Here is a 55,931-nt window from a genome sequence, read left to right on the forward strand (position 1 = left end):
AGCGCTCGGGCTCATCCTGCCTGTGCTGCTCGCCCTTCCCGCGATCTTCTTTGCGGGACTCGGGCTGGCCGGACAACCGGACGCCTACCTGCTCTCGCTCCTCATCGGAGTGGGAACCGGCCTCGTCGTGCTTGTCGCCGGCGTCTGGGCGGGCGGCAGGGCGTTCGATCGCCGTGGCCCGGAGATCATCGAGTTCGCCACCAGTCACTGATGCTCACGCTCAGCCGAGCGATCTACAATGTGTTGCATGAACGTGCAGCTTCGAACCGGTGAACCGATCCCCGCTGGTGGATCGACCGACGTGCTCGATCGTGAGCTCGAAGAGCTTCTCGAGAACGAGAGCATCGAGCCCGGCGACCACGAGCGGTTCTCGCACTACGTCAAGAAGGACAAGATCCTCGAGTCCGCCATCACGGGGAAGCCGGTGCGTGCCCTGTGCGGGAAGAAGTGGACGCCGGGACGCGATCCCGAGAAGTTTCCCGTCTGCCCGGAGTGCAAGAAGGTCTACGAGCGACTGCGCGACTCCTGAACGGACTGCGCGCGCTCAGTCCGCGATGACGGTGGGGAGGGCCGGATCGCCGCGCCCGAGACGGAACGCGTCCGCCGGCAGTTCTTTGCGCACCGCCGCGTGGTGCTCGCGCGCCCGCAGCGTGCCCTCGGCTCCCGTGTGGTGCTCGTCGACGAAGCCGTTCTCGATCAGCGGCACGAGCAGCGGTCGTTCGGCCGCCGGGATACCGTGCGCGTCTTCAGGGCCGAGCCCGACGTAGACGCGCTCCTCCACCGCGACGCCGTTCCCGTCGCGACGACGAGTGGCGAATTTGCGGCCACCGATCGATGCCTTGCCCGCCGACGCCTTCGCGACAGGAACCCAAGAGCCGTCGTCGCCCTCGTGAGCGACGAGCTTGTAGACCAGACCGGCCGCGGGGGAGCCCGACCCGGTGACAAGTGACGTGCCTACTCCGTACGAGTCGACGGGCACGGTCGCGAGCGTCGCGATCGCGTATTCGTCAAGATCGTTCGTCACGGTGATCTTCGTATTGCGCGCGCCGAGGCCATCAAGCTGCGCACGCACTTGCAGAACCAGTGTCGGCAAGTCCCCGGAGTCGAGGCGGATGGCGCCGAGCTCCGGGCCGGCGACTCGGATGGCGGTCTCCACGCCCGCCGCGATGTCGTAGGTATCGACGAGCAGGGTTGTTCCGGGTCCCGATGCCACCACCTGCGCGCGGAAAGCCTCCTCCTCGCTGTCGTGCAGGAGGGTGAACGAGTGCGCTGCCGTGCCCATCGTCGGCACACCCCACGCCCGTCCCGCCTCGAGATTGCTCGTGGCGTCGAATCCGGCGATGAAGGCGGCGCGAGCGGCCGCGACCGCCGCGTCCTCATGCGCACGCCGTGACCCCATCTCGGCCAGAGGGCGACCGCGGGCGGCGGTCACCATGCGCGTCGCCGCCGTCGCGACGGCCGAGTCATAGTTCAGGATGCTGAGGATGAGGGTCTCGAGAAGCACGCCCTCCGCGAAGCTGGACTCGACGATGAGGATCGGTGACTCGGGAAAGTAGGCTTCCCCCTCGCGGTATCCCCAGATGTCGCCCCGGAAGCGGTAGTCGGCGAGCCAGTCGATCGTGGCGGCGCCGACGACGTCGTTCGCGGCGAGCCAGTCGAGCTCGACGTCAGTGAACCGGAACTCGGAGATGGCGGTGAGAAGCCGGCCGATTCCTCCGACGACGCCGAAGCGCCGGGCGCCCGGCAGGCGCCGGCCGAAGGCCTCGAACATGCAGCGTCGATCCGCGGTTCCGTGCTTGATGGCGGCTTCGAGCATGGTGAGCTCGTATCGGTCGGTGTGCAGTGCCGTCGACGTGTCCACACGGCAAGCCTAGCGGCGGGGCGGCTAGGCTTGGTGCGTGAACGATGCGCCAATAGGGATATTCGACTCCGGCGTCGGCGGTCTGACTGTTGCGCGTGCGATCCAGGATCAGCTCCCGCACGAATCCCTGCTGTATGTCGGCGACACTGCGCACTCACCGTATGGACCGAAACCCATCGCCGACGTTCGCCGGTACTCCCTCGAGGTCCTCGACGATCTCGTCGCCCAAGGGGTGAAGATGATCGTGATCGCGTGCAACACCGCGTCATCCGCGATGCTTCGCGACGCCAGGGAGCGATACGCCGTGCCTGTCATCGAGGTGATCCAGCCGGCCGTGCGAACCGCGGTGACGACGACCAGGAACCACCGCGTCGGCGTCATAGGGACCGAGGGAACGATCAACTCGAGGGCCTACCAGGACGCGTTCGCGGCGGCCCCCGACCTGACGATCATCGGCCGAGCCTGCCCGCGATTCGTCGAGTTCGTCGAAGCCGGCGTCACGACGGGAAGCGAGGTCATCGCCGTCGCGCAGGAGTACTTGCAGCCGCTGAAAGACGCGAACATCGACACGCTCGTGCTCGGCTGCACCCACTACCCCTTCCTCAAGGGCGTCATCTCCTACGTCATGGGTCCCGACGTCACGCTCGTGTCGAGCGACACCGAGACCGCGAACGACGTCTACCGCACTCTCGTTGACCGGGGGATCGAGCGAACCGCGCCCACACCGCCTGTGCACCGCTACGAGGCGACGGGAGCGAGCGCAAGCGACTTCCTCGAACTCGCCCATCGACTGATCGGACGCGAGATCTCTCGCGTCAACCTCGTGCAGACGGGCGCGCTCGACCTCGCTTCCCTGCACGCCGCACTCAACGAAGGAGACCATTCGTGACCACACGCAAAGACGGCCGCACCACTGATCAGCTGCGCCAGGTGACAATCGAGCGAGGCTGGAGCGACCAAGCCGAAGGGTCCGCTCTCATCTCGTACGGCAAGACGCGCGTGCTGTGCACGGCCTCGTTCACGCCGGGCGTGCCACGGTGGCTCACAGGCAAGGGCCGCGGCTGGGTCACGGCCGAGTACGCGATGCTGCCCCGCGCGACGAACGAGCGTTCCCGTCGCGAATCCGTCAAGGGTCGCATCGGCGGGCGGACTCACGAGATCTCGCGCCTGATCGGCCGCAGCCTTCGCGCGGTCGTCGATACCAAGGCACTCGGCGAGAACACCATAATGATCGACTGTGACGTGCTGCAGGCAGACGGCGGAACGCGAACGGCGTCGATAACGGGCGCCTACGTCGCACTCGCCGACGCGATCGAATGGGCTCGCGGCAAGGGGCATGTCGGGAAGAACTCGACACCGCTCATCGACAGTGTGTCGGCGGTCTCGGTCGGCATCATCGACGGCGAACCCATGCTGGATCTCGCCTACGTCGAGGACGTGCGCGCCGAGACGGACATGAACGTCGTCGTCACCGGGAGAGGACTCTTCGTCGAGGTGCAGGGAACTGCGGAGGGCGCTCCGTTCGACCGGCGCGAGCTCGACTCGCTCCTCGACCTCGCGGTCGCCGGCGCCGCCGAGCTCGGCGACATCCAACGGAACGCTCTGGCCGCCTCATGAGCCTCATCGTCGTGCTCGCAACCCACAATGCGCACAAGGTCGCCGAGTTCCAGAAGATCCTCGGCGCCGAGCTTCCCGGCCTCGAGGTGCTGCCGTATGACGGTCCCGAGCCCGTCGAAGACGGCGTGACCTTCGCCGACAACGCGCTCATCAAAGCGCGCACGGCGGCGCGGCACACCGGACACATCGCGCTCGCCGACGACAGCGGCATCAGCGTCGACGTTCTCGGCGGATCGCCCGGCATCTTCTCCGCCCGGTGGTCCGGCACACGAGACGATGAAACGAATCGTCGTCTTCTGCTGGCCCAGATCGCCGACATGTCGAGCGAGCACCGGCGAGCACACTTCCACTGCGCCATCGCCCTCGTTGTGCCGGACGGGACGGCGGACGCCGGACTCGAGCACGTCGCCCACGGCGATTGGCCCGGCGCGATCGCCACTGAGGAGCACGGTGAGAACGGGTTCGGCTACGATCCCGTCTTCGTGCCCGAAGGATTCGAGGTGACGGCCGCACAGCTCTCGCCCGGGCAGAAGAACGAGATCTCGCACCGCGCTCGAGCCTTCCGGGCGCTCGTTCCCGTGCTGGCGCGACTCGACGGCGGAACAGCCGTCCTTTCGGAATGAGAACGGGCATCATTCCTATCAGGCCCGCCGGCTGGCCAAGAGCGGCCGCGCGAGCTTAGCGTTGAAGCATGGCACACGACCATGCGAGCACGACGACGAACCGCGCGAAACTGCGGATCGTCGTCGTCATCGTGGCTGCCATGCTCGTCGCCGAGGTCGTCGGCGGCATCCTCACCGGGTCTCTCTCCCTGCTCGCCGACGCCGGCCACATGTTCTCCGACCTCACGGGCCTGCTCATCGCCCTCGTCGCGATCAGCATCGCCGCCCGTCCCGCGACGGATCGGCACACGTGGGGGTTTCAGCGCACCGAAGTGCTCGCCGCGCTCCTGAACGGGCTGATCCTCGCGGCCGTCGCCGTCTCGGTGGCGATCGAGGGCGTGCGCCGGCTCGTGCGCCCCGAGCCGGTCGACGTCGAGGGCGGCTGGATGCTCGTCGTCGCGATCGCCGGGCTCGTCGCGAACGCGGCATCGCTCATGATCCTGCGCGACTCCGCACAGCAGTCGATAAACATCAAGGGCGCCTACCTCGAGGTGTTCGGCGACCTGTTCGGCTCCGCCGTCGTCGCCGCGGCCGCGATCGTGATCTTGCTCACCGGTTTCGCTCCGGCCGACGCGATCGCATCGCTCGTCATCGCCGCGGGCATCCTGCCGCGCGCGGTCATCCTGCTGCGCGACGTGTGGCGGGTGCTCAACGAATCGACACCCGTCGGCATCGATGTGGAGATGCTGCGTGAGCACTTGCGATCGGCGGACGGCGTCGTCGACGTGCACGACGTGCACGTGTGGCTCATCACCTCGGGAGAGCCGGTGTTCACGGCGCACGTCATCGCCGATGCCGCGGTCTTCCGCGAGGGCCGCACGGGAGAACTGCTCGACACGCTCGGAGCGTGCTTGTCGGGCCACTTCGACGTCGCGCACTCCACGTTCCAGCTGGAGCCGGAGCAGCACGCGGGGCACGAGGACAAGCACCACGCGTGAGGGCGCCGCTCAATCGTGGTGCTTGTCGAACGTCGTCGCGTCCAATCGCAGCTTGCTCGCCGCTGCGGCATCCGTCTGCGTCGTACCGCCGGCGGCGGCGGCGCGCTTGGCCTTGCGGCTCGAGGCGAGGTAGTGCCACGCCGTCGGCACGACGCTCACGACGACAGCGGCGATGAGGATGAGGTCGATGTAGTCCCGCACGAACTCCGCGATCACCGGGACGTAACTGAGGAAGAAGCCGAAGCACGTGAGCCCCGCGCCCCACAGCAGCGCGCCGATGAGGTTGTACAGGCTGTACTTGCGGTAGTTCATGTGACCGACGCCCGCGGCCACGGGCGCGAACGTTCGCACAACGGGAACGAATCGGGCGAGGACGACGGCGATCGCGCCGAACCGCTCGAAGAACGCGTTCGTGCGCTGCACGTTCTCGATGCTGAACAGCCCCGACTCCTTGCGTTCGAAGATCTTCGGGCCTGCCTTATGGCCGATCAGGTAGCCGACTTCGCCGCCGAGGAACGCCGCGAGCCCGATGAACAGCGCCACCCACCAGATGTCGAACCCGATCCCGGGGTGGAAGGCCAGCAGGCCGGTGATCACAAGGAGGGTGTCGCCGGGCAGGAGGAAGCCGACGAGCAGCCCGGTCTCGGAGAACACGATGATGCACACCACGAGCAGCGCCCACGGGCCGGCGGACACGATGATGTTCTCTGGGTCGAGCCAGGGAATGAGTCCTGCGTGCACCATGAGGTGAAGCTCCAAACGTGGGGAGTCGAACAGGCTGCGCCTGAGTGCGGAAGGTGGGACTTGAACCCACACGCTCGAAAGCACAGGAACCTAAATCCTGCGTGTCTGCCAATTTCACCACTCCCGCGGAGACTCCAGTTTATTGAAGTTGGGAGTTTCTGGCTGTGAGATCTCCATGAAGTAGCGGCGGCGTTATTGTGGATAACTTTCACAGGCGCTGCGCGATTTCGGCAGGATGGCGGAATGAGCACAGCGGCCGACATCATCGCCGAGCGAGTGCGGGAGCGCGTGCGGCGCGAGGGAGCCGATCTCGCCGAGCACGCGGGCCTCGCAGAACGGTATGTCAGCGAGGAGATGCGGCGCTACGCCGAGAAGGCGCTCGCCGGATCGCAGCCTCTGATCAGCGACGAATCGAGCGCCTCACGGGAGATCATCGCTTCGCTCACGGGCCTCGGTCCGCTGCAGGATTTCCTCGACGACCCGCGCATCGAGGAGATCTGGATCAACAGTCCCTCTCGCGTATTCGTCGCGCGCAACGGCGTGCCCGAACTCACCTCGGTCGTGCTCACGGAAACGCTCGTGCGCGACCTTGTCGAGCGGATGCTGCAGTCGACGGGGCGGCGCGTCGACGTCAGCTCGCCCTTCGTGGACGCGTCACTGCCCGACGGCTCCCGACTCCACGTCGTGATCCCCGATGTGACCCGGCGGCACATCAGCGTCAACATCCGCAAGTTCACGAAGCGCATCCGCGATCTCGGCGAGCTCGTCCGCCGCGGCTCGCTCACCGCCGACGCAGCCGACTTCCTTCGCGCATGCGTGCGCTCGGGACACAACATTCTCGTCTCCGGGGGAACGCAGGCCGGCAAGACAACGATGCTCGGCGCGCTCCTGGCCGCCGCGCCGCCGAGTGAGCGCATCGTCACCGTCGAGGAGACCTTCGAGCTCGATGTGAGCGCTTCGGACGTCGTCGCCATGCAGTGCCGCCAGGCGAGCCTCGAAGGAACCGGTGAGATCACGCTGCGCCGACTCATCAAGGAGGCCCTGCGGATGCGACCCGACCGGCTCGTCGTCGGGGAGGTGCGCGAGGCCGAGAGCCTCGATCTGCTGATCGCGCTCAACGCGGGGCTGCCGGGAGCGTGCACGCTCCACGCGAACTCCGCGCGGGACGCCCTCACGAAGCTGTGCACGCTTCCGCTGCTCGCGGGACGCAACATCGACAGCGCCTTCGTCGTGCCGACCGTGGCGTCGTGCATCGACGTCGTCGTGCATTGCGCTCTCGACCACCAGGGCCGGCGGTTCGTGACGGAGATCATCACGCCGACGGGGTCAAACGAAGCGGGCGTGATCCCGGGCAACCAGATCTTCGCGCGCCAGCACGGCGTTCTGACGGCGACGGGCAACGCGCCTACGCGAACGGCGAAGTTCGCCGCATCCGGAATCGACATCGGCGCTCAACTGCGCAGGATGGGGACGCGCTCGTGACCTGGCTGGTCGGCGGCGCCCTCGGAGCAGGTCTCGTGCTCATCATGATCGCCGTGGCCTTTCCCGACACGTCCCTCGCCCCGCACGGCTTCCGACCGGGTCGGCTGCAGACCGCGATCCGCACTCGGCTCACGCTCGCTGGATTCGGGCCGGTTCCGGTGCCGGTTTTCATCGGCGTCTCGGTCGTTCTCGCTCTTCTGGCCGGAGGAGCGGCCCATGTCGGCTGGGGCGTCATCGCGCTCACCGTCGCCGCGGCGGGTGCTGGGGCACTCCTGCCGAGTCTCGTCGTCGGTTGGCGAGCTCGCGCCCGCCGGCGGGCGCACCGGATGCTGTGGCCCGACGTCGTCGACCACCTCATTGCGTCGATCCGCTCCGGCGCCTCTCTCCCCGATGCGGTCGCGGCGCTCGCGACCGCGGGCCCCGAGCCGCTGCGGCCCGCATTCGCCGAGTATGCGCGTGACTACCGGGCGACGGCGTCGTTCAGCGGCAGCGTCGAACGACTCAAAGGCGCCCTCGGCGATCCTGTCGCCGACCGCATCCTCGAGACTCTGCGCATGGCGCGGGACGTCGGCGGGACGGAGCTGCCGAGCGTGCTGCGCAGCCTCGCCGCATCGCTGCGTGACGAGACCGCGCTGCGCGCCGAGGTCGACGCGCGGCAGTCGTGGGTGCGCAACGCGGCGAAGCTGGGCGTCGCGGCTCCGTGGCTGATCCTCGTGCTGCTAGCCACCCGTCCCGAGGCAGCCATCGCATACAACTCCGCCGTGGGAACCACCGTGATCATCGTCGGCGCCGCAGTCTCCGTCGTCGCCTACCGCATCATGCTCTCGCTCGGCAGACTGCCCGAGGAACGCCGGTGGTTCAAATGAGCGCCGTCCTCGGCTTCGCGCTCGCTTTCGGCGCGCTTCTCGGGCTCGGACTGTGGTCTCTCGTCGCCATGACGCCGCGGCTGCGTGCGCAGCGACTCGCGGATCGGCTGGCGCCGTATCTCGTCGACGTCTCGGAGGAAGCGCGACGGAGCACGGAGAAGCGGCTCGCGGATCCGATCCCCGTGCTGGGGCGGCTCGTTTCGCCTCCGCTGTACCGCGCGACCGTTCTGCTCTCTCGCGTCCTCGGCGGAAGCGCTGCCATCGAACGCTGGCTGTCGCAATCGGGCAGCCGCGCGAGCGTGCAGGACTACCGCGTGCGCCAGGTGCTTTCGGGACTCGCGGGGCTCGGCGCCGGTGCGCTGCTCTCGGTGGTTCTCGTGACGCACGCGGCGCCCGTGGCCACGGTCGTGCTGCCCGTCGTCGGTGCGGTGACCGGCATCGTGTGCTGTGATGTGCTGCTGCGGCGTCGGGCGGCGTCGCGGGTGGCCCGCATCACCGAGGAAGTGCCGACCGTGCTCGAGTTCATCGGGCTTACGCTCTCTGCCGGCGAGGGCGTCGTGGACGCGCTGCGCCGGGTGGCGCGTGTCGGCTCCGGGGAGTTGAGCCGCGAGTTCGCGGCCGTGCTCGCGGATACCGGCGCGGGTGTTCCGCTTGTCACGGCCCTCTCGGACTGCGCACGGCGCACCGGTTCGCCGCCACTGACGCGAGCGGTCGAGCAGCTCTGCGCGGCCATGGAACACGGTGCGCCGATCGCCGAAGTGCTGCGGGCGCAAGCGCATGACGCGCGCGAGGATGCGAAGCGTCGACTGCTTGAGGCGGCAGGTCGCAAGGAAGTCACGATGCTGATCCCGCTCGTGCTTCTGATCCTGCCGCTCTCGATCGCCTTTGCCCTGTTGCCGGGGTTGTTCGTGCTGAGAGCCGGGTTCTGAACCGGCGTGGGAAAGAGGAGAAGGAAGATGACAATCTGGGCATGGCTGGCCGCGCGCTTTGCGGCCGCCGACGACGAGTCCGGTGATGTGCCGGGCTGGGTGTTGATAACGCTCATGACCGCCGGACTCGTGATCTTGATCTGGGGACTGGCGGGGCCCGCGTTGTCCTCCATCTTCGAGCAGGCGATATCCAAAGTCTCGGGCATCTGACAGGCTCATCGTGCCGAGGATCGACTGGCGCTCGGACTCCGGCTCGGCCGTCGCGGAGTTCTCGATGGTCGCGGGGCTGCTCACCCTGCTCACTCTCGCGGTCGTGCAGCTCGGGCTCGGTCTGCTCGTTCGCAACACGGTGCTCGATGCGGCTGCGGAGGGGGCGCGCCATGCCGCCCTCGCCGACAGCAGCCTTCCCGCGGGCGAGCAGCTGACGAAGCAGCTCATCGCGACGGCGATCGGTGAGCAGTACGCGGCAGACGTGTCGGCCTCCTACGGCACGTGGCATGGCCAGCCCTGCACGCAGATCACGGTGACGACGACGCTGCCGCTCATCGGACTGATCGGAGTGCAGCATGGCCTGGAGGTGACAGGGCATGCGGCGCGCGAAGTCCTTGACTGATCTGATCCGCGACGAGAGGGGTTCGGCCTCCCTCGAGTTCATCACCGCCGGGCTGATCCTGCTCGTTCCCCTCGTGTACCTTGTCATCGCGTTGGCGGCGCTCCAGGGCGGCTCCCTCGCCGCGACCGGAGCGGCCCGGCAGGCCGCGCGCGTGTTCGTCCTCGCCGAGGATTTCGACCAGGCGGCCGCACGCGTGCATGACGCCGTCGCCGTCTCGCTCGCTGACTTCGGCCTCTCGACCGAAACCGCAGACGTCGCGATCCGTTGCAATGCAGGCGCGGGTGAGGCGTGCCTCGCGCGCGATGAGATCGTCACCGTGACTGTGCGGGTATCGGTGCCGCTTCCGCTCGTGCCCGACGTTCTCGACCTCGACAGCGCGGCGCGGGTCCCGGTCGAAGCGACGGCCGTGCAGAGAGTGTCCCGGTTCTGGAGTGGTGACTGATGCGGCGCGACGACGAGGGTTCGACCCTCATCCTGACCATCTTCTACGGTGTGTTCGCGCTGCTGCTCGTGCTTCTCGTCGCCGCCATCACCTCGCTGTACCTCGAGCGCAAGCAGTTGTCGAGCCTCGCGGACGCCGCCGCGCTCGTGGGCGCTGAAGCGTTCACGATCGCGGACGTGTCCGCCGGGTCCGGAGGCCCGACGCTGTCGCTGCGCTCGCCGCACGTGCAGGATGCCGTTGCCGGATTCCTCGAGGAGGCGCCGACCGACGGCTTTGAAGGTCTCTCCCTCGAGCGCGCAGCGTCCCTCGACGGCGTGAGCGCGACAGTGACGCTGTCGAGCTACTGGCGTCCGCCCGTTGTCACGGTCTTCCTCCCGGAGGGGATCCGGATCGACGTCACGAGTGTGGCCCGCTCGGTGTTCGACGACTGATTCAGCGTCCCGTGCCCGGCACGAAGCGCGGCACCCAGTGCGCCATGATCGCGACTCCCGCGACCGCCAGGAACCCGAGCGCGCCGGCCGCCGCGGCGAGCGAGACAAGTGCGGTGAGACCAGCGATGACGAGCGGCGACGCTGCCGCACCGGCATCCGTCACGAATCGCCACGCCCCCAGGAACGGCGCCGGGTCACCGGGATCTGCGAGATCGGCGCCAAGGGTCATCAGGATGCCGCTGCTCATGCCGTTCGCGACGGCGAGCAGCCCCGTCGCGATGATCAGCCACAGCACCGCGTCGGCGACGTCGTGCGTCGCGCTCAGCAGGACGAACCCTGCCCCGAGCCCGGTCAGGGCGGGAAGCGCGCCCCAGAGGCGGCCGTAGCGGTCCATGACATGCCCGCTCACATAGAAGAGAGCGAAGTCCAGCGCTCCCGCGAGGCCGATGAGCAGCGCCGTGCTCGCTTCGTCGACGCCGAGGCTCACAGCCCACAGCGGAATCAGTACCGTGCGAGCCGAGCGGAGCGCCGCGATGATGGAGGCCCCGACGCCCACGGTGCCGAGCACGCGCGCATTTGCGGCGAGCGTCGCGAACAGGCCCGTCGACTCGCGGCGAGTGAGCTGCTCGCCTTCGCTCTCGTGCTCACCGCCGCTCGGAACCTCGGCGTGCGCCGCTCCGAAGACGCGCTCGGGATCGGGCAGCACGAGCAGAACGACGGCCGTCGCGAGGCAGAACAGCACCATCGTCCAGTACACCCCGGCCATGCCCCCGGTGAGGTGGATGATCGGGGCGGAGAGGAGCGGCCCGATGAAGTGCCCGCAGCGGAAGACTCCGCCGAGGAGCGACAGCGACCGGGCTCGGTAGCGCTTGGGTACGTATGTGGTCATGAACGCGTGCCGGGCAAGCGCGAAGACTGCCGTCGCAAGCCCGAGAACGAAAACGCCGACCCCGAGAGCGAACGCGTTCGGCGCGAGCATGATCACTGCGACCGCGGCGAGGGAGACGGCGACGGCGGCGATCATGGCGTTGCGCTCGCCGATGCGGCTCACGAACACGCCGCTCGGGATATCGCCGAACAGCTCGCCCACCGTGAGCATTGCCGCGATCGCACCGGCGATGGCGATGCTCGCGCCGAGATTGCTCGCGGCGGCGGGGATGAGCGGGATGAGCGCGCCCTCGCCGATTCCGAACAGGAGCGTCGGGAGATAGACGGCCGCGGCGACCGAACGAAGCGAGAACGCGGGGGAGTCGGCGGTCATGTCCGGACAAGCCTAACGCCGCGCGACGGCCGCAGATCCCGGTCGGCCCGGGCACGGTAGGGTTGAGAGAACATGCTAGAGCTCGATTTGAGCGCGGATATCGCCGCGCTGCGCACAACCTTCGCCGACATTCGCACGGTGCTCGACGTCGACAAGCTGAAGGCCGACATCACCGATCTCAGCGAGAAGGCGGCCGCCCCCGACCTGTGGGACGACACGGATCGCGCGCAGGCCGTCACGAGCCAGTTGAGCCACAAGCAGGCCGATCTCGCCCGCGTCGAGGGCGTCGAGCGCCGTCTGGACGACCTCGAGGTGCTCGTCGAACTCGCGAACGAGGCCGACGACAAGGATTCCGCCGATGAGGCGATCGCCGAGCTGTCCGCTCTCAAGACGACGATCGGCGACTTCGAGATCCAGACGATGCTCAACGGCGAGTACGACCCCCGGCCGGCGGTCGTGACGATTCGGGCCGGCGCGGGCGGCGTCGACGCCGCGGACTTCGCGGAGATGCTGCTGCGCATGTACCTGCGCTGGGCCGAGCACCACGGCTATCCGGCGAAGGTTCTCGACACGAGCTACGCGGAAGAGGCGGGCATCAAGTCGGCGACGTTCGAAGTCGACGCGGACTATGCGTTCGGAAAGCTCTCGATCGAGGCGGGAACGCACCGACTCGTGCGGATGAGCCCGTTCAACTCCGCGGGCAAACGGCAGACGAGCTTCGCCGCCGTCGAGGTGATTCCGCTCATGGAGGAGGCGACGTCCGTCGACATTCCCGAGACGGACATCCGCATCGACGTGTTCCGGTCGTCCGGGCCAGGCGGGCAGTCGGTCAACACCACGGACTCCGCCGTGCGCATCACGCACTTGCCGACCGGGATCGTTGTCTCGATGCAGAACGAGAAGAGCCAGATCCAGAACCGTGCCGCGGCCATGCGGGTGCTGCAGTCGCGGCTGCTGCTGATGCAGCGCGAGCAGGAGGCGGCGAAGAAGAAGGAGCTCGCGGGGAGCATCACGGCGAGCTGGGGCGACCAGATGCGGTCGTACGTCCTCGCGCCGTACCAGATGGTGAAGGATCTCCGCACCGAGTATGAGGTCAACAACCCGTCGAACGTCTTCGACGGCGACCTCGACGGCTTCATCGCCGCCGGCATCCGCTGGCGATCGATGAAGCACGACGACTGAGCGAATTCGGCGCGACTGAGGTGAGTCGCTCCGCTGCTGGAGCGTGCTCGTGCTTAGGCTCGGAGGGTCATGATTCGATTCGACAAAGTCACCAAGAAGTACTCGGGCAACCCGAAGCCCGCGCTCAACGGCATCGACCTGGAAGTGCAGCGCGGTGAGTTCGTGTTTCTCGTCGGTGCTTCGGGCTCGGGCAAGTCGAGTTGTCTTCAGCTCATCTTGAAGGAGCAGAAGCCGACGAAGGGCACCGTGCACGTGCTCGGACACGACCTCGGCTCGATCTCCAGCCGCAAGGTGCCGTACTTCCGCCGGAACCTCGGCGTCGTCTTCCAGGACTTCCGCCTGCTCACGACGAAGACGGTATACCAGAACGTCGCGTTCTCGCTCCAGGTCATCGGAAAGTCCCGTGGCTTCGTGCAAGAGACCGTTCCCGACGTGCTCAAGCTCGTCGGCCTCGACGGCAAGGGCCAGCGGATGCCGCATGAGCTCTCCGGCGGCGAGCAGCAGCGTGTCGCCATCGCGCGCGCGGTCGTGAACAAGCCGCAGATCCTTCTCGCCGACGAGCCGACGGGAAACCTCGACCCGAGTACGAGCGCCGGAATCATGCAGCTGCTCGAGCGCATCAACGGCAATGGCACGACAGTCGTGATGGCGACGCACGAGGCGGCGATCGTCGACCGCATGCAGCGTCGCGTCGTCGAGCTCGTCGACGGCCGCATCGTGCGTGACGAGACCCACGGCGGCTACGGCAATACGACGGCCATCATCGATCTCACACCACTGCCCGAGCGTGGGGTGCAGGCGCAGAGGGCGCGCGCCGAGGCCGAGGAAGCGGCGGCGGCAGAGCCCGAGACGCACTCGGTCGCGGTGATCGTCGCGACAGAGCCGGCGCCGGAATCGATGCCGACGACGTCGAACATCGTCACTGACGACGAACCGACGGACGCCGACACGCGTGAGCACCTCTCGCTCGCCGAACGGCTCGGCTTGCGCTCCGCACCGCACGAGGACGAGCAGAATGTGGGGCCGACGAAGTGAGAATCAGCCTCGTCTTCTCGGAGGCGGTGAACGGCCTGCGCCGCAACGCCTCGATGGTGATCTCCGTCATCCTCGTCACCTTCATCTCCCTGACCTTCGTCGGCGCGGCGACGCTCATTCAGATGCAGATCGGCCAGATGAAGAGCTACTGGTACGACCGGGCGCAGGTCGCGATCTACATGTGCACTGACACGGATGCCGCGGCCGACGAGAACTGCAGCGGGGGAGCGGCGACCGAGGAGCAGCTGGCCGCCGTCAAGGCTCAGCTGAAGGACGACACGCTCTCGCGCTACATCAAGCAGTTCTACTTCGAGAACAACGAGCAGGCGTTCGAGAACTTCAAGCAGCAGTTCGAGGGCAACCAGATGACCGAGCTGGTCACACCGGAGCAGTTCAACCAGACGTACTGGGTGAACCTCAAGGACCCCTCTCAGTCGGCCGTGCTGCTCGAAGCGTTCTCCGACACGCCCGGCGTCGAGTCCGTGAAGGACCAGCGGCAGTATCTCGACCAGATCTTCCAAGTGCTCAATATCGCGAGCTACTCCGCGATCGGCATCGCCGGGCTCATGCTCATCGCCGCGGTCCTGCTGATCGCGACGACGATCCGGCTCTCGGCGTTTTCGCGCCGCAAGGAGATCGGCATCATGCGGCTCGTGGGCGCCTCGAACCGTTTCATCCAGACACCCTTCATTCTCGAGGGCGTGTTCTCGGCGCTCCTCGGGTCGGTGCTCGCCGGCGGCGCGATCGTCACTCTCGTGCAGGTGTTCGTGCAGGGCTACCTCGCGCCCCGCATGCTGTTCGTGAACTTCGTCGATATCGGCGACTCGCTCGTCGTCGTGCCGCTGCTGCTCGTGATCGGGATGCTGCTCGCGGCGCTGTCTGCGAACTTCGCCATCAAGCGCTACCTCAAGATCTGATCGGTTCGCTGATAGACTGACGGGCTGCCGCGGCGCGAGCCGTGGCGGCATCCATCCTTTCGACAATCCAGAAACGGGAGCGAACCGTGCCAAGGGAACGCGGCGAAAAGGTCGTGGCCACGAACCGCCGGGCGCGCCACGACTACCTCATCGAGGACACCTACGAGGCGGGCCTCGTGCTGTGGGGCACCGAGGTGAAGGCGCTGCGCGAGGGCCGGGCGTCGCTCGTGGACGGTTACGCCTACATCGACAACGGTGAGGCCTGGCTCGATGCCGTGTACATTCCCGAGTACAGCCAAGGCACGTGGAACAACCACTCGCCGCGGCGCAAGCGCAAGCTGCTGCTGCACAAGCAGCAGATCACGAAGATCAGCCACAAGATCGCGCCGGGCGGATACACGCTCGTGCCGCTCAAGATCTACTTCTCTGACGGCCGGGCGAAGGTCGAGATCGCTGTCGCGAAGGGCAAGCGCGAGTACGACAAGCGTCAGGCGCTGCGCGAACGTCAAGACACGCGTGAGGCGCAGCGCGCCATGGCGATGCGCAACCGACTGGGGGAATAGCCGCGCACCGGGCGGCGTTGCCCTATACTGAAAGGCCGCATCCTCTGGATGCCCGCGCGGCTTCTGCCGCATTGAGAACTCAACAGCGCGTGATGACGACCCACTCGAGAGAGTGCGCATGGGGATGATCGGTTTCGACACTGCCTGCGAGCCCACGAGAAGCGGGTCGAGGATTCAGGGTTATCTCGCTAACGCTCCCTGAAAAACAATAAGTGCCAATGCAAAGCGCACTGACTTCGCCCTCGCTGCCTAAGCGAGCCCGATAGTCCGTCAGACCGTGGCTGTTCCCGACACGGACCCTGGCGTCATCTAGGGGACTTGCTGCGCGCCGTCGTCTGAGCGGCGTGCGGGACTTTTCTCAGACTGGGCCTGTCGACCTAGATGCCTGTGGCAAAGGTCGGGGCCGAGCAGAACGCATTCACAGGCTACGCCCGTAGAAGGCGTGGAATCCCAGTAGTGGACGGGGGTTCAATTCCCCCCATCTCCACCATCGGACGTCATCACGCGCTGTCTGAGTCTCAGCTGTCCTCGATGAACGCGAGTACGGCTTCGGTGATCTGCGACCTCACGTCGTCGTCGCCGACCGTCGCCGTGCCATCTCCCGGCTGGTCGCCATAGTCGCCGAACGAGGCGTGGTTCGCACCCTCTATCTCGACGAAGCGCGCGTTCGCCGGCAGCAGATGCCGCGCATCAGCGATCTTCTGAGACGTGCTCAGTCCGTCGTTTGAGGCCGAGATCGACAGAACCGGAACAGTCGTCGCCGAGACGTCGGTCGCGCAGTAGCTGCCGAACAAGATCAGCCCGTCAGCATCCGCGGCCAGGGTGCACGCGCGAACGCCGCCAAGCGAGTGGCCGCCCACGAACCACCGATCGATCCCCGGGATGCCGGCCGTGAACGCACTGAGCGGACGTTGATCGGCCAGCGCAATGTTGAGCACCGGCTTTGTGATGATGACGGTCACGCCGTTCTCGGCGACGCCCGCAAGCTTCGCGAGGTAGGCATACGGGTCGACGCGCGCACCGGGCACGAAGACGAGCCCCTCGTGGGTGGTGCCGTTTGCCGGTGTCATGATGATTCGGGCGTCGTCTGCGCTGATGGTGATCGCGTCGTTCCGCCACGCTTCCAGCGCTGCCGAGCGCTCTCCCATGTGCACGGTATGCGCCCAGGCGAGCGCGATGATGACGACAAGGAGCACGACGGTCAGCGTCCACGCGGCAGCCAAACGCGCGCGATGCCACACGAGCGATCTCATCTTGAGGAGAATCCCTCCTCGTTCGCGGCGCTCGAGAACGTGCCGCGCAGCGTCCGCGCGAACGCCTCCGCGTCGTACGGCGCCCGTCCATCTGCATCATTGTCGAAGTACGCGTACAGCGCCCCAGCGCCCGCGAAGGTCTCTGCCGCGCGATCGCGCCACCGGCGCAAGAGTTCGGGTGAATATCCGCCGTGGTACAGCTTCGTCGGCCCGTGCAGGCGCAGGTACGCGAAGTCCGCGGTGTGCTCCATCAGCAGGGGCCACTTTCCCGCGGTGTCCGCCGCGACGAGGGCGATGTCATGCCGCCGCAGCAGCGTGAGCGCCTCATCCGATGCGAAGCTGTCGTGCCGCACCTCGAGGGCGTATCGGATGCCGCTCTCGTCGGCGTCTTCGGGAATCTCCACGCGCTTCACCTTGTCGTCGTGCCCGGCTGCGAGGTGCGCCGCCTCAGCGTGAGTGCGCGGCAGCGAGGAGAAGAAGCTCTCGAAAACCTCACGGTCGAAGGTGAACCGCTCGGGAAGCTGCCACAGCACCGGTCCGAGCTTGCGGCCGAGCACGAGCACCCCTGACGCGAAGAAGTTCGCAAGGGCCGTGTCGGTTCCCGTCAGGCGGAGCATGTGTGTGAGATAGCGGCCGCCCTTGACGCTGAAGACGAAATCCTCCGGAGTCTCGTTGCGCCACCGGCGATACGAATCGGGGCTCTGCAGTGAGTAGAACGACCCGTTGATCTCGACAGTGCTCAGCCGGTGAGCGAGGTACTCGAGCTCGCGGCGCTGCGGCAGCCCGTCGGGATAGAAGTCGCCGCGCCAGCCCGCATAGCGCCACCCGGAGGTGCCGACGCGAACGTCCGAGGCTCGCATGTCACCGGGTTCCCGCGCTCCGCGAAGCGGCAAGCTGCGCGAGCACTCGCTCGTGCAGGAGCCCGTTCGTGGCGAGCGAGCTGCGGCCCGCGATCGTCTCGTCGCCATCGATCGCGGTGAACCGTCCTCCGGCCTCCTCGACGATGATCGCGAACGGCGCGATGTCGTACTCCTTCACGTCGAATTCCGCCACGATGTCGACAAGCCCCTCGGCGAGCAGCCCGTACGACCACATGTCGCCGTACGCGCGGTCACGCCACACGGCGCGCTGCAGCGTGAGCAGGTCATCGAGGTGGCCCGCGTCGTCCCACTGGGCGATGCTCTGGAAGCTCAAGGAGGCGTCGCCGAGATCTGTGACAGCCGAGACGTGGAGCCGACGCGCTGGCTTGCCGTCCTCGGCCAGCCACGCCCCGCCGCCCGACGTCGCCCACCAGCGCTTTCCGAACGCAGGCGCGCTCGCAACGCCGACGACCGGCTTCCCGTCCACGGCGAGGGCGATGAGGGTCGCCCAGTTCGGCACGCCGCGGAGAAAGTTCGCCGTGCCGTCGATCGGGTCGATGATCCACTGCCGCTGCTCGCTGCCCGCTGTGCCGTACTCCTCTCCCAGGATCCCGTCGTCCGGCCGCTTCTCGGCGAGCAGCGCGCGAATGGCGCGCTCGACCGCGAGATCGGCGTCGGTCACGTGCGTGCGATCGGGCTTCGTCGACACCGACAGGTCGGTCGCGCGAAATCGGGGAAGGGAGATCGCGTCGGCGGCATCCGCGAGCTCGAGCGCGAGGTGGAGGTCGGACTGGTAGTCGGCAAGGCTGGCATCGGTCACGTCCTCAACCCTACTTCCCGGGCACAATCGTGAGTCTTGTTCGATTGGCGTTCGCGCCCGAATGGATGCTATCGTTGGTCGTCGGTTCGGGAAAGATCCCGCAGCCGGGAACGCACCTCTAGCTCAATCGGCAGAGCAACTGACTCTTAATCAGTGGGTTCAGGGTTCAAGTCCCTGGGGGTGCACCACACAAGAACTGAGCCTCGCAGCTGGTCGGCAGCTGCGAGGCTCAGTTCCTTTCGAGGCAGGGCCTCACGCGGCCGCGGCCTGCTGGCGCGGACTCTCCAGGTAGTCCAGGTACGCGGGAACGGTCAGGAACGGCGGGAACTCGTCCCGCAGCACGATCGTGCGCAGAATCTCAGCCGCATCATCCAAGCGGTCCCCGGTCGTGCGGGCGAGCCCGTCGCACACCTTCTGGATGGCCCACTCGACGCGCTCGCGCACAATCGGCATCCCGTCCTCCGTCACCGCGCCCTGGAAGACCCACTGCCACAACTGTGAACGGCTGATCTCCGCCGTCGCGGCATCCTCCATGAGATTGTCGATCGCGGCTGCCCCCGCTCCCCGCAACCAGCTCTCGATGTAACGCAGCGCGACCGAGACGTTCTGCTGGATCCCGGCGCACGTGATCCGGCCCCCCGGAACCCGCAAGTCAAGCAGCTGCGAGGCGTCGACGTGGACGTCCTCCCGCAGCCGGTGCAGCTGGTTCTCGCGGCCGCCCAGCACGGCGTCGAACTCCGCGCGCGCCGTGCCGATCAGGTCAGGGTGGGCGACCCACGTGCCGTCGAATCCGTCGTGGGCCTCTCGGCGCTTGTCGTCGGCGACCTGCGTGAGGGCCTTCTGCGTCACGTCGGGGTCTCGCCGGTTCGGGATGAACGCGCTCATGCCGCCGATCGCGTACGCGCCGCGCCGGTGGCACGTGCGGACGAGGAGCTCAGTGTACGCCCGCATGAACGGAACCGTCATCGTGATCTGCCCCCGGTCGGGGAGCACGAAGTTCTGTCCGCGATCACGGAAGTTCTTGATGATGCTGAACAGGTAGTCCCAGCGGCCCGCGTTGAGTCCGGCGCAGTGGTCGCGCAGCTCGTAGAGGATCTCGTCCATCTCGAACGCCGCCGTGATCGTCTCGATCAGAACGGTCGCGCGGATGGTGCCGTGGGGCAGGCCGAGCGCCTGCTCGGTGAACGTGAAGATCTCATCCCACAGGCGCGCGCCGAACCGGCTCTCCAGCTTCGGCAGATAGAAGTACGGGCCCGAACCGCGCGCGATGAGCTCGCGTGCGTTGTGGAAGACGTACAGCCCGAAATCGACGAGCGATGCGGAGACCGCGGATTCGAGGCCCGCCGGGTTCGTGTACCTCATGTGCTTCTCGCACAGATGCCAGCCCCGCGGCCGGAACACGATGGTGGGCGTGGTCTGCCCGAGTCGGTACTCTTTGCCGTCGTCGCTCACGAAGTCGATGTCGCGCCTGATCGCGTCGTACAGGTTGACCTGGCCGCCGATCACATTCGACCAGGTCGGGCTCAGCGCGTCCTCATGGTCGGCGAGCCACACGTTGGCGCCCGAGTTGAGCGCGTTCACCGTCATCTTCCGATCCGTGGGGCCGGTGATCTCCACCCGGCGGTCCTCAAGCCCAGGCGCCGCGCCTGCGACGCGCCAATCGGGATCCTCTCGGATCTGGGCCGTCTCCGGCAGGAAGCGGGGGTTGTAGCCCGCGTCGATCGCTTTCGCCGCTTCCGCGTCTCGACGAAGCAGCTCGTGTCGTCGAACGCCGAAACGATCATGGAGCTCCGTGACGAACTCCAGCGCCTCAGGGGAGAGGATCTGGTCGAAGCGGTGCTCGATCGTGCCGATGACCTCAAGGCGTCCTCGAGGAGCGTCGCGGCGCTCATTCCTTGTGATGTCGAGCCCGACGGCAGTCAGGCCGTGCTCGCCGGGTCGGGTGCTGTTCGCGCTCATTTGTCGCTCCTTTTCTGTCGGTAGGTGGCTTGTGTCGAGCCTGGCCTGCCGGAACGGAGCCGATGCCGAATTGCTCGTGAGAATTCGGCCCGTTCTTCCGATTCGAAGAAAGTTCAGCGCTGCCGCAGCGGTCAGCCTCTGCGCTCGACGAGACCGCGCACGAACATGGCCTGTCCGGCGTGCTGGATGTCGTCGTCGATGACGCTCACGAGACGCACGCCCATCGTGACGGGCGGGTCCCAGCGACGGTCCACGACGCGGTCGAGCTGGTCTGCGGTGATGGAGCGGACAAACGCGAGAGTCGCCTCGTGCACCTCATCGAAGTAGCCGGTGAGCAGATCGGCCGTGAGGTCGCCCAGTCGCGCGACCTCATCGCGGGACTGCCCGTAGCCGGTGGCGCGCTCGTCGAAGGGCAGATGGAATCGGTCGAACCATCCTGCGGCTGTCCACCGCTGTTCGATTCCGGCGAGCTCGGACACGTGATCGTCCTGCACGCGGCTGAGGTGCCAGATGAGCCACGCGATCGAGTTCGCGTCCGGGTCGGCGCGATAGCCGAGATCCTCGGGCGCGAGATCGGCCACCGCTCGGTGCACGTGCTGCTGGATGCGAGTGAATGCTTCCACGAGGAGATCGCGAGGTTCCATGTGCACATGCTCACGTCCTCGGGTCCCGAGGTCAAGCCCTGCCCCGGCAGAGGGGCGAGGAGTATCGTCGGGGCCATGACGACGACGCCTTCGACCCTGATACTTCTCGGCGGAAGTGGCGATCTCTCTTCGAGACTGCTCCTGCCCGCACTCGGACAACTAGTCATGCAGCAGCCGAAGAGACAAGTGCAGCTCATCGGCGTCGGCAGCGACGAGATGTCGGACGATGACTGGCGGGACCTCGTCCGCTCGTCATTCTCCACGACCGACGCCTCCGGTGAGGGCGTCGACGCGCTGCTCGCCGGCACGAGCTACTTCGCCGCTGACGTGACGAAGGTCGACGACATCAAGAAGGTGCTCGATGCGGCGTCCGGTGTCCCGGCGCTGTATTTCGCCCTCCCGCCGAGCGTGACCCTCAAGGCGTGTCAGGCGATGGAGAGCATCGACCTGCCCGACGGAACAGTCCTGGCCATGGAGAAGCCCTTCGGCGTCGACGAGGACTCGGCGCGAAACCTGAACGAGCAGCTGCTCAAGCTCGTTCCCGAGGAAAGCGTTCATCGTGTCGATCACTTCCTCGGCCACGCAACCGTTCTCAACCTGCTCGGACTGCGCTTCGCGAACCGCATCGTCGAGCCGCTGTGGACGGCGGAGCACATCGACTCGGTCGAGATCGTGTACGACGAGCAGCTCGGGCTTGAGGGACGCGCAGGCTACTACGACAACGCGGGTGCGCTTGTCGACATGATTCAGAGCCACCTCCTTCAGGTGCTGTCCGTGTTTGCGATGGAGCCGCCGGCGACGATCGACGCTGTGGACCTCCGCGACGCGAAAGCGGCGGTTCTCCGCGCCACACGCGTCTACGGCGGCGATCCGACGACAGCGAGCCATCGAGCGCGCTACACTGCGGGAACCGTCGCGGGCCGCACCTTCCCCTCCTACGTGGACGAGAAGGGAGTGGACCCCTCGCACAACACCGAGACGCTCGCCCAAGTGACCTTCGAAGTCGACAACTGGCGTTGGGCAGGGGTGCCGTTCACACTCCGATCGGGCAAGGCGATTGGCACGCGACGCCGCGAGATCGTCGTCACCTTCAAATCGGCGCAGCATGTTCCCGGCGGGTTCAAGGGCTCCGCCGATCCCGACGTTCTGCGCATCGCGCTCGCTCCCGACGAGATGTCGCTCGAAATCAACATCAATGGACCGGGCGACCCGCACGTGCTGGATCGCGCGACGCTCGAGGCCGAATTCGGGCCGGGCGAGCTCAAAGCGTACGGCGAAGTGCTCGAGTCGATCCTCGACGGCGACCCTTCACTGTCGGTGCGCGGAGATTCGGCCGTTCAGATGTGGCGGATAGTCGCGCCCGTCATCGAGGCGTGGAAGAAGGACGAAGTGCCGCTTCAGGAATACGAGACCGGCTCCGAGGGTCCGGCGGACTGGACGGTTCCCGGTCGCTGAGCGTCACGCGCCGCGCGCACTCCGATCGGCGGCGTCCGATGCCGCTGCGGGCGTGACGATTGCCGTGTCCACGTACTCGGGATCGTGCCGCTTGGGATCTGCCCAGCGCGCAATCGTCGTGAGTTCGATGCGCACTTGCTCGCGTGGATCCTCGTCGCGCGGGATGGCGCGCATGGGCGCGCGTTCGGGTGCTGCCGGAGCTTCTGCCGGGGCATCCGATCCCGACGCAGCCGTCGGTGCCGTCTCAGCGCGCCCGATCAGCATCGCGGTGATGTCTCGCGCGAGCGAATAGGTCGACATGGCTGCGAAAATCGCGTCGTCGGCCGGCGCCTCGGGATCGCGACGCACGAGCGCCCAGGAGCCCTCGACCCCCATGAAGTCGTCGAGCTTTCCGCGGACAGCATCAAAGAGCTGATCCTCGGACAGCCGAATCGAGCCGGGCCCCTTCGCCTCGGGGGCTGCCGGTGCAGCAGATGCCGCACGGCGGCGGCGACGCAGTCCGAACATGTGAGCTTCTTCCGGGTCGACTCCAGATGTGCCTCAAGTCTGTCGTGAACAGCGCCGGAAACGTCGGGGACACGCCGTAGCGTGCACGGTTCGTCGCGATCGGCGACGTAAGTGGTAGCGCTTACGCGCTGAGAACGATCTTGCGCGACTTCGCAGCCTTCTTCGCGGCCTTCTTGTCTGCTTTGAGCTGCTTCTTCTCTCGCGCGTCCTTCGGGTGCTCGGCCTGCTCGCGCTTCTCGTCGCTCTCTTGAGAGACGGCGCCGAGCGCCAACGCGAGCGAGCATATCCAGCCGAGCCACAAGAGCGCGAGACGCCAATCGCGTGGGCCCGTCTTCGTCGCCTTGAGCAGATTGACCGCGCCGAAGGCCGATCCGAGAACCGCGGAGTTGAGCAGGTACTTGCGCATGAGCTTCCCTTCTGCTGGCGGCCACGCGAGGGCCGCGTGCTGTCCAGCCTACGGGTGTGCGCGCGGAATGGCACAGTCCCGAGCGAGCTGGGCCGGGCCTCTCCTTCCCGGCGCACTTGCTCGGAGCAGTGACAGGCTGCGCTGATACGCTGGTCACGACCGGACATCGCTGCCGGAAGGGGGAGTCGCCGTGGCATCGAGACGTACGAATTCTGGTGAGTTTGACTTCATCGTTGTCGCAAACCGACTGCCCGTCGACTCTGTGACCGGATCCGATGGCTCCCAACAGTGGCGTCTTTCGCCTGGCGGTCTCGTAACCGCGCTCGAGCCCGTGATGCGAGGCGCCGAGGGGGCGTGGATCGGCTGGCCGGGAGCCGCCGACGTCGAGATCGAGCCCTTCGAACACGACGGCATCAAGATGGAGCCGGTGACGCTCTCAGAGTCTGACGTCGAGTGCTATTACGAAGGCTTCTCCAACGACACGCTATGGCCGCTCTACCACGACGTGATCGCGCAGCCGAGCTACCACCGCGAATGGTGGGACGCCTACCTTGCCGTTAACCGACGTTTCGCCGACCGTGCCATCGCGATCGCCGCGGAGGGCGCGACCGTGTGGGTGCACGACTATCAGCTCCAACTCGTTCCCGGGATGCTGCGCGATGCTCGTCCCGATCTCACGATCGGCTTCTTCAACCACATTCCGTTCCCCGCCTACGGGCTGTTCGCGCAATTGCCCTGGCGCAAGCAGATAGTGCGTGGACTGCTCGGCGCGGACGTGATCGGCTTCCAGCGATCCGCCGACGCGAGCAACTTCTCGCGCGCCGTCCGCCGCCTCTACGGATTCGAGACGAAGGGCACCCGGATCTGGGTTCCGCAAGACCCGGGAAACGATTCGCAGGCCGGTTCCCCTCCCGCTCGCAAGGCCCTCAAGATGCGACGCGTCGTCGCCCGGCACTTCCCGATCTCGATCGACTCGGCGTCCTACGCGAAGCTCGCGGACGACCCCGACGTGAAAGCGAGAGCGGCGGAGATCCGGAAAGAGCTCGGCAACCCGCGAACGATAATGCTCGGGGTCGATCGGCTCGACTACACCAAGGGCATCCGGCACCGCATCAAGGCCTACGGCGAGCTGCTGCGCGAGGGTCGCATCGAGGTCGAGAGCACGACTCTCGTCCAAGTCGCCAGCCCGAGCCGCGAGCGCGTGGCGACCTACATCGCCCTGCGCGATGAGATCGAGCGCACCGTCGGCCGCATCAACGGCGATTTCGGCACGATCGGCCACACGGCCGTCGTGTACATGCATCACGGATACCCGCGCGAGGAGATGGTCGCCCTCTACCTCGCCGCAGACGTCATGCTCGTCACGGCGCTCCGCGACGGCATGAATCTCGTGGCGAAGGAGTACGTCGCTGTTCGTTCGGACAACGACGGCGTTCTCATCCTCAGCGAGTTCACGGGAGCGGCAGACGACCTCAAACAGGCGCTCCTGATAAATCCGCACGACATCGACGGGTTGAAGGACGCCATGATGCAGGCGATCGAGATGCCCGCCGCCGAGCGGCGTCGACGCATGCGTGCCCTGCGTCGACGAGTGCTCGAGAACGATGTGACGAAGTGGTCCCAGAGTTTCCTCGAGGAGCTTCGGCACAACTCCACGGCGTCGCCGCTGGCGGAACACAAGGAGGAGCGAAATGACTGAGCAGGAACGTCGATTCGACGGAATCCCGGCTGATCTGCTGGAGGCGTTGCGAAGGCTCGCTCGCACCTCGGAGCTCACCGTCGCACTCGACTTCGACGGCGTCCTCGCACCGCTCGTCGATCGACCGAGTGAGGCCCGCTCGCGACCGGAGAGCGAACAGGCCATCCGGGAGCTCGTCGCCCTCAAGGCCACGAAGGTCGCTCTCGTCTCCGGCCGCGCGCTGGAGAGCCTGAGGACTGTCAGCGGATCTCCCGAGAACGTGCTTCTCATCGGCTCGCACGGCGCCGAGTACGACCTCGGCGACGGCCGCGTGGGTGCGGCGATGACGGCCGAGGAGCGACGAGCGCTCTCCGAGCTCGAGCACGCCGTCCTCGGCGTCGTGTCCCGGCACCCTGACGTGCGTGTCGAGCAGAAGCCGACCGGATATGCCCTGCACACGCGCGGACTTCCGCACGACGTGGCTCAGCAGGCGCAGCGCGATGCCTCGCGGTCTATCGGGAACGCTGTTCCCGGGGTGACAAGCCGCGCCGGCAAGGACGTTCTCGAATTCTCTGTCGTTCGATCGACGAAGGGTGATGCGATGCAGCGACTGCGGCTGCACACGGCCGCGACTTCGATGCTGTACGCCGGTGACGATGTGACCGACGAGGACGCCTTCGCGGCGCTCGAGCCCGGGGACGTCGCCGTGAAGGTGGGCCAGGGATCGTCTGTCGCCCCATTCCGCGTGCGAAGCACAGAAGACGTCTCGCAGATGCTGCGCCTGCTCGCCGGAGCCCGACGCAACCATCTGCTGGGGGTCGCCGCCAGCGCCCGGGTCGCTCGCGCGTCGAGCGTCGGCTTCGGCGGTGAATGAGGAGCCGTCGTCGCTGAGGCGGCGCGAGCGTCCTGCGGCCGGGACGGAGCGGTGACCCGGTCCGTCCCGAGACTCGGCGTGGCTTCGGGCATAGACTCGATCTATGTCTGAGATCGACGTCAAACCGCGAAGCCGCGTCGTCACCGATGGAATCGAAGCCACGACGAGCCGTGGAATGCTCCGCGCCGTCGGAATGGGCGATGAGGACTGGGACAAGCCCCAGATCGGCATCGCCTCCTCGTGGAACGAGATCACACCGTGCAATCTGTCCCTTGATCGGCTCGCGCAGGGAGCGAAAGAGGGTGTGCACTCCGGAGGCGGGTATCCGCTGCAGTTCGGCACGATCTCGGTCTCCGACGGCATCTCGATGGGCCACGAGGGAATGCACTTCTCGCTTGTCTCCCGCGAAGTCATCGCCGACTCCGTCGAGACTGTCGTCATGGCGGAGCGTCTCGACGGCACCGTCCTTCTCGCGGGCTGCGACAAGTCGCTTCCCGGGATGCTCATGGCGGCCGCCCGGCTCGACCTCGCGTCCGTCTTCCTCTACGCCGGCTCGATCGCCCCTGGCTGGGTCAAGCTCTCGGACGGCACCGAGAAGGAAGTGACGATCATCGACTCGTTCGAGGGCGTCGGCGCGTGCAAGGCCGGCACCATGAGCGAAGAGGACCTGAAACGCATCGAATGCGCCATCGCCCCGGGAGAGGGCGCGTGCGGCGGCATGTACACGGCGAACACGATGGCTTCTGTCGCCGAGGCGCTCGGAATGAGCCTCCCTGGCTCTGCCGCGCCGCCGTCGGCCGACCGCCGTCGCGACTACTTCGCGCACCGGTCGGGCGAAGCCGTCGTGAACATGCTGCGCGAGGGCATCACCGCGCGCGACATCCTCACGAAGAAGGCGTTCGAGAACGCGATCGCCGTCGCCATGGCCTTCGGAGGATCGACGAACGTCATCCTGCACCTCCTCGCGATCGCGCACGAGGCCGACGTCGACCTCACGATCGACGACTTCAACCGCATCGGTGACAGGGTCCCGCACATCGGAGACCTCAAGCCATTCGGGCGGTACGTCATGAACGACGTCGACCGCCACGGGGGAGTGCCCGTCGTCATGAAGGCGCTCCTCGACGCGGGGCTCATCCACGGCGATTGCCTGACCGTCACCGGAAAGACCGTCGCAGAGAACCTCGCCGCGATCAATCCGCAGCCGCTCGACGGCACGGTGCTCCGCACGCTCGACAATCCCATCCATCCGACGGGCGGGATCACCATCCTCAAGGGGACCTTTGCGCCAGAGGGCGCTGTGGTCAAGACGGCCGGCTTCGATTTCGAGGTGTTCGAAGGACCCGCGCGCATCTTCGAGCGGGAGCGCGCCGCCATGGACGCCCTGACCCGAGGAGAGATCGGCAAGGGCGACGTCATCGTCATTCGCTACGAGGGCCCCAAGGGCGGCCCCGGGATGCGAGAGATGCTCGCGATCACGGGCGCCATCAAGGGCGCTGGCCTGGGAAAAGATGTACTACTATTGACGGACGGTCGATTCTCAGGCGGCACAACTGGACTGTGCATCGGCCACATAGCACCCGAAGCAGTGGACGCTGGTCCTATTGCATTCGTGCGCGATGGTGATCTGATACGGGTCGATATCGCAGCTCGCTCCCTCGACTTACTTGTCGACGACTCTGAGCTTGCGGCCCGCCGTGAAGGCTGGGCGCCGCTTCCTCCCCGCTACACCCGTGGCGTCCTCGCGAAATACTCGAAGCTCGTGCGCTCGGCCTCCGAAGGCGCCGTCACCGGGTAGTTCACCACCGACACCTGATCATCTAGGAAACACATATTCATGCCACGTGATCCCCAACCCTCTCCGACAACACCAACACCCTCATCGGCGGCTATCGCCAATCAGCCCGAGCAGATCACGGGTGCAGAAGCCGTCGTCCGAACGCTCGAGATGCTGGGGGTTGAAGACATCTTCGGCATCCCCGGCGGCGCCATCCTGCCCGTCTACGACCCGCTCATGGACTCGACGAAGCTGCGCCACATCCTCGTGCGGCACGAGCAGGGAGCCGGCCACGCCGCAGAAGGCTACGCCTCATCGAGCGGCAAGGTCGGCGTCTGCGTCGCCACGTCGGGGCCGGGGGCGACGAACCTCGTCACCGCTATCGCCGACGCGCACATGGACTCGGTGCCGATGCTCGCGATCACGGGCCAGGTGTTCTCGACCCTGATGGGCACCGACGCGTTCCAGGAAGCCGACATCGTGGGAATCACGATGCCGATCACGAAGCACTCCTTCCTCGTGCGCCGGGCCGAGGACATCCCCTCGGCGATCGCCTCCGCCTATCACATCGCCTCGACCGGCCGCCCCGGCCCCGTGCTCGTCGACATCACGAAGGACGCGCAGCAGGAGCTCGCGCCGTTCGTGTGGCCCCCGCGCGTCGACTTGCCCGGCTACCGTCCCGTGACCAAGGCGCACGGAAAGCAGATCCACGCGGCGGCCCAGCTGCTCATGGAGGCCAAGAAGCCGGTGCTGTATGTGGGCGGCGGAGTGGTGCGCGCAGGCGCCTCCGACGAGCTGCGCGAGCTGGCGGAGACCACCGGCGCTCCGGTCGTCACGACCCTCATGGCTCGGGGGGCCTTCCCCGACTCGCACGAGCTGAACCTCGGAATGCCCGGAATGCACGGCACCGTCCCCGCCGTGCTCGCACTTCAGGAATCCGACCTGCTGATCTCCCTGGGTGCGCGCTTCGACGACCGCGTGACCGGCAAGGCCGCGGAGTTCGCACCTAACGCGAAAGTCGTTCACGTCGACGTCGATCCCGCGGAGATCTCGAAGATCCGCGTCGTGGACGTCCCGATCGTCGGCGATGCCAAGGACGTCATCGTCGATCTGACCACCGCCTACCGGCAGGCGACGCGAAACGGCGCGCCCGACCTCTCGGAATGGTGGCGCTACCTCGACGGCCTGCGTGAGCAGTTCCCGAGGGGCTACGCGCCGACGTCCGACGGTCTGCTGGCGCCGCAGTACGTGATCCAGCGCATCGGCGAGCTCACCGGGCCCGAGGGCGTCTACGTTGCCGGTGTCGGGCAGCACCAGATGTGGGCGGCGCAGTTCATCAACTACGAGCGTCCCAACGCGTGGCTGAACTCCGGCGGCGCCGGGACGATGGGCTACTCGGTTCCCGCCGCGATGGGCGCCAAGGTCGCTCAGCCGGACCGGCCCGTGTGGTCGATCGACGGCGACGGCTGCTTCCAGATGACGAATCAGGAGCTCGCGACCTGCGCGATAAACAACATCCCCATCAAGGTCGCGGTGATCAACAACTCCTCGCTCGGCATGGTGAAGCAGTGGCAGACGCTCTTCTACGACGGGCGTTACTCGAACACCGAGCTCAACACCGGACACGACTCGGTGCACATCCCCGACTTCGTGAAGCTCGCGGAGGCGTACGGCTGTCTCGGCATCCGCGTGACGAAGGAGGAGGAAGTCGACGACGCCATCAAGCTCGCGCTCGAGACGAACGACCGCCCCGTCGTCATCGACTTCGTCGTGAGCAAGGACGCCATGGTGTGGCCCATGGTTCCGCAGGGCGTGAGCAACAGCTACGTCCAGTACGCCCGAGACCACAGCCCCGCTTTCGAACAGGAGGACTGACCATGACCGCACACGTTCTCAGTCTTCTCGTCGAAGACAAGCCGGGCCTGCTGACCCGCGTCGCCGGGCTGTTCGCGCGCCGCGGATTCAACATCGAGTCTCTCGCCGTCGGCACGAGCGAGGTCAAGGGTCTGTCCCGCATCACCGTCGTCGTCGACGTCGAATCGCAGCCGCTCGAGCAAGTGACCAAGCAGCTCAACAAGCTCGTCAACGTCATCAAGATCGTCGAGCTCGACCCCGCACAGTCCGTGCAGCGCGAGCACATGCTGATCAAGGTGCGCGTCGATAACGCCACCCGCTCGCAAGTGCTCGAGGCGGTGAACCTCTTCCGCGCTCGCGTTGTCGACGTGGCCACCGACGCGCTCGTGATCGAGGTCACGGGCGACACAGGCAAGGTGCGGGCACTGCTTCGCGTGCTCGAGCCCTTCGGCATCAAGGAGCTCGCGCAGTCCGGCCTGCTCGCCATCGGGCGCGGACCGAAGTCCATCACGGACCGCGTCTTCAAGAACTGAATCGGGCGGACCGGCGCCCGCCGGCATCCGCTCGTCTTTACCTCAATAAGAAGGAGAACACACACAGTGACTGAGATTGTCTACGACCAGGACGCCGACCTCTCGCTCATCCAGGGCAAGAAGGTTGCGGTCATTGGCTACGGCTCGCAGGGACACGCGCACGCGCTCAACCTGCGCGACTCGGGCGTCGACGTCGTCATCGGCCTCAAGGAAGGCTCGAAGTCGATCGCGAAGGCCGAGGAGCAGGGCTTCACGGTCAAGAGCGTCGCCGACGCCTCCGCATGGGCCGACGTCGTCGTCATCCTGACGCCGGACCAGTACCAGCGCACGATCTTCGCCGAGTCCATCAAGGACAACCTGAGCGAGGGCAACGCGATCCTCTTCGGCCACGGCTTCAACATCCGCTTCGGCTACATCGAGGCTCCCGAGGGCGTCGACGTGCTCATGGTCGCCCCGAAGGGACCGGGCCACACGGTGCGTCGCGAGTTCGAGGCCGGACGCGGCGTTCCCGTCATCGTCGCCGTCGAGAAGGACGCGTCCGGCCAGGCCTGGGACCTCGCCTGGTCGTACGCGAAGGGCATCGGCGGACTCCGCGCCGGCGGCATCAAGACCACCTTCACGGAGGAGACCGAGACCGACCTGTTCGGCGAGCAGGCCGTGCTCTGCGGCGGCATGTCGCAGCTCGTCCAGTACGGCTTCGAGACCCTCACCGAGGCGGGCTACCAGCCGCAGATCGCCTACTTCGAGGTGCTGCACGAGCTCAAGCTCATCGTCGACCTCATGTGGGAGGGCGGCATCGCCAAGCAGCGCTGGTCGATCTCGGACACCGCCGAGTACGGCGACTACGTCTCGGGCCCGCGCGTCATCGACCCGCACGTCAAGGAGAACATGAAGGCCGTTCTCGCCGACATCCAGGACGGCACGTTCGCCAAGCGCTTCATCGCGGACCAGGAGAACGGGCAGAAGGAGTTCCTCGAGCTTCGCGCGAAGGGTGAGAACCACCCCATCGAGAAGACCGGCCGCGAGCTGCGCAAGCTGTTCGCGTGGAACTCGTCGAGCGACGACGACTACGTCGACGGCTCCGTCTCGCGCTGATCGCGAGGAGAGACAGCGGCGTCGCCCTTCGGGGCGGCGCCGCTTCGTCGTAGCCGAGGCATGCCGGAGCATGACCGACGGGTACGCTTGAGGAATGAGCCCCGACCGCGACGACGACGCCCTCAGCTGGGCGGGCGACGACGATCCGACGCTTCAACCGGGTCCGGGCGAGCAGAAGCAGCTGAGGCCCGGGTGGAAGCTCGTCGGTCGCCCCTCGCGGGTCCCCGCGCCACGCGACACCGACGAGGAGCCCTCGCAGATGGGGTCGGCCATGCTCATCGCCCTCGGCATCCTCGCGGGCGTATACCTGCTGTACACGATAGGCTGGTCGATAAACATCGCCCGCGACACCTATCCGGCCCCCGCGCCGATCGATCAGGTCATGTACACGGTCGGCCTGTGGCTCGCCGTCGCTGCGGCGCCGCTGTGGTTCGCCACGACGCTCCTGTTCACGCGCCGGCTCGTTCGCGCGCGCATCGTGTGGCTCATCATCGGAGCCATCGTGCTGGTCCCGTGGCCGTTCGTGATCGGAGGACTGTGATGACGGATGCCGCCGCGCCGCGCCCCGCCGAGCCGAAGCAGCCGGGACGCTACGCCAGCTGGCCGGCCCTCGCCATCGGGATCGCCTTCGGCCTCTTCTACGCCTACGACCTCTGGGAGGCCGTCGGCAACGTGCTGAGCCTCGCCGGCGTGGCCAGCCGGTTCGGCATCGCACTGAGCGCTCTCGCCTGGATCATCCTCGTGCTGAGCATTCTGCTTCCGATCCTGCTCTTCGTCGTCGCGCTGCGGCTCGGCCGCTCGCGCAACTATCTCGTTCAGGCGCTGTTCTATCTCGTCGGGCTCACGGTGTCGGCGGCGACGTACTTGAGCCTCGTCGCGCTCATCGCGCTCGCGTGACGAAACACGAATATCGCGTCCACTAAACTATGACGCATCCTCGTCCCATCGTTGCGGCGACGATCCTCCCATCCGCCGAGCCCGTAAGGATCCATCTGTGTCAAAACCGGTCGTGCTGATCGCTGAAGAACTCTCGCCCGCAACGGTCGAGGCCCTCGGGCCCGATTTCGAGATCCGAAACGTCGACGGCACCGACCGTCCCGCTCTGTTCTCGGCGCTCGCCGACGCGAACGCCGTCCTGGTTCGCTCCGCGACGAAGATGGACGCCGAGGCCATCGCCGCGGCGCCGAATCTCAAAGTCATCGCGCGCGCCGGCGTGGGCCTCGACAACGTCGACATCAAGGCTGCGACGACCGCGGGCGTCATGGTCGTGAACGCGCCGACCTCGAACATCATCTCGGCGGCGGAGCTCACCGTCGGCCACATCCTGAGCCTTGCCCGCAACATTCCCGCCGCCAACCAGTCGCTCTCGGACGGCAAATGGATGCGCTCCGCGTACACGGGGGTCGAGCTCTACGAGAAGACCGTCGGCATCATCGGCCTCGGCCGCATCGGCGCGCTCATCACGGCACGCCTGCAGGCGTTCGGCGTCAACGTCATCGCCTACGACCCGTATGTGACGAGCGCTCGCGCGCAACAGCTCGGCGTTCAGCTCGTGACGCTCGACGAGCTGCTCGAGACGGCGGACTTCATCACGATCCACATGCCGAAGACGCCCGAGACCACGGGCATGATCGGCACCCCGCAGCTGAAGAGGATGAAGCCGACCGCGTACATCGTCAACGTCGCTCGCGGCGGGCTCATCGACGAAGAGGCGCTGCACGAGGCGCTCTCGAACAACGTCATCGCGGGCGCCGGCATCGACGTGTTCGTCAGCGAACCGCCGAAGGAGTCGCCGCTTCTCGGGCTTCCCAACATCATCGTCACCCCGCACCTGGGAGCGTCCACGGGCGAAGCGCAGGAGAAGGCGGGCGTCTCCGTCGCCAAGTCCGTGCGACTCGCGCTCGGGGGCGAGCTCGTGCCCGACGCGGTCAACGTCGCGGGCGGCGTGATCGACCCGTACGTTCGCCCCGGCATCCCGCTCGTCGAGAAGCTCGGCCAGGTGTTCTCGGGTCTCACGCACTCGCCGCTCACGAGCGTCGACGTCGAGGTGCACGGCGAGCTCAACGACTACGACGTGAGCGTGTACAAGCTCGCCGCCCTCAAGGGAATCTTCACGAACATCGTGAGCGAGTCCGTCTCGTACGTGAACGCTCCGCTCCTCGCGGAGCAGCGCGGCATCGAGGTTCGCCAGATTACGGATGCCGTGAGCGAGGAGTACCGCAACATCATCACGATCCGCGGCGCGCTGAGCGACGGCTCGCAGATCTCCGTCTCGGGAACCCTCACGGGCACGAAGCAGATCGAGAAGCTCGTCGGCATCAACGGCTACGACCTCGAGATGCCGCTCGACAAGCACCACGTCGTGCTGCTCTACACCGACCGGCCCGGAATCGTCGCCGTGTACGGCGAGAAGTTCGGCAGCGCCGGCGTCAACATCGCGAACATGCAGATCGCCCGTCACGAGGCCGGCGGGGAGGCGCTCAGCGTGCTCACCGTCGACTCGCCCGTGCCCGACGGCGTTCTCGACGAGATCCGCGACGCCACGCAGGCCACGCTCGTGCGGGAGATCGACATCACCGAGTAGTCACAGGGCTGCGTGCGGCGAAGGCGGCGGACCCACCCGGGTTCGTCGCCTTCGCCGCAGGCCGCGCCCCCGCACGCGACGGTCAACCGCCGGCGCTCGCGGCGGTAGGCTGGAGCGGTCACCGTCGTCGTCACCAAGGGGAGATTCATGCCTCGCACCGTCACACTCGCGCTCATCCCCGGCGATGGGATCGGACCCGAAGTCGTCGCCGAGGCCGAGAAGGTGCTCGATCGCGCGGTAGCGGGAAGCGATGTCGTGTTCGAGAAGACCCGCTTCCAGCTGGGCGCGGGCCGCTTCCTCGAGACCGGCGACGTGCTGACCGACGACGACCTCGAGGCGATCTCACGCCACGACGCGATTCTGCTCGGCGCCGTCGGCGGCAAGCCCGGCGATCCCCGGTTGAAGGACGCGAACATCGAGCGCGGCCTCCTGCTCAAGCTGCGCTTCAGCCTCGACCACTACGTCAACCTGCGCCCGACGCGCGTGTACCCGGGAGTTCCGAGCCCGCTGCGCGACGCGGGCGAGGTCGACTTTCTCGTCGTGCGGGAAGGCACGGAAGGTCCCTACGTCGGCAACGGCGGCAGCATTCGCCAGGGCACGCCCCACGAGATCGCGAACGAGGTCTCCGTCAACACGGCGTACGGCGTCGAACGCGTCGTGCGCTTCGCGTTCGAGAAGGCGGCGTCGCGCCGCAAGAAGCTGACGCTCGTGCACAAGACGAACGTGCTCGTGTTCGCCGGTTCTCTGTGGAAGAGAACGGTGGATGCCGTCGCCGCGGACTACCCGGACGTCGCCGTCGACTACCTGCACGTCGACGCCGCGACGATCTTCCTCGTCACAGAACCTGCTAAATTTGACGTCATCGTCACCGACAACCTCTTCGGCGACATCCTCACCGACTTAGCCGGCGCAATAAGCGGCGGCATCGGCCTCGCAGCATCCGGAAACATCAACCCGGACGGCACGTTCCCGAGCATGTTCGAGCCGGTACACGGCTCCGCACCCGACATCGCCGGCCAGCAGAAGGCGGATCCGACCGCCGCGATCCTCTCTGTTGCGCTGCTGCTCGATCACCTCGGCCTCGCCGAGGCCGCGACCGCGGTCACCGCCGCCGTCGAAGCCGACATCGCCGAGCGTGACGGAACGCCACGCACAACCGCGGAGATCGGCGACCAGATCGCCGCACGCCTCAACGGAGAGGCATCCGCACCCGCATCGAACACCAAGGAACACTGATGACCCTCTCCGCCGAAGCCTCGCCACTCACGTTCAACCACGAGCTGAACCCGAACCCCGCCAGCGACCTCGAACGCGAGTCGGTGCTCGCGAACCCGGGCTTCGGGCTGCACTTCACCGACCACATGGTCGCGATCGACTGGGACCTCGGCGTCGGCTGGCACGACGCGCGACTGCAGCCCTACGGGCCGCTCCAGGTGGACCCGGCGTCCGCTGTTCTGCACTACGGGCAGGAGATCTTCGAGGGGCTCAAGGCGTACCGGCACGACGACGGCTCGATCTGGACCTTCCGGCCGGAGAAGAACGCCGAGCGGCTGCAGCGCTCCGCCCGCCGGCTCGCGCTGCCCGAGCTGCCCGTCGACGCGTTCCTCGAGTCGCTCAAGCAGATCGTGCGGGCCGACAAGGCATGGGTTCCCACGGATGCCGACGGCAGCCTCTACCTTCGCCCGTTCATGATCGCGAACGAGACCTTCCTCGGTGTGCGCGCGGCTCACCGCGTCGCGTACTACGTCATCGCGTCGCCCGCCGGACCGTACTTCTCGGGCGGCGTCAAGCCCGTCTCGATCTGGCTCTCGACCGAGTACTCCCGCGCGGGCCGCGGCGGAACCGGAGCGGCCAAGTGCGGCGGCAACTACGCCGCGTCGCTGCTCCCGCAAGAGGAGGCCGCCGCCAACGGCTGCTCGCAAGTGCTGTTCCTCGACGCGGAGACCGGAACGCACGTCGACGAGCTGGGCGGCATGAACGTGTTCTTCGTTATGGGGGACCGCCTCGTCACTCCCGCGACCTCCGGCAGCATCCTCGAAGGCGTCACGCGCGACAGCATCCTCCAGCTCGCCCGCGACCGCGGCATGACGGTGGAAGAGCGCGACTTCACGCTTGAGGAATGGCGTGACGGCGTCGAGTCCGGCACGATCTCCGAGACGTTCGCGTGCGGAACGGCCGCGGTCATCACGCCGATCGCGCAAGTGAAGGGGCACGATGTGCTGTTCGGCGACGCCGACGCACCGGCCGGCGAAGTCACCCTGTCGCTGCGCCAGGAGCTCACCGACATTCAGCACGGTCGCGCGGAAGACCGCCACGGCTGGCTCTACCGCCTCGACGCCTGACAGTAAGGATCCGCAGACGTGAAGATCGCACGGTTCAGCCACAGCGGCGCCATCAACTTTGGGCTCCTCGACGACGACGCTCTCGTCGTGCTCGACGGGGACCCGATGTACGCGGGCTTCGACACGACGGGGGAGCGGGTGCCGCTCGCGGAGGCGACGCTGCTCGCCCCCGTCATCCCTCGATCGAAGATCGTGGCGATCGGCAAGAACTATCACGACCACGCCGCCGAGATGGGCGGAACGGCACCGGAGGAGCCGCTGCTGTTCCTCAAGCCCAACACCGCCGTCGTCGGCCCCCACGATCGCATCGTCCTCCCGCCGCAGTCCCGTCAGGTCGAGCACGAGGGTGAGCTCGCCGTCGTGATCGGCAGTGTCGCGAAGAACGTGCGAGCATCGGATGCCGCGAGCGTGATCTACGGCTACACGATCGCGAACGACGTCACCGCGCGCGACCTGCAGCGTGCCGACGGCCAGTGGTCCCGCGCGAAGGGGTTCGACACGTTCTGCCCGCTCGGTCCCGTCATCGAGACGGAGTTCACGCAGGACCAGGCCGTCATCGAGACGCGCGTGAACGGCGACGTGCGACAGCACGCGCCGCTGACCGACATGATCCACTCGGTGGGCTCGATCATCGAGTACGCGTCCGCGGTGTTCACGCTGCTCCCGGGCGACGTCATCCTCACGGGCACGCCGGCGGGCGTCGGCGCGCTCGTGGCGGGAGACACCGTCGAAGTCGAGGTCACGGGAATCGGAACCCTCGCCAACCGCGTCGGCTGACACCGGCCGCGCTCGCCTCCCGGGCGCGGCCCCTGCCGGTGCCGTCGGAATTCCCAGCAACCCGGGAGCCCGATCCCGGCCGCCGGCGAGCCAGGCGGGGATAAACTGTACGCCGAACGTTTCCTCCGTCGCACCGGGTCAACCAGGCCGATGTCGAGGAGAGTCCCGGTCGACGCCGACGGGCGAGAACAGACCAGGACGAGATAGTACACATGCATGAACCGTTACGCGGGGCGGTGGGAACCGCCCATGCGAAGACGATCCTGCTCGGAGAGCACGCGGTCGTCTACGGGCGACCGGCGATCGCCTTCCCTGTCGCCTCGCTCACCCTCGAGGCGCGCGCCGAGAGCATCGGCTCGGGACTAGCGCTGCACACCCCGTTCCACGCCGGGGCGATCACGGCCGAGGACGACGCCGCCGCGACCCGCGAAGAACACATCGCCGCCGTCGCCGTGCGCCGCACGCTCGAGCGGATCGGCCGTCCCCTCGATGGTGTCGGCGTCTCGGTGACCGGGCTCATCCCCGCCGCCAGGGGACTCGGCTCGAGCGCAGCGGTCGCGAGCGCGATCGCTGTCGCCGTGGCAGGACTTCACGGCATCGCGCTCACGCCCGCTGACCGCTTTGAGATCGTTCAGTCGGTGGAACGCGTCGCCCACGGCACCCCGAGCGGGCTCGATGCCTACGCCACGACCGCTGCCGGCCCCATCTGGTTCGAGCAAGGCCGAGCGCGAACGCTCGCCGTCGCCGAATCGCCCGCGCTCCTCGTCGCCGACACGGGCGTGCTCGGCCGCACGGGAGTCGCCGTCGCCGAGGTTCGTGCACGTCACGAGCGCAATCCGCACGCGATAGAGGCCGCGATGGAAGGCATCGCTGATCTCGTCGTGGGAGCACGCGAAGACCTCGCTTCGGCGGCATTCGCAGACCTCGGTGAGCGCATGAACGCGTGTCACGGCGTCCTGTCGAGCATCGGCGTGAGCAGTACCGAACTCGACGCCCTCGTGCAAGCGGCTCGCCGCGCCGGCGCACTCGGTGCCAAACTTACAGGAGGCGGGCAAGGCGGTTGCATCATCGCGCTCGCGCCGTCGGCCAGCGAGCTCCCGGCGCTCGCTGCAGCGCTCACCGCCTCGGGCGCGACCGGCGTCTGGTTCGTGACCGATGGAGAGGAGAACGCATGACGAGCACCGCCATCGCCCACCCCAACATCGCTCTCGTGAAGTACTGGGGCAAGCGTGATGAGGAACTCATCCTTCCCGCAACCGGCAGCCTCTCGCTCACGCTCGACGTGTTCCCCACGACGACAACAATCGAGCTCACCGGCGAGAAGGACGACGTGGTGATCCTCGACGGGGCGCACTTGAGCGGTTCCGAGTCGGCGCGCGTCATCACCGTTCTCGACCTCGTTCGCGAACTGAGCGGCCGCGACGAGCGCGCCCGCGTCACCTCGACGAACACCGTGCCGACCGCGGCAGGGCTCGCGTCCTCAGCCGCCGCGTTCGCCGCTCTCGCCGTCGCGGCGGCCCACTCGTACGAGCTCGACGCCGATGCTCGAACGCTGTCCCGGCTCGCGCGGCGCGGCTCCGGATCGGCCTCGCGCTCCGTCTTCGGCGGGCTTGCCCGGTGGAACGCGGGCGTCGACGACGAGACCTCGTTCGCGGAGCCGCTCGAGTGGCGCGGCCCCGAGCTGGCGATGGTCATCGCCGTCGTGAGCTCCGCGCGGAAGTCCGTCTCGAGTCGGAACGCCATGCGCCGCACGGTGGAGACCTCGCCGTACTTCCCCGCGTGGGTCGAATCGAACGCGGTTCTGCTCGACCGGATGTCGGAGGCCGTCACGACAGGAGACTTCACGGCGATGGGGGAGCTCACCGAGCAGAGCGCCTTGCGCATGCACGCGAGCATGTTCGGCGCCGTTCCGCCGGTCCGTTATCTGACCGCGTCGAGCGTCGCCCTCTTCGACGCCGTGGCCGCTCTGAGAGATTCCGGCGTCGAAGCGTATGCGACTGCAGACGCCGGTCCCAACGTCAAGACCCTGTGCCGGGCGAGCGACGCGGATTCCGTCGTCGCCCGGTTGAGCGACGCCATGCCGAGCGTGGAATACGTCGTGGCGCACTCTGGACGCGGCGCCCGCATCGCCGCAGAGGAGGTTGCATGATCACGGTCCGCGCTCCGGGGAAGCTCTTCATCGCCGGCGAATACGCCGTCGTCGAACCGGGCAACCCCTCGGTGCTCATCGCCGTCGACCGCTACGTGCGCGTCGATCTCACGCCGAGCGTCGGCAAGGGCAGCATCCACTCGGAACAGTACGGGCGCCAGCCCGTCGTCTGGTACCGCGACTCGAACGGAATCGTCGTCGACCACGACATGCAGCCGGTCGACTACATCCTGTCGTCGATCGCGACGGTCGAACAGCTCGTGAGCGAACTCGGCGTCACCCCCCGGTTCTACGACCTGACCGTCTCGAGCGAGCTTGACGACGTCAGCGGACGCAAATTCGGGCTCGGATCGAGCGCCGCCGTCACCGTCGCGACCATCGGCGCGCTCAACGAGTTCTACGACCTCGAGCTCACGCGGCTCGAGCGGTACAAGCTCGCCATGCTCGCCACGATCGCCGTATCGCCGCGCGCGTCCGGCGGCGATCTCGCCGCGAGCACCTTCGGCGGCTGGATCGCGTATTCGGCACCAGACCGTGGGCATGCGATGACGCTGCGCGACGAGCGGGGCGTGATCGGTGCGCTCCGAAGCGACTGGGACGGCCTCTCGGTGCGTCGTCTCGCACCACCCAGCGCGCTCCGGCTCATGGTCGGCTGGACCGGTTCGCCCGCGTCCACATCGCGACTCGTCGACAACCTGCAGGGCCGGCGATGGACGGACGAGGTGCACTACGCGGACTTCCTCGCCCGAAGCAGGCATCACGTCGAGGCGCTCATCACGGCCCTCGACGAGGACGACGCCGAAGGCGTCAAGACCGCGATCAGAGGTGCGCGCCGCACGCTCGGCGCGTTGGACTCCGCGGCGAAGCTCGGCATCGAGACGCCCGCGCTCGCTCGGCTGAGTGACACCGCCGAGGCCATCGGCGCAGCAGCGAAATCCTCGGGTGCGGGCGGCGGCGACTGCGGTGTCGTCTTCGTTGACGTTGACGCCGACGTTTCCGCTCTTCTGAGAGAGTGGGAGCTCAGCGACATCCGACACCTCGCACTCTCTGTGCACCCGGCGGAAGGCGGACTCGATGAGCGGTGACCGCAAAGACGACCACGTCCGACTCGCGACGGAGCAGAACCGGGACCGGCACCGGCGGAACGACTTCGACGACGTGCGCTTCGTGCATCACGCGCTCGGCGCGGCCGACATCGAGGCCGTGTCGCTGCGCACTCGCGTGGGAGCAATGGACTGGCCGGTTCCGCTCTACATCAACGGCATGACGGGAGGGAGCGACGCGACCGCGATCGTGAATCGCGATCTCGCCGTGGTCGCGCGCGAGACGGGCATCCCCATCGCCTCTGGATCGATGAGCCCCGTGTTCAAGGACCGCGACACGACGGGCGGATTCCGCGTGCTGCGCGAGGAGAACCCGAGCGGCATCGTGCTCGCGAATCTGAGTGCGAACGCGACTCCCGAGCAAGCGCACGAGGCCGTGGGCATCCTCGGGGCCGACGCGCTGCAGATCCACGTGAACGCCGTGCAGGAACTCGTCATGCCCGAAGGCGATCGCTCCTTCACTCACTGGCCGGAGAACATCGCGAGCATCGCCGCGTCCCTCGATGTGCCCGTCGTCGTCAAGGAAGTCGGCTTCGGAATGAGCGGCGAAACGGTCGCCGAGCTCGCACGCCTCGGCGTCGGCGTGGTCGACGTCAGCGGCCGCGGCGGAACCGACTTCGCCGCGATCGAGAACGCCCGGCGCACGGGCGCGGACTTCGCCGTCCTCTCCGGCTGGGGGCAGTCCGCCGTGGGCGGACTGCTCGACTCGCGAGCAGCGGCAGAGGACGCGCGCGTCACGCTCCTGGCATCCGGGGGAGTGCGCACGCCGCTCGACGTCGTGAGGGCGCTGGCTCTCGGGGCGTCCGCCGTCGGCGTCGCCGGCGGATTCCTCCGCATCCTCCGCCAGGACGGTCGCGACGCGCTCATCGCCGAGATCCGTCGCTGGCTCGAGCAGATCACCGCCATCACGGCCCTCCTCGGCCAGACCAGCCCGGCCGGTCTGCGCAACACCGATGTGGTCATCACCGGCGAAGTGCGCGAGTTCTGTCAGGCACGAGGAATCGACATCACCGCGTACGCCACGCGACGCGGGACGGGGAAGGACACGCTCTCATGACCGACGACACCCTGTACGCCGCAGTTCCGCTGCGCTGGCTCGGCCCGATCCGCATCGGCGGAAACGTCATGACCGGCGAGCAGGAGGTTCCTCTCGCGACATACGAGACGACCCTGTGGCCGTCGGTGCGCCGGGGAGCGCACGTGTCGACGCTCGTCGATGACGGAATCACCGCGACCCTCGTCGACGACCGCATGGCTCGCTCCGTGCTCTTCGAAGCCGAGGATGCGGCGGCCGCTCTCGCCGCCGCCCGCCGCATCGAAGCGGACATCGCCGGTCTGCAGGCGGTCGTGGCCGAGACTAGCCGATTCGCGCACCTCCTCGAGGTCAACCACCAGATCGTCGGAAACCTGCTGTTTCTCCGCTTCGAATTCTCGACGGGCGATGCATCGGGCCACAACATGGTCACGCTCGCGTCCGACAAGCTCATGGCGCACATCCTCGGCGCGGACCGGAGCCTGAGCTACGGCTCGATCTCTGGCAACTACTGCACTGACAAGAAGGCCTCTGCCGTCAACGGCATCCTGGGGCGCGGTAAGAACGTCGTCACCGAGATCCTGATCCCCGAAGAGATCCTCCGCCGCCGGCTGCGCACGAGCGCGCAGAAGATGGCCGACCTCAACGTGCGGAAGAACCTCATCGGCGGTGCCGTCGCCGGAAGCCTCCGCTCGGCGAACGCGCACTACGCCAACATGCTGCTCGGCTTCTACCTCGCGACGGGGCAGGATGCCGCCAACATCGTGGAGGGCTCGCAAGGGTTCACGCACGGGGAAGCGCGCGGCGACGACCTGTACTTCTCCTGCACGCTGCCCAACCTCATCGTCGGTACGGTGGGAAACGGGAAGGGACTGGACTTCGTCTCCGAGAACCTCGCCCGCCTCGGCTGCGCCGAGGACCGTGAGCCGGGCGAGAACGCGAGAAGGCTCGCCGCGCTGTGCGCCGCGACGGTGCTGTGCGGCGAACTGTCGCTCATGGCCGCCCAGACCAATCCCGGTGAGCTCATGGCAGCGCACCTTCAGTTTGAAAGGAAGTCACGATGACCATCGGCATCCACGACATCTCCGCTGCGACCGGCGGCCTCGTCTTCGCGCTCGCGGATCTCGCCGATCACGAGGGCATCGATGTGGGGAAATACCACCGGGGCATCGGCCAGACCGAGATGAGCGTGCTGACCGATGACGAGGACATCGTGACCATGGCGGCGCGAGCCGCCACGCCGATCCTCGAGAGACACGGCGTCGACGGCATCCGCACGGTCGTCTTCGCCACGGAGTCGGGAATCGACCAGTCGAAGGCGGCGGGAGTGTTCCTGCACGGTGTTCTCGGGCTGCCGCACGAAGTGCGCGTCGTCGAGCTCAAGGAAGCCTGCTATTCGGCGACGGCCGCCATCCAGTTCGCCCTCGGCATCGTGGCACGTCGGCCCGAAGAGCGCGTGCTCGTGATCGCGAGCGACAACGCCCGATACGAGCTCGACTCGAGCGGTGAGGCGACCCAGGGCGCCGCCGCTGTCGCGATGCTGATCTCCGCTTCGCCCGCCGTGCTCGAGATCGAACCCGTCTCGGGACTGTGGACAGATGACGTCATGGACTTCTGGCGGCCGAACGACCGCAGCACGGCGCTTGTCGACGGCCGCTACTCGGTCGCGGTGTACCTCGACTCCCTCGAGGGCGCCTGGAAGGACTACCAGTCGCAAGGCGGCGCCGCCTACGAGAGCTTCGCCCGAGTCTGCTACCACCAGCCGTTCACGCGCATGGCCGTCAAGGCGCAGCAGCGGCTCGCGCGCATCGCCGGCGACGCTGACGCCGCGGGAGCCGACACCGAGCACCTTGCGGGAACCACCATCTACAACACGCGCATCGGCAACAGCTACACGGCGTCGATCTACCTCGCCTTCCTGTCGCTCCTCGACAACGGACCCGACCTTTCGGGGGAGCGCATCGGCTTCTTCAGCTACGGCTCCGGCGCCGTCTCGGAGTTCTTCGCCGGCGTGCTCGTTCCGGGCTACAAGCAGCAGCTGCGGCCGGAGTCGATGGAGCGGATGCTGGAGGCGCGACGCCCCATCGACTACACCGAGTACCGCCGTCGTCACGTCGAGTTCGACCGCCCCGGTGATTTCGAGACCGTGGACGAGACGCTCGGCGCCGTTCGCTTCGCGGGCACGACCGATCTGAAGCGGCAGTACGAGCGACGCTGACCCGAGGGGATCGACAGCGCTCGACTAAGATTGAGTCGATGTCAACCGCAGATCGCTACCCCTTCTCATCCGCCACCGGCTCGGACATTCGCGTCCGCTTCTGCCCGTCGCCCACGGGCACGCCGCACGTCGGACTCATCCGCACGGCGCTGTTCAACTGGGCATACGCCCGGCACACGGGCGGCAAGCTCGTCTTCCGCATCGAAGACACCGATGCGGCCCGCGACAGCGAGGAGAGCTTCGAGCAGATTCTCGACGCGCTCAGCTGGCTCAAGATCGACTGGGACGAGGGCGTCGGCGTCGGCGGCCCGCATGAGCCGTACCGGCAGTCCCAGCGCAGCGACATCTACAGCGACGTGATCGCGAAGCTCCTCGCCTCGGGGCACCTCTACGAGAGCTACTCGACCCCGAGGAGATCGAAGCCCGCAACGTCGCCGCCGGCCGTCCGGCCCAGCAGGGCTACGACAACTATGACCGCGAACTGACCGACGCCCAGCGCGCCGGCTTCCGCGACGAAGGTCGATCACCCGCCCTGCGCCTCCGGGTTCCCGACAGTGACCTCTCCTTCACCGACCTCGTGCGGGGTGAGATCACCTTCCCCGAGGGCTCCTTCACCGACTTCGTCGTGGTCCGGCCCAACGGCAAGCCGCTCTACACCTTCGTCAACCCGGTCGACGACGCGCTCATGGGCGTCACCCACGTGCTGCGCGGCGAGGACCTGCTGCCGTCCACGCCGCGGCAGATCGCCCTCTACCGCGCGCTCATCGACATCGGACTCACGACGTTCGTGCCGAACTTCGGCCACTTGCCGACCGTGCTCGGCGACGGCAACAAGAAGCTCTCCAAGCGCAACCCCGAGTCGAACCTGTTCCACCACCGAGACCGCGGCTTCATCCCCGAGGGCCTCGACAACTACCTTGCGCTTCTCGGCTGGGGGTACTCCGCCGACCGCGACGTCTTCACGCTCGACGAGATGGTCGAGCGCTTCGACATCGTCGACGTCAACCCCAACCCGGCGCGCTTCGACCTGAAGAAGGCCGAGTCGATAAACGGCGACCACATCCGCATGCTGGATGTCGATGACTTCGCCGCACGCTGTGTGCCGTACCTCGTCGAGGCCGGCGTGTTCACCGAGCCCATGACGGCGGAGCAGAAGGCGATCCTCGCGAAAGCCGCACCGCTCGTGCAGACGCGTGTCGCCCTGCTCGGAGAGGCTCCCGGCATGCTCGGATTCCTCTTCACGGATGCCGCGAGCATCGAGTACCAGCCCGACGCCATGAAGAGCCTCCCGAAGAACGCCGACGAGGTGCTCGGCGCGGCCCTTGAGACGCTCACCGGCCTCGAGGACTGGACGACGGACGCCCTGCAGGAGACCCTTGCCGTCGCCCTCGTCGAGAACCTCGGTCTGAAGCCGCGCATCGCCTACGGGCCGCTGCGCATCGCAGTGTCCGGACGGCGCGTGTCGCCGCCGCTGTTCGAGTCGATGGAGATCCTCGGCAAGGACGAGACGCTCAAGCGCCTCGAGCGATTGGCACATCAGCCGGTGAACTGATGACCCAGCACTACGACGTCGTCGTCATCGGGGGAGGGCCCGCCGGACTCTCGGCGGCGCTCAACCTCGTACGGGCGCGCATGCGCGTCCTCGTGCTCGACGCGAATCGGCCGCGGCACGCGGCGACGCTCTTCGCCCACGGCTTCCTCACTCGCGACAACATCTCGCCGCTCGAGCTGCGGCGGCTCGGCCGCGAGGACGTCGCGGGTTACGAGAACGGCGAAGTGCAGTTCGCCCACGTCGACACGGTGACGCGCCTCGACTCCGGGTTTCGGGTGATCGCGACAGGAGTGCGCGGAGCCCCGGATCGCGACGTGCATGCGGCTCGCATCGTTGTGGCGACAGGGCTGGCCGAGATTCTGCCCGACATCGGCAACGGGCGCGCGTTCTACGGCACGAGCCTGCACAGCTGCTACGAGTGCGACGGGTGGGAGAAGCAGGACCGCCCCCTCGTCGTCATCGGTGAGGGCGACGACCTCGCCTGGCGGGCCTGGTGGACGCTGCAGTGGACGAACGATCTCATCGTGCTCACCAACGGCGCGAACGTCGTCACCGCGCAGGAAGAGGCGGAACTCGCCGCCGTGGGAGTCGATGTCATCCGGACGCCCATCGACGAGATTCGCGGCGACCACGGCGTGATGACGGGGGTGGCACTCACCGACGGCCACGTGATCCCGCGAACGACCGGCTTCCTGCTGCCGCGTCAGCAGGCGCGCCTCGAGTTCCTCGACGATCTTGAGATCGGGCGGGACTCAGCCGGACTGCTCGTCGTCGATAACCGCGGGCGCACCTCCCTGCCTGGCGTCTACGCCGCCGGCGACATCACGCCGCCCGGACCCCAGCAGATCGCGATCGCGGCAGGCGCCGGTGCGCTCGTGTCGGCGACCATCGTTGGCGACGAGATCCGCGAGCGACGCGCGAGCGTGTTGTAACGGACACGCCCAGATTCCGCCGGTTTGGCTCGTTGCATTTAGTCCGCTAAAGTTGACTCTCGGCGCCGGCGAAGCCGGAACGTGCCTTGGGGTATGGTGTAATTGGCAACACGGCTGATTCTGGTTCAGTTGTTCTTGGTTCGAGTCCAGGTACCCCAGCCATAGAGTTGGCGAGATTCCGTGGCTAATCAGCCCATCGTCCATCCCCTGGTCAGCGCCCTTTTCGAGCAGTTTTACCAGATTGGTCACCAGAAACCCTTCCCCGGCCCTCTTGTAATCTCGTATCGGCGGGCAGGTACCTGGAACCCCCGGACCTTTCCGGCAAGCACCCGTCTGTGCCACGTACCTGCTACGCATGGAACGATCGCAGCAGATCTCGATCCCGGTGTTCCTCACCCCTTGCCGGATGAGTCCTCAACATGCATCTCTACAGGACGCGAGCATCAGCGTTACGCCGATCTCTGGCTGCGCTCCTACGGCACCAGATGCCGATTCTGGAGGACGTTATACCGGGCCGAAAAGGCAAGTTTGGCCTCGCTGAGCCGTCTGAAACCAAACTGACCGCCTGGATTCTTCAGAACCTCACGCTCACCTGGATGGAGTGCTCATCACCAGGCCACGTAGAGCGCGCTGTCGTCGCGGTGTCGATGCCACCGCTCAATTACACTTTTGCAAGCCGCGGCCCGTACGCCAAAATCATGAGGCGTCTGCGAAGTGAACTGCGGGCAGATGCGATGCGCAAGCAGCATTCGGTTAACGCTGGCATTCGTACCGAGGACAGGCCTCTTGGGTAAGCCGCTGTGCGCAAGCACCACGGGGCTGCTCACTCATTGCTAGGGGACCAGTTCTCGATGAGACGGCGGTAACGCCCCGGGTCTTTTAGCTTCATGCGGGCAAGGGGTGCGCTTACCGAGCACATCAAATATGCTGAGCGTGCCCAGTAGCGTCCCCAGTAGGAGCAGACCCGATGCGAGCGATCTCCCGCGGCCGGCTTGAGGAATCGACTGGGCGGGGTGTCATTGTGTCGCAATTGCCAGAGCGTTCTTGAGCTCGTTCTCAAGTACGGGCGAGGCTCCCGGAACGTGCTGCAGAACTGCGTTAAGCGACATAGCGGCAGCTTCCGGGGCGTAGGGGTCTAGCGGAAGTCCGGGGAAGTAGCGCTGCAGCACGTCGGAGACAGCCTCCCAGGCCCCATCTCGCTTAGTCAGGTCTCGGATAGGTGAATCCATCGTCACTGCGGCGGTTGCCCCGTAGCCCGCGGAGACCGGATAGCGCCAGGAGTGCACTCCCTCCCCAACACAACGTTCGGCATCCTGCGGCTGGAAAGGCAACACGATGTCGGCCTCAACATCGTGCGGGATGGTGACATCGACGACAACTTCTCCTCCTTCGATCTTCCAAGAGACCTCGAAGCGCCCCCGAATTGTGTCATGCACAGTACGCACCCACGTCAGATCCCCTCCTGGCTGGGGAGCGATGCGGACTCGTTTGTACCCGGGTTCAATGCGTTCCAGTCCGCCTACGACCCGGTGCAGCCAGTCTGCGACAGCGCCGAGCGCGTAGTGGTTGAGTGAGGTCATGCCTGTGGCATTGACGGTTCCGTCTGGGAGCACGGAATCCCAGCGCTCCCAGATCGTCGTTGCACCCATGGTCACTGGGTAAAGGAAAGAGGGACATTCTTCCTCGAGGAGGAGACGGTAGGCGGTGTCGATGTGTCCGGTGCGGCTGAGCGCGTCTGTGACGAGGGGAGTGCCAGCGAAACCGGTAGAGATCCTATATCCGCGTTGGGCGACGATCTGGGCAAGCTGGTCGCCTGCTTTTTGCAGCTGATCAGCGTCGAGAATCTCGAAGGTAATGGCGAGGGCATATGCCGTCGCCGATTCGGAGACGAGGCGGCCTGATTCGGTGACATATTCGCGTCGGAACGCGGCCCGAACGCGGTTAGCGAGGTCGAGGAACGCGCGTGCATCCTGTTTGTGACCGAGCAGTTCCGCCGTGGCGGACATCTCGCGAGTGGTTTTACAGAGGAAGGCGCTAGCGACCAGGTGACGATCGGTTTTCGCAGCAGCGGGGTTACTTGCCGGTGCATCTGGATCGAGCCAGTCGCCAAACTGGAATCCGGAGCTCCAGAGTCCGGACTCATCGAGTAGCGCGGCTACCTGGCGGATAAAGGCGGTCATTGACGCGTAGCAGTCGCGCAGAATTTCGAGGTCGCCGTATTCCTGGTAGAGGAGCCAGGGGAGGCTTACTGCGACGTCGCTCCACAGTGCAGTCGGAGAGGACGGTTGGGACAGGGCGTCCGGCACAACCCAGGGCACGAAGCCCTTCTCGGTCTGCTCTGCGGCGAGGTCTTGCAACCAGGAGCCGAGCATTTCTCGAACGTCGTAGAGGAAGGCGGCAGTTGGTGCGAATGCATTTAGGTCGCCCGTCCAGCCGAGTCGCTCGTCGCGTTGGGGGCAATCGGTGGGCACCCCGACGAAGTTGTCTCGCATTGACCACACCACGTTCGAGTGCAGCTTCGTGACAAGAGGGTTGGACGTTTCGAACCAGCCGGTGCGCACCATGTCTGTGTGAACGACCACCGCGCGCACTGCATCAGGGGCGAGTTTGCCAGGCCATCCGTCAATTTGGGCGAAGCGAAAGCCGTGGAAGGTGAACCGGGGCTCCCAAGTTTCGATCGCGTCTCCGCGGAGCGTGTACCGGTCGGTTGCCTCCGCGGTGCGGTTTGTTTCGGGCTCTAATTCTCCGGCTGGAGTGAGGATCTCTGCGTGGCGAATTGTGATTTCGCGGCCGGCCTCGCCGGAGACGGTGATGTTCAGCCATCCGGAGATGTTCTGGCCGAAGTCCACGATGATCTTTCCCGAAGGGCTTGTGGTGATCGCCGCAGGGGCAAGTTCCTCGATCCGACGAATCGGGGGAGCGGTCCGTCTCTCCAGCGTCGTGAGATCCCAGTCGACGACTTGGGCATGGGACCATGCGCTGTCGTCGAAGCCTGGCTCGTTCCACCCCTCCGGCTCCAGCCGAGCATCGTAGGTCTCGCCGTCATACAGGCTATTCGCTTGTACCGCTCCTGTGCTGACCCGGAAGGAGTCGTCCGTACCGATCACTATCGTGTGATCGCTGTAATCTAGCTCCAGCTCAACGAACAGCGCTGGTTGGTCGGCGTAAAGGTGGCGTTGCCGTTCCCATCCGAGCCGACCAATCGCCCAGCCGTCGCCTACAATCGCGCCGACCGCATTTTGCCCCGGACGAACGTCGTCCGTTACATCGATTGTGGTGACGATCAACCGGTGCCGATACGAAGTCCAACCAGGCGTGAGCATCTCGCTTCCGACTCGCCTGCCGTTGAGGTACGGCTCGACGATGCCTAGTGCAGTTACGGATAGCGTGGCTCGCACAAGCCCTTCCCCGACCGTGAACTCGCGACGGAAGTAGGGAGCCGCATTGATTCGGCCAAACGGCGCGGCAACGAACGTGCTCGCGCTCCGCGTGGCGAACGTGGTGGACGCTGGCTCTGAGAGTGCAGGGTGGTTCATAGGACGGACACCGTTTCGTCCTGTGTTTCACTGTTGAACTCGTTATGACCGTCACGGGTCCGAAATACCTTCCACGCGAGCCCGCAACCGACTGCGATAACGATGGCTAGGAAAAGGTAGAACAGGTTCGGGCTGAGTGCCACGAGAAGCGGAGTGACCGTAGCCAGCGCCGCGGCGAACAGGCGTGCGATGGCGATAATGGTGCCCTGGGCGGTGGTGCGTAGCAGTGTGGGGAACTGCTCCTGGGTCCACACCTTCATGATTCCCTCAAAGGCGAATGTGGTGCCGACAAGCCCGACGAGCCCCGCGACTATCGCTGTGGCAAGGCTGATGCCGAAGACGGCATACACGAGTTGGGAAACGACCCAGCAGATCGCCCCAACCGTGAAATAGGTGAACCGCTTAGAAGAGTCCGCAATTTTCATGAACCACAGGGCGCCAACGATGCCTAGCGGGATGAACGGCAGGCCAATCAGGGTCGCGGTCTGCAGATCAACTCCGCCGGCGTTCACCAGAAGATAGGAGCCGAACTGCCCGCCGGTGTTCGCGGCAAGATTTGTCAGCGCATAGAAACCGAGGAGTCCGAGGAATGGCGTGCGATACGAGACGCTCAGCAAGTCCTTGATGGAGGCTCGATCGGCGCGAACCGTGGCGACTCCTCGGCGACGCTCATTGCGTGCGGTCAACCACGTTGCAGATTCCGGGATGGTCAGTCGGCCAACCAGGACCAAGGCAGCCACGACGGTGATGTGTACGAACAGAATCTGCGCACCAAGCCGACCCATGCTCGCGACCCCCGCGCTGAGGAACGAGCAAACGATGATGCCGGATGCCCAAAGTAGATGTGAGAAGCCAATCAGCTTGCCGCGGTTTTCATCCGAGGCGGCCTCGGAGATCGTGGACAAGGACACGGGCAGATCAGCTCCGGTGGCAATACCGAGCACTACTGCCGAACTAATGATGACCGGGAATGATCCCGCTAGGGCCAACGCGATCGTGGAACCGATGATGAGCACCATCGTGATGGTGAAGATTGGGCGTCGCCCGAACCGATCGCCAAGACGTCCGCCGAATATCGCACCGAACGCGATGCCGAAAGTGAGACCACCCGAGGCAAGGCCGATCTCGCCTGGAGTAAGCCCGATCGCCGACTGATAGAGAACCATTGCTGTTCCGAAACTCACGATGGCTGCCGCGTCAATGTAGGAGGCCATCCCTGACACAATCGCCGTCCACCAAGGACGGGTCTGGCGATCGGATGTGGACTGAGGCACGAGCTTCTCCTTTGAAGGTTTGGATAGGGAGCCGCCACTCAATTGAAACGAATCACCGGAAGCGACTCCGCCACTGTACACCTTGATTGTCGTCACGACAATCATTACTGTGATCCAAGATTGCGTGCATACTGGGTAGATGGCAAGGAGACCTCAAGCCAGCGTTGATCTGCGGGACGTGGAGCTTGCTTCGGCCCCTCTCCTGCGGGGTCGCGGCGCTGACTTCTCGGTCGCACTACAGGCCCTTGTCACTTCGATGAACTCCACAGCAGTGAGGGAAGCGATTCTCGTTCAGAGCGGTTTTCCCTTGCCTGGGGATATGCCGGCCTTCTTGCTACTCAACCAGTTGATCTACCGTACCGTCGCCCGACCAACCGACATGGCAGACGCTATCGGCACGGGTCGTTCGAACGTGAGCAAGATCGTTCGGCGACTTGAAGTAGCGGGGTTGGTAGGGCGGATGCCGGATCCGGAGGACGGTCGGCAGAGCATCGTGGGGCTCACAGCAGCCGGGCGGGAAGTTGCCGAGCGCATCGTCGCAGTCTCGAGTAGTGCGTATGATGTCATATTCGAAGACTGGGCCGACACTGACTTCGAACAGCTCGAGGCTCTCGTCGTTCGGCTTGTGGCGAACATCGACGACCGCCTTGACCACGCAATCGAACGAACTTCAGGTGTCCGACTCCCGAGGCCGGTGAGTGCCGACTCCACCTCGGCGGTCTGACAACCCAGGAGCTAGTCCCGCGTCTAAGTAGCTTGAGGCCGCCATGTGGAACCTGATCAAGGCATGAAGGCTGCGGCCACTCGTGGACAAGGCCGCCGAGAGTCGAGCCGCAGCCATCGGGAACCATGGAGCGATCGCGACATCCGTCCCGTCTTCGATTCGCACCGGTCCTCGACGGAAGCCCCGTCAGCGGGTCTTCGCCGGGAAATCCGGGTAGTACTCGTCTTGCGGAGGATCGCGCGGGCCTCGCAAGAATGCAGGTTCACTACGCCTCTCAACTCAGACGCCGTGTCTTCACGGCATCTGAGCGGATGGCAGGCACTCTCGCACGTCGACGCGAGCCCCCAGGCGCCGCGCGAGTTCGCCCCCGAGCGCGAGCGCCCGTGCGGCGTCGGCTACGCGAACCACCCAGACGCGCGTCACGGGTGCGGCAGCATCCGATTCAGCCGTCGTCTCGGTGCCGTCGGCCCCGATGATCCTCCCCCGGGAAGCGGGAGCGAGAACTTCGCTCCATTCGAGCTCCGAACGCATGGCGAGCTCGTCGTCGAAGCGGGCGAGGAACGCCGTGGCCTCCTCCATCCACTCGGGGGAGTGATCGCGAAGCTCCGGCCCTCGGCTATGCAACAGCAGCAGGTAACGCATCGTTCGCCCTCCTCCCGGCACCGCAAGCGCTGGCCTCGCGGATTTCTCTCATCGTGGCACCGACGCGAAATGGTGTCGAGAGGCAGACAACGGGCGCCTCCCGGTTAAGGGGCTGACGCATTGCGTGATTCGTGGATCTCCAGCAGTATCGAGGCATGTTCTTCGATGGGCGCCCTCCCGCAGACTTCCCGGCACCGCCGACTCCCGACGAAGTAGCTGGGCAGTTCAGCGGACCACTGCTGACACTCGCACCGCAGGCCGCCGTCGAGGAGACCGACATCGCCACGGAAACCGAGAAACACAACGACGTCCTCGTCATGGAGGCGGCGCTGATCTCCTACCAGTACTGGCGGAATCCGGACGACAGATCCGATCCTGCCAATCTCGCCGAGATCGACGACCAGCTCCGCGCCGAACTCGACAGAGAACCGCCGTGGTCGATGCCCGAGTGGCTGGTCGCGGCGAGGGAGCGCAGGCGCTATCCCGTGATCTGGCAGGCGGTTCGCACGACGCACATGCTCGACGACGCGGCGGCGCATCACCATTCGCCGGAGCAAATTCTCGCCGAGCACGTCGACTACATAGTGATGAACATCTTCCGCGGAGAGCGCATGAGAGGACCGATCCCCGGCGAGCTCATCGACCCGGCGAACGTCGCGCACATTCGGCGCGGCGTCCCCGTCGTCGTCGACGGCCAGCCGCTCGATGGCTTCGCGCTCGACACCGACCCGCACGTCTACGGGCTCGGGGCTCGCGTCGGCGAGAGCGTGCTCACCACGGCGATCTCACGCGACTACCTCGATGAGCTCGATCTCTCGTTCGTCACGCGGACCCCCTCTCAGCAGGCATAACCGCGCTCTACACTTCGATCGATTCGCCCGGTTCCAGCGGAATGTGCTCGCCACCGCCCTGCTCGACGACGGACGCGATCCGATCGTTCGAGAGGTTCTTCCCGATCCGCGAGAGCACCATCTCGTGTGTGGGGAAGCTGCGCTTGGGCGCCACCTCCGCGACGAAGTCCATGACCTCGCTGATCTTCAGCCATGGCGCGCCGGCCGGAACCGCCATGACGTCGACGTCGACGCCATCCGGCACGTAGAAGGAGTCGCCGCCGTAGTAGACGACGCCGTTGATCAGCACGCCGACGTTGTCGACGACCGGGATCGACGGGTGGATCACGGCATGCTTCCCGCCGAAGAAGCGAAGCGTGAACGGTTCGACCGTGAACTCGTCGCCCGCCTCGACGACGGTGATCTCGTAGTCGGAGGCGGCCTTCGCAACGCCTGCCGGCGCGAAGATGCGCACGTCGGGGTTCGAAGCGAGAATGCGATCCAGCTGCTCCGGCGTCCAGTGGTCGGCGTGCTCGTGCGTGATGACGACGGCCACCGTTCCGACGGTGTCGGTCAGCGGGGTCGTGTAGGCGCCAGGATCCACGTAGAGCCGTGCGGATGCTTCATCCACCGTGAAGGCGGCGTGCTCGAGCTTCGTGAGTTTCATAGGGCAAGTCTTCACTCCGGACCCGGACGGTGCAAGCGGGTGGCGCTGCGCTGACATAATCGGCGTGTGACCCGAGATCGCCTCCGGATCGCCGTGGCGATCAACCCCGCAGCCTCCTTCGGCGCCCACGCTCACGTCGGCCGGGAATTCGCCGCCGCGCTCGCCGACGCAGGCGTCGATGTGACGGTTCTGCTCGAGAAGGATGCCGCGACGCTGCGCACCGCCATCGAGGCGGCAGTCCGCGAGGCGCCCGACGCCCTCGTCGCGGTCGGGGGAGACGGGCTCGTGCACCTCGCGGTCGGTGCGCTCGCCGGAACCGACGTCCCACTGGGCATCGTCCCGACAGGGACGGGAAACGACCTCGCTCGGGGACTCAGGCTTCCGCTCGGCGATCACGCCGCCGCGGCCGAGCGAGTCCTCGCCGCGCTCGAGCGTAAGCCGACCCGCATCGACATCGGCATCGTGCGCTCGCATGGGGCCGAGCGGCGATTCGCCGGTGTGCTCTCGGTCGGCTTCGACGCGCGCGTGAACGAGCGTGCGAACCGCTGGCGGTGGCCACGCGGACGAGTGCGCTACATCCTCGCGCTCGTCCGCGAGCTCGCGGGTCTGCGGCCGCACCGGTTCCGGCTCACTCTCGACGGGGCAGCGGGGGAGCGCGACGCGATCATGCTCTCCGTCGCCAACAACGGCTATATGGGCGGCGGCATGGCGATCGCGCCGCATGCCCTGCTGCACGACGGCTTGCTCGACGTCGTGACCGTCGCACCGCTCACGCGACTGCGACTGCTCCGGCTGTTCCCGCGCGTGTTCACGGGAACGCACCTCGCCCTGCAGGAGGTGACGGTCGAGCGCGCTCGCCGAGTTCACATCGAGGCGGACGATGTCGTCGCGTACGCCGACGGCGAGCGAATCGGTGTCGCACCGCTGTCGGTCGAAGTGCTCGAAGGAGCGCTCGCGGTGCTGGTCTGACGCGCATCTGTCGTGGCATCCGACCCGCTCGCTGACCGATTTGTGAGGCCCTGAAATCTGTGTCATACTTCTAGACGTTGTTCACGGCCCCATCGTTTAGCGGCCTAGGACGTCGCCCTCTCACGGCGGTAACGCGGGTTCAAATCCCGCTGGGGTCACAACACAGGAATAGCCTCCCGAAGCGCACTGCTTCGGGAGGCTATTCGCTTGTCGCGCGTCTCATCCCGATTCGGAAACGATTTCATGAGACACCATCACGAACCTCTGTGCAGGGTCTTCCGTGTGCTAGAAAAGTGAAATACAGCGGCGCGGCTGGGCTGGCCCCGTCGCGTCACCCCCACCAAGGAAAGGATGCACACGGATGTCATCCGGAATGTCCACACAGCGGCGCGTGCTCACCGCGGCAGCAGGTGTTGCCGTCGCGGCCCTCGCCCTCGCCGGCTGCTCGGGATCGGGAAACGGTTCCGGCAACTCGGGCGGCTCTGGCGGCTCGCTCGTCATCGGAACGACCGACAAGATCACCACGATCGACCCCGCCGGCTCCTACGACAACGGCTCCTTCGCCGTCATGACGCAGGTCTACCCGTTCCTCATGAACACGCCGTACGGCAGCCCCGACGTCGAACCCGACATCGCGGAGTCCGCCGAGTTCACGACGCCGAGCGAGTACACGGTCAAGCTCAAGAGCGGACTCACGTTCGCAAACGGCCACGACCTCACCTCGTCCGACGTCAAATTCAGCTTCGACCGCACGATCAAGATCAACGACCAGAACGGTCCGGCCTCGCTCCTCGCGAACCTCGACAGCGTCGAGGCTCCCGACGACACCACGGTCGTCTTCCACCTCAAGAGCGAGAACGACCAGACGTTCCAGCAGGTGCTCTCGAGCCCCGCCGGCCCGATCGTCGACGAAGAGGTGTTCTCCGCCGACGCCCTCACGCCCGATCAGGACATCGTGAAGGGGAAGGCCTTCGCCGGTCAGTACTCCATCGCGAGCTACGACTTCAACAACCTGATTCAGTACAAGGCGAACCCCGACTACCAGGGTGTGCTCGGCAAGGCGAAGACCGACACCGTCAACGTCAAGTACTACGCGGAGTCGTCGAACCTCAAGCTCGCCGTGCAAGAGGGCGACATCGACGTGGCCTACCGCAGCCTCACCGCCACCGACGTCGAGGACCTCTCGAAGAACGACAAGGTGAAGGTCACGCAGGGTCCCGGCGGCGAGATCCGCTACATCGTCTTCAACTTCAACACCATGCCGTTCGGTGCGAAGACCGATGACGCCGACCCCGCGAAGGCTCTCGCAGTGCGCCAGGCGATGGCCGATCTGCTCGACCG

At 66.4% G+C, this 55,931-nt stretch carries 56 protein-coding genes, 4 tRNA genes, 1 other RNA gene and 1 pseudogene (2 of these 62 only partly in view); 47 read left to right on the forward strand and 15 right to left on the reverse strand.

The genetic code is table 11. The annotated features are described in order from the left end of the window. Positions 1-211: the 3' portion of a hypothetical protein gene (locus BLV49_RS15675; RefSeq protein WP_091187647.1), read on the forward strand. The gene continues 1,364 nt to the left of window position 1, outside the view; 211 of the gene's 1,575 nt are visible here — the last part of the coding sequence; the start codon falls outside the window, past its left edge; its stop codon occupies positions 209-211. A gap of 36 nt (positions 212-247) precedes the next feature. After that, a complete protein-coding gene (locus BLV49_RS15680; protein WP_091187649.1) occupies positions 248-529 on the forward strand; it encodes a DUF3039 domain-containing protein in 282 nt (93 codons plus the stop codon). Between the two features lie 15 nt (positions 530-544). On the opposite strand, the gene BLV49_RS15685 is transcribed toward BLV49_RS15680, so the two are convergent. Next, positions 545-1,861, reverse strand: coding sequence for a nicotinate phosphoribosyltransferase (locus tag BLV49_RS15685; RefSeq protein ID WP_091187650.1), 1,317 nt, complete (start codon positions 1,859-1,861; stop codon positions 545-547). Positions 1,862-1,898: 37 nt separating this feature from the next. Here BLV49_RS15685 and murI point away from each other — a divergent pair, with 37 nt between their 5' ends. The 4 genes from murI (at position 1,899) to BLV49_RS15705 (ending at position 5,078) form a co-directional block, all read left to right on the forward strand. Then, the gene (gene murI, locus BLV49_RS15690) at positions 1,899-2,750 is read left to right on the forward strand and encodes a glutamate racemase (protein WP_091187652.1); all 852 of its coding nucleotides are present in this window, start codon (positions 1,899-1,901) and stop codon (positions 2,748-2,750) included. Then, entirely contained in the window at positions 2,747-3,478 is a 732-nt protein-coding gene (gene rph / locus BLV49_RS15695; protein ID WP_091187654.1) for a ribonuclease PH, read from the forward strand. Before murI ends, rph begins: the two co-directional genes overlap by 4 nt. Continuing rightward, positions 3,475-4,101 carry an RdgB/HAM1 family non-canonical purine NTP pyrophosphatase gene (rdgB, locus tag BLV49_RS15700; RefSeq protein WP_091187656.1) on the forward strand — a complete coding sequence of 209 codons (627 nt, stop codon included), beginning with the start codon at positions 3,475-3,477 and terminating at the stop codon, positions 4,099-4,101. Before rph ends, rdgB begins: the two co-directional genes overlap by 4 nt. Positions 4,102-4,169: 68 nt before the next feature. After that, positions 4,170-5,078: a cation diffusion facilitator family transporter gene (locus BLV49_RS15705; RefSeq protein ID WP_091187658.1), complete on the forward strand. Its 909-nt coding sequence runs from the start codon at positions 4,170-4,172 to the stop codon at positions 5,076-5,078. 9 nt (positions 5,079-5,087) lie between these two features. On the opposite strand, the gene BLV49_RS15710 is transcribed toward BLV49_RS15705, so the two are convergent. Together BLV49_RS15710 and BLV49_RS15715 are read right to left on the reverse strand one after the other, a co-directional pair. Then, positions 5,088-5,822, reverse strand: coding sequence for a DedA family protein (locus BLV49_RS15710; RefSeq protein WP_091187660.1), 735 nt, complete (start codon positions 5,820-5,822; stop codon positions 5,088-5,090). A 45-nt stretch (positions 5,823-5,867) separates the two neighbouring features. Next, positions 5,868-5,949 (reverse strand) — tRNA-Leu (locus tag BLV49_RS15715). A gap of 116 nt (positions 5,950-6,065) precedes the next feature. On the opposite strand from BLV49_RS15715, the gene BLV49_RS15720 reads away from it, so the two are divergent. Genes BLV49_RS15720 through BLV49_RS15750 form a run of 7 tightly spaced genes read left to right on the forward strand, consistent with a single transcriptional unit; the run spans position 6,066 to position 10,585 of the window. Beyond that, positions 6,066-7,304 carry a TadA family conjugal transfer-associated ATPase gene (locus BLV49_RS15720; protein WP_091187663.1) on the forward strand — a complete coding sequence of 413 codons (1,239 nt, stop codon included), beginning with the start codon at positions 6,066-6,068 and terminating at the stop codon, positions 7,302-7,304. After that, complete coding sequence (locus tag BLV49_RS15725) at positions 7,301-8,170, forward strand: type II secretion system F family protein (protein WP_091187665.1); 870 nt, start codon at positions 7,301-7,303, stop codon at positions 8,168-8,170. Before BLV49_RS15720 ends, BLV49_RS15725 begins: the two co-directional genes overlap by 4 nt. Then, the gene (locus BLV49_RS15730) at positions 8,167-9,099 is read left to right on the forward strand and encodes a type II secretion system F family protein (RefSeq protein WP_091187667.1); all 933 of its coding nucleotides are present in this window, start codon (positions 8,167-8,169) and stop codon (positions 9,097-9,099) included. The genes BLV49_RS15725 and BLV49_RS15730 overlap by 4 nt, the downstream gene beginning before the upstream one ends. A gap of 27 nt (positions 9,100-9,126) precedes the next feature. Next, entirely contained in the window at positions 9,127-9,309 is a 183-nt protein-coding gene (locus tag BLV49_RS15735; RefSeq protein WP_091187669.1) for a hypothetical protein, read from the forward strand. A 10-nt stretch (positions 9,310-9,319) separates the two neighbouring features. Beyond that, positions 9,320-9,712, forward strand: a complete 393-nt coding sequence (locus tag BLV49_RS15740; RefSeq protein ID WP_245723740.1) for a TadE/TadG family type IV pilus assembly protein — start codon at positions 9,320-9,322, stop codon at positions 9,710-9,712. Next, entirely contained in the window at positions 9,705-10,154 is a 450-nt protein-coding gene (locus tag BLV49_RS15745) for a TadE family protein (RefSeq protein WP_245723741.1), read from the forward strand. The genes BLV49_RS15740 and BLV49_RS15745 overlap by 8 nt, the downstream gene beginning before the upstream one ends. Next, positions 10,154-10,585 carry a pilus assembly protein TadG-related protein gene (locus tag BLV49_RS15750; RefSeq protein WP_091187676.1) on the forward strand — a complete coding sequence of 144 codons (432 nt, stop codon included), beginning with the start codon at positions 10,154-10,156 and terminating at the stop codon, positions 10,583-10,585. Before BLV49_RS15745 ends, BLV49_RS15750 begins: the two co-directional genes overlap by 1 nt. Before the next feature lies 1 nt (position 10,586). Here the strand turns inward: BLV49_RS15750 and BLV49_RS15755 are convergent, their stop codons facing one another. Beyond that, on the reverse strand, positions 10,587-11,846 hold the full coding sequence (locus tag BLV49_RS15755) for an MFS transporter (RefSeq protein ID WP_091187678.1): 1,260 nt from the start codon (positions 11,844-11,846) through the stop codon (positions 10,587-10,589). 72 nt (positions 11,847-11,918) lie between these two features. On the opposite strand from BLV49_RS15755, the gene prfB reads away from it, so the two are divergent. The 5 genes from prfB (at position 11,919) to ssrA (ending at position 16,033) form a co-directional block, all read left to right on the forward strand. Next, positions 11,919-13,028: a peptide chain release factor 2 gene (prfB, locus tag BLV49_RS15760; RefSeq protein WP_091187680.1), complete on the forward strand. Its 1,110-nt coding sequence runs from the start codon at positions 11,919-11,921 to the stop codon at positions 13,026-13,028. 69 nt (positions 13,029-13,097) lie between these two features. Beyond that, on the forward strand, positions 13,098-14,063 hold the full coding sequence (gene ftsE / locus BLV49_RS15765; protein ID WP_091187681.1) for a cell division ATP-binding protein FtsE: 966 nt from the start codon (positions 13,098-13,100) through the stop codon (positions 14,061-14,063). Beyond that, positions 14,060-14,980, forward strand: coding sequence for a permease-like cell division protein FtsX (ftsX, locus tag BLV49_RS15770; RefSeq protein WP_091187683.1), 921 nt, complete (start codon positions 14,060-14,062; stop codon positions 14,978-14,980). The genes ftsE and ftsX overlap by 4 nt, the downstream gene beginning before the upstream one ends. Before the next feature lie 86 nt (positions 14,981-15,066). Next, entirely contained in the window at positions 15,067-15,543 is a 477-nt protein-coding gene (gene smpB, locus BLV49_RS15775) for an SsrA-binding protein SmpB (protein WP_091187685.1), read from the forward strand. Positions 15,544-15,663: 120 nt separating this feature from the next. After that, positions 15,664-16,033: a transfer-messenger RNA gene (gene ssrA / locus BLV49_RS15780) on the forward strand. A gap of 28 nt (positions 16,034-16,061) precedes the next feature. Here ssrA and BLV49_RS15785 read toward each other — a convergent pair. The 3 genes from BLV49_RS15785 to BLV49_RS15795 are packed head-to-tail and all read right to left on the reverse strand — an operon-like array spanning position 16,062 to position 18,476. Continuing rightward, positions 16,062-16,796, reverse strand: a complete 735-nt coding sequence (locus BLV49_RS15785) for an alpha/beta hydrolase (protein ID WP_091187687.1) — start codon at positions 16,794-16,796, stop codon at positions 16,062-16,064. Further along, positions 16,793-17,656, reverse strand: coding sequence for a DUF72 domain-containing protein (locus BLV49_RS15790; protein WP_091187689.1), 864 nt, complete (start codon positions 17,654-17,656; stop codon positions 16,793-16,795). Before BLV49_RS15790 ends, BLV49_RS15785 begins: the two co-directional genes overlap by 4 nt. 1 nt (position 17,657) lies before the next feature. Beyond that, positions 17,658-18,476, reverse strand: coding sequence for an inositol monophosphatase family protein (locus tag BLV49_RS15795; protein WP_091187691.1), 819 nt, complete (start codon positions 18,474-18,476; stop codon positions 17,658-17,660). Positions 18,477-18,588: 112 nt separating this feature from the next. On the opposite strand from BLV49_RS15795, the gene BLV49_RS15800 reads away from it, so the two are divergent. Then, positions 18,589-18,664: transfer RNA gene (locus BLV49_RS15800), tRNA-Lys, on the forward strand. Between the two features lie 64 nt (positions 18,665-18,728). Here BLV49_RS15800 and aceB read toward each other — a convergent pair. Then, the gene (aceB, locus tag BLV49_RS15805) at positions 18,729-20,435 is read right to left on the reverse strand and encodes a malate synthase A (RefSeq protein ID WP_091187693.1); all 1,707 of its coding nucleotides are present in this window, start codon (positions 20,433-20,435) and stop codon (positions 18,729-18,731) included. 131 nt (positions 20,436-20,566) lie between these two features. Beyond that, complete coding sequence (locus BLV49_RS15810) at positions 20,567-21,079, reverse strand: mycothiol transferase (RefSeq protein ID WP_091187695.1); 513 nt, start codon at positions 21,077-21,079, stop codon at positions 20,567-20,569. Positions 21,080-21,154: 75 nt separating this feature from the next. Here BLV49_RS15810 and BLV49_RS15815 point away from each other — a divergent pair, with 75 nt between their 5' ends. Further along, complete coding sequence (locus tag BLV49_RS15815) at positions 21,155-22,534, forward strand: glucose-6-phosphate dehydrogenase (RefSeq protein ID WP_091187698.1); 1,380 nt, start codon at positions 21,155-21,157, stop codon at positions 22,532-22,534. A 3-nt stretch (positions 22,535-22,537) separates the two neighbouring features. Here the strand turns inward: BLV49_RS15815 and BLV49_RS15820 are convergent, their stop codons facing one another. Further along, positions 22,538-23,041: a hypothetical protein gene (locus BLV49_RS15820; RefSeq protein WP_091187701.1), complete on the reverse strand. Its 504-nt coding sequence runs from the start codon at positions 23,039-23,041 to the stop codon at positions 22,538-22,540. A 121-nt stretch (positions 23,042-23,162) separates the two neighbouring features. After that, the gene (locus BLV49_RS16975; protein ID WP_176980905.1) at positions 23,163-23,447 is read right to left on the reverse strand and encodes a hypothetical protein; all 285 of its coding nucleotides are present in this window, start codon (positions 23,445-23,447) and stop codon (positions 23,163-23,165) included. A 190-nt stretch (positions 23,448-23,637) separates the two neighbouring features. Between BLV49_RS16975 and BLV49_RS15830 the strand changes: the two genes are divergently transcribed. The 22 genes and pseudogenes from BLV49_RS15830 to BLV49_RS17465 all read left to right on the forward strand — a co-directional run bounded on the left by BLV49_RS15830 (position 23,638) and on the right by BLV49_RS17465 (position 46,742). Next, positions 23,638-25,146, forward strand: a complete 1,509-nt coding sequence (locus tag BLV49_RS15830; protein WP_434061473.1) for an alpha,alpha-trehalose-phosphate synthase (UDP-forming) — start codon at positions 23,638-23,640, stop codon at positions 25,144-25,146. After that, positions 25,139-25,999 (forward strand): trehalose-phosphatase, encoded by an 861-nt coding sequence (gene otsB / locus BLV49_RS15835; RefSeq protein WP_091187704.1) that lies wholly within the window; start codon positions 25,139-25,141, stop codon positions 25,997-25,999. The genes BLV49_RS15830 and otsB overlap by 8 nt, the downstream gene beginning before the upstream one ends. Before the next feature lie 103 nt (positions 26,000-26,102). Next, positions 26,103-27,797, forward strand: coding sequence for a dihydroxy-acid dehydratase (gene ilvD / locus BLV49_RS15840; protein ID WP_091187705.1), 1,695 nt, complete (start codon positions 26,103-26,105; stop codon positions 27,795-27,797). A gap of 39 nt (positions 27,798-27,836) precedes the next feature. Further along, positions 27,837-29,651: an acetolactate synthase large subunit gene (locus tag BLV49_RS15845; RefSeq protein WP_091187708.1), complete on the forward strand. Its 1,815-nt coding sequence runs from the start codon at positions 27,837-27,839 to the stop codon at positions 29,649-29,651. 2 nt (positions 29,652-29,653) lie between these two features. Continuing rightward, the gene (gene ilvN / locus BLV49_RS15850; RefSeq protein ID WP_176980906.1) at positions 29,654-30,163 is read left to right on the forward strand and encodes an acetolactate synthase small subunit; all 510 of its coding nucleotides are present in this window, start codon (positions 29,654-29,656) and stop codon (positions 30,161-30,163) included. 66 nt (positions 30,164-30,229) lie between these two features. Then, a complete protein-coding gene (ilvC, locus tag BLV49_RS15855) occupies positions 30,230-31,258 on the forward strand; it encodes a ketol-acid reductoisomerase (RefSeq protein ID WP_091187710.1) in 1,029 nt (342 codons plus the stop codon). Between the two features lie 94 nt (positions 31,259-31,352). Then, the gene (locus BLV49_RS15860; RefSeq protein WP_091187713.1) at positions 31,353-31,799 is read left to right on the forward strand and encodes a hypothetical protein; all 447 of its coding nucleotides are present in this window, start codon (positions 31,353-31,355) and stop codon (positions 31,797-31,799) included. Continuing rightward, on the forward strand, positions 31,799-32,155 hold the full coding sequence (locus tag BLV49_RS15865) for a hypothetical protein (RefSeq protein WP_091187716.1): 357 nt from the start codon (positions 31,799-31,801) through the stop codon (positions 32,153-32,155). The genes BLV49_RS15860 and BLV49_RS15865 overlap by 1 nt, the downstream gene beginning before the upstream one ends. A 97-nt stretch (positions 32,156-32,252) precedes the next feature. Further along, the gene (gene serA / locus BLV49_RS15870) at positions 32,253-33,842 is read left to right on the forward strand and encodes a phosphoglycerate dehydrogenase (protein WP_091187718.1); all 1,590 of its coding nucleotides are present in this window, start codon (positions 32,253-32,255) and stop codon (positions 33,840-33,842) included. A 147-nt stretch (positions 33,843-33,989) separates the two neighbouring features. Then, positions 33,990-35,078, forward strand: coding sequence for a 3-isopropylmalate dehydrogenase (locus BLV49_RS15875; protein ID WP_091187720.1), 1,089 nt, complete (start codon positions 33,990-33,992; stop codon positions 35,076-35,078). Further along, a complete protein-coding gene (locus BLV49_RS15880; RefSeq protein WP_091187722.1) occupies positions 35,078-36,184 on the forward strand; it encodes a branched-chain amino acid aminotransferase in 1,107 nt (368 codons plus the stop codon). Before BLV49_RS15875 ends, BLV49_RS15880 begins: the two co-directional genes overlap by 1 nt. 18 nt (positions 36,185-36,202) lie before the next feature. After that, on the forward strand, positions 36,203-36,961 hold the full coding sequence (locus tag BLV49_RS15885) for a fumarylacetoacetate hydrolase family protein (RefSeq protein ID WP_091187724.1): 759 nt from the start codon (positions 36,203-36,205) through the stop codon (positions 36,959-36,961). A 236-nt stretch (positions 36,962-37,197) separates the two neighbouring features. Further along, positions 37,198-38,136, forward strand: coding sequence for a mevalonate kinase (gene mvk / locus BLV49_RS15890; protein WP_176980907.1), 939 nt, complete (start codon positions 37,198-37,200; stop codon positions 38,134-38,136). Beyond that, the gene (gene mvaD, locus BLV49_RS15895; protein WP_091187729.1) at positions 38,133-39,110 is read left to right on the forward strand and encodes a diphosphomevalonate decarboxylase; all 978 of its coding nucleotides are present in this window, start codon (positions 38,133-38,135) and stop codon (positions 39,108-39,110) included. The genes mvk and mvaD overlap by 4 nt, the downstream gene beginning before the upstream one ends. Continuing rightward, entirely contained in the window at positions 39,107-40,195 is a 1,089-nt protein-coding gene (locus BLV49_RS15900) for a phosphomevalonate kinase (protein WP_091187733.1), read from the forward strand. The genes mvaD and BLV49_RS15900 overlap by 4 nt, the downstream gene beginning before the upstream one ends. Beyond that, positions 40,185-41,270 carry a type 2 isopentenyl-diphosphate Delta-isomerase gene (fni, locus tag BLV49_RS15905; protein ID WP_091187737.1) on the forward strand — a complete coding sequence of 362 codons (1,086 nt, stop codon included), beginning with the start codon at positions 40,185-40,187 and terminating at the stop codon, positions 41,268-41,270. The genes BLV49_RS15900 and fni overlap by 11 nt, the downstream gene beginning before the upstream one ends. Then, positions 41,267-42,310: a hydroxymethylglutaryl-CoA reductase gene (locus tag BLV49_RS15910; RefSeq protein ID WP_091187739.1), complete on the forward strand. Its 1,044-nt coding sequence runs from the start codon at positions 41,267-41,269 to the stop codon at positions 42,308-42,310. The genes fni and BLV49_RS15910 overlap by 4 nt, the downstream gene beginning before the upstream one ends. Beyond that, entirely contained in the window at positions 42,307-43,464 is a 1,158-nt protein-coding gene (locus BLV49_RS15915) for a hydroxymethylglutaryl-CoA synthase (RefSeq protein ID WP_091187742.1), read from the forward strand. The genes BLV49_RS15910 and BLV49_RS15915 overlap by 4 nt, the downstream gene beginning before the upstream one ends. Before the next feature lie 38 nt (positions 43,465-43,502). Continuing rightward, positions 43,503-45,016, forward strand: a pseudogene (gltX, locus tag BLV49_RS15920) (glutamate--tRNA ligase). After that, positions 45,016-45,948 carry an NAD(P)/FAD-dependent oxidoreductase gene (locus BLV49_RS15925; protein WP_091187745.1) on the forward strand — a complete coding sequence of 311 codons (933 nt, stop codon included), beginning with the start codon at positions 45,016-45,018 and terminating at the stop codon, positions 45,946-45,948. The pseudogene gltX and the gene BLV49_RS15925 overlap by 1 nt, the downstream one beginning before the upstream one ends. A gap of 87 nt (positions 45,949-46,035) precedes the next feature. Further along, positions 46,036-46,110: transfer RNA gene (locus tag BLV49_RS15930), tRNA-Gln, on the forward strand. A gap of 257 nt (positions 46,111-46,367) precedes the next feature. Next, positions 46,368-46,742 (forward strand): GIY-YIG nuclease family protein, encoded by a 375-nt coding sequence (locus BLV49_RS17465; RefSeq protein WP_350339268.1) that lies wholly within the window; start codon positions 46,368-46,370, stop codon positions 46,740-46,742. A 222-nt stretch (positions 46,743-46,964) separates the two neighbouring features. On the opposite strand, the gene BLV49_RS15935 is transcribed toward BLV49_RS17465, so the two are convergent. Together BLV49_RS15935 and BLV49_RS15940 are read right to left on the reverse strand one after the other, a co-directional pair. Beyond that, positions 46,965-49,484 (reverse strand): glycoside hydrolase family 78 protein, encoded by a 2,520-nt coding sequence (locus tag BLV49_RS15935; protein ID WP_091187747.1) that lies wholly within the window; start codon positions 49,482-49,484, stop codon positions 46,965-46,967. After that, complete coding sequence (locus tag BLV49_RS15940; RefSeq protein WP_245723742.1) at positions 49,481-50,854, reverse strand: MFS transporter; 1,374 nt, start codon at positions 50,852-50,854, stop codon at positions 49,481-49,483. The genes BLV49_RS15935 and BLV49_RS15940 overlap by 4 nt, the downstream gene beginning before the upstream one ends. A 43-nt stretch (positions 50,855-50,897) precedes the next feature. Here BLV49_RS15940 and BLV49_RS15945 point away from each other — a divergent pair, with 43 nt between their 5' ends. Next, positions 50,898-51,482, forward strand: a complete 585-nt coding sequence (locus BLV49_RS15945) for a MarR family winged helix-turn-helix transcriptional regulator (protein ID WP_091187752.1) — start codon at positions 50,898-50,900, stop codon at positions 51,480-51,482. A 294-nt stretch (positions 51,483-51,776) separates the two neighbouring features. On the opposite strand, the gene BLV49_RS15950 is transcribed toward BLV49_RS15945, so the two are convergent. Beyond that, positions 51,777-52,124 carry a YciI family protein gene (locus BLV49_RS15950; RefSeq protein ID WP_091187753.1) on the reverse strand — a complete coding sequence of 116 codons (348 nt, stop codon included), beginning with the start codon at positions 52,122-52,124 and terminating at the stop codon, positions 51,777-51,779. A 155-nt stretch (positions 52,125-52,279) separates the two neighbouring features. On the opposite strand from BLV49_RS15950, the gene BLV49_RS15955 reads away from it, so the two are divergent. Then, positions 52,280-52,975: a hypothetical protein gene (locus BLV49_RS15955; RefSeq protein ID WP_091187755.1), complete on the forward strand. Its 696-nt coding sequence runs from the start codon at positions 52,280-52,282 to the stop codon at positions 52,973-52,975. A gap of 7 nt (positions 52,976-52,982) precedes the next feature. Here the strand turns inward: BLV49_RS15955 and BLV49_RS15960 are convergent, their stop codons facing one another. Further along, positions 52,983-53,621: an MBL fold metallo-hydrolase gene (locus tag BLV49_RS15960; RefSeq protein WP_091187757.1), complete on the reverse strand. Its 639-nt coding sequence runs from the start codon at positions 53,619-53,621 to the stop codon at positions 52,983-52,985. 66 nt (positions 53,622-53,687) lie between these two features. Here BLV49_RS15960 and BLV49_RS15965 point away from each other — a divergent pair, with 66 nt between their 5' ends. The 3 genes from BLV49_RS15965 to BLV49_RS15975 all read left to right on the forward strand — a co-directional run. Beyond that, a complete protein-coding gene (locus tag BLV49_RS15965) occupies positions 53,688-54,590 on the forward strand; it encodes a diacylglycerol/lipid kinase family protein (RefSeq protein ID WP_091187760.1) in 903 nt (300 codons plus the stop codon). An 85-nt stretch (positions 54,591-54,675) separates the two neighbouring features. Then, positions 54,676-54,748 (forward strand) — tRNA-Glu (locus tag BLV49_RS15970). 215 nt (positions 54,749-54,963) lie between these two features. Further along, a protein-coding gene (locus BLV49_RS15975; protein ID WP_434061474.1) for an ABC transporter substrate-binding protein crosses the window boundary here: on the forward strand, positions 54,964-55,931 show its 5' portion. Its footprint extends 652 nt past the window's final position; 968 of the gene's 1,620 nt are visible here — the first part of the coding sequence; its start codon is at positions 54,964-54,966; its stop codon lies off the right edge, out of view.

Source organism: Paramicrobacterium humi, from assembly GCF_900105715.1.
GTDB classification, from domain to species: domain Bacteria; phylum Actinomycetota; class Actinomycetes; order Actinomycetales; family Microbacteriaceae; genus Paramicrobacterium; species Paramicrobacterium humi.

Excerpts from the sequence above, each read along its gene's own strand:
- BLV49_RS15680 (WP_091187649.1), top strand. The coding sequence starts at position 248 with ATGAACGTGCAGCTTCGAACCGGTGAACCGATCCCCGCTGGTGGATCG.
- rdgB (WP_091187656.1), top strand. The coding sequence starts at position 3,475 with ATGAGCCTCATCGTCGTGCTCGCAACCCACAATGCGCACAAGGTCGCC.
- BLV49_RS15705 (WP_091187658.1), top strand. The coding sequence starts at position 4,170 with ATGGCACACGACCATGCGAGCACGACGACGAACCGCGCGAAACTGCGG.
- BLV49_RS15710 (WP_091187660.1), bottom strand. The coding sequence starts at position 5,822 with ATGGTGCACGCAGGACTCATTCCCTGGCTCGACCCAGAGAACATCATC.
- BLV49_RS15720 (WP_091187663.1), top strand. The coding sequence starts at position 6,066 with ATGAGCACAGCGGCCGACATCATCGCCGAGCGAGTGCGGGAGCGCGTG.
- BLV49_RS15730 (WP_091187667.1), top strand. The coding sequence starts at position 8,167 with ATGAGCGCCGTCCTCGGCTTCGCGCTCGCTTTCGGCGCGCTTCTCGGG.
- BLV49_RS15735 (WP_091187669.1), top strand. The coding sequence starts at position 9,127 with ATGACAATCTGGGCATGGCTGGCCGCGCGCTTTGCGGCCGCCGACGAC.
- BLV49_RS15750 (WP_091187676.1), top strand. The coding sequence starts at position 10,154 with ATGCGGCGCGACGACGAGGGTTCGACCCTCATCCTGACCATCTTCTAC.
- BLV49_RS15755 (WP_091187678.1), bottom strand. The coding sequence starts at position 11,846 with ATGACCGCCGACTCCCCCGCGTTCTCGCTTCGTTCGGTCGCCGCGGCC.
- prfB (WP_091187680.1), top strand. The coding sequence starts at position 11,919 with ATGCTAGAGCTCGATTTGAGCGCGGATATCGCCGCGCTGCGCACAACC.
- ftsE (WP_091187681.1), top strand. The coding sequence starts at position 13,098 with ATGATTCGATTCGACAAAGTCACCAAGAAGTACTCGGGCAACCCGAAG.
- BLV49_RS15785 (WP_091187687.1), bottom strand. The coding sequence starts at position 16,796 with ATGAGATCGCTCGTGTGGCATCGCGCGCGTTTGGCTGCCGCGTGGACG.
- BLV49_RS15790 (WP_091187689.1), bottom strand. The coding sequence starts at position 17,656 with ATGCGAGCCTCGGACGTTCGCGTCGGCACCTCCGGGTGGCGCTATGCG.
- aceB (WP_091187693.1), bottom strand. The coding sequence starts at position 20,435 with ATGAGCGCGAACAGCACCCGACCCGGCGAGCACGGCCTGACTGCCGTC.
- BLV49_RS15810 (WP_091187695.1), bottom strand. The coding sequence starts at position 21,079 with ATGGAACCTCGCGATCTCCTCGTGGAAGCATTCACTCGCATCCAGCAG.
- BLV49_RS15815 (WP_091187698.1), top strand. The coding sequence starts at position 21,155 with ATGACGACGACGCCTTCGACCCTGATACTTCTCGGCGGAAGTGGCGAT.
- BLV49_RS15820 (WP_091187701.1), bottom strand. The coding sequence starts at position 23,041 with ATGTTCGGACTGCGTCGCCGCCGCCGTGCGGCATCTGCTGCACCGGCA.
- BLV49_RS16975 (WP_176980905.1), bottom strand. The coding sequence starts at position 23,447 with ATGCGCAAGTACCTGCTCAACTCCGCGGTTCTCGGATCGGCCTTCGGC.
- otsB (WP_091187704.1), top strand. The coding sequence starts at position 25,139 with ATGACTGAGCAGGAACGTCGATTCGACGGAATCCCGGCTGATCTGCTG.
- ilvD (WP_091187705.1), top strand. The coding sequence starts at position 26,103 with ATGTCTGAGATCGACGTCAAACCGCGAAGCCGCGTCGTCACCGATGGA.
- BLV49_RS15845 (WP_091187708.1), top strand. The coding sequence starts at position 27,837 with ATGCCACGTGATCCCCAACCCTCTCCGACAACACCAACACCCTCATCG.
- ilvN (WP_176980906.1), top strand. The coding sequence starts at position 29,654 with ATGACCGCACACGTTCTCAGTCTTCTCGTCGAAGACAAGCCGGGCCTG.
- BLV49_RS15860 (WP_091187713.1), top strand. The coding sequence starts at position 31,353 with ATGAGCCCCGACCGCGACGACGACGCCCTCAGCTGGGCGGGCGACGAC.
- BLV49_RS15865 (WP_091187716.1), top strand. The coding sequence starts at position 31,799 with ATGACGGATGCCGCCGCGCCGCGCCCCGCCGAGCCGAAGCAGCCGGGA.
- BLV49_RS15875 (WP_091187720.1), top strand. The coding sequence starts at position 33,990 with ATGCCTCGCACCGTCACACTCGCGCTCATCCCCGGCGATGGGATCGGA.
- BLV49_RS15880 (WP_091187722.1), top strand. The coding sequence starts at position 35,078 with ATGACCCTCTCCGCCGAAGCCTCGCCACTCACGTTCAACCACGAGCTG.
- mvaD (WP_091187729.1), top strand. The coding sequence starts at position 38,133 with ATGACGAGCACCGCCATCGCCCACCCCAACATCGCTCTCGTGAAGTAC.
- BLV49_RS15900 (WP_091187733.1), top strand. The coding sequence starts at position 39,107 with ATGATCACGGTCCGCGCTCCGGGGAAGCTCTTCATCGCCGGCGAATAC.
- fni (WP_091187737.1), top strand. The coding sequence starts at position 40,185 with ATGAGCGGTGACCGCAAAGACGACCACGTCCGACTCGCGACGGAGCAG.
- BLV49_RS15910 (WP_091187739.1), top strand. The coding sequence starts at position 41,267 with ATGACCGACGACACCCTGTACGCCGCAGTTCCGCTGCGCTGGCTCGGC.
- BLV49_RS15915 (WP_091187742.1), top strand. The coding sequence starts at position 42,307 with ATGACCATCGGCATCCACGACATCTCCGCTGCGACCGGCGGCCTCGTC.
- BLV49_RS15925 (WP_091187745.1), top strand. The coding sequence starts at position 45,016 with ATGACCCAGCACTACGACGTCGTCGTCATCGGGGGAGGGCCCGCCGGA.
- BLV49_RS17465 (WP_350339268.1), top strand. The coding sequence starts at position 46,368 with ATGCATCTCTACAGGACGCGAGCATCAGCGTTACGCCGATCTCTGGCT.
- BLV49_RS15935 (WP_091187747.1), bottom strand. The coding sequence starts at position 49,484 with ATGAACCACCCTGCACTCTCAGAGCCAGCGTCCACCACGTTCGCCACG.
- BLV49_RS15945 (WP_091187752.1), top strand. The coding sequence starts at position 50,898 with ATGGCAAGGAGACCTCAAGCCAGCGTTGATCTGCGGGACGTGGAGCTT.
- BLV49_RS15950 (WP_091187753.1), bottom strand. The coding sequence starts at position 52,124 with ATGCGTTACCTGCTGCTGTTGCATAGCCGAGGGCCGGAGCTTCGCGAT.
- BLV49_RS15955 (WP_091187755.1), top strand. The coding sequence starts at position 52,280 with ATGTTCTTCGATGGGCGCCCTCCCGCAGACTTCCCGGCACCGCCGACT.
- BLV49_RS15960 (WP_091187757.1), bottom strand. The coding sequence starts at position 53,621 with ATGAAACTCACGAAGCTCGAGCACGCCGCCTTCACGGTGGATGAAGCA.